32 protein-coding genes and 1 pseudogene (1 of these 33 running past the window's edge) are annotated in these 57,671 nt (G+C 74.5%); 21 read left to right on the plus strand and 12 right to left on the minus strand.

Annotated elements, in window-relative coordinates; all coding sequences use genetic code 11:
• From ACZ5WG_RS31155 to ACZ5WG_RS31190, 8 genes and pseudogenes are all read left to right on the plus strand, one after another.
• Window positions 1–1,217 (plus strand): annotated as a pseudogene (locus tag ACZ5WG_RS31155) (hypothetical protein); the annotation flags it as partial.
• 1 nt (window position 1,218) lies between these two features.
• On the plus strand, window positions 1,219–2,532 hold the full coding sequence (locus tag ACZ5WG_RS31160) for a TRAFAC clade GTPase domain-containing protein (protein WP_468727591.1): 1,314 nt from the start codon (window positions 1,219–1,221) through the stop codon (window positions 2,530–2,532).
• Window positions 2,529–5,057 carry a GTPase-associated protein 1-related protein gene (locus ACZ5WG_RS31165; protein ID WP_468727592.1) on the plus strand — a complete coding sequence of 843 codons (2,529 nt, stop codon included), beginning with the start codon at window positions 2,529–2,531 and terminating at the stop codon, window positions 5,055–5,057. The genes ACZ5WG_RS31160 and ACZ5WG_RS31165 overlap by 4 nt, the downstream gene beginning before the upstream one ends.
• Window positions 5,048–6,724 carry a TRAFAC clade GTPase domain-containing protein gene (locus tag ACZ5WG_RS31170; protein ID WP_468727593.1) on the plus strand — a complete coding sequence of 559 codons (1,677 nt, stop codon included), beginning with the start codon at window positions 5,048–5,050 and terminating at the stop codon, window positions 6,722–6,724. The genes ACZ5WG_RS31165 and ACZ5WG_RS31170 overlap by 10 nt, the downstream gene beginning before the upstream one ends.
• A 63-nt stretch (window positions 6,725–6,787) precedes the next feature.
• Entirely contained in the window at window positions 6,788–6,916 is a 129-nt protein-coding gene (locus ACZ5WG_RS31175) for a hypothetical protein (protein WP_468727594.1), read from the plus strand.
• 36 nt (window positions 6,917–6,952) lie between these two features.
• Window positions 6,953–7,615, plus strand: coding sequence for a vWA domain-containing protein (locus ACZ5WG_RS31180; protein WP_030294174.1), 663 nt, complete (start codon window positions 6,953–6,955; stop codon window positions 7,613–7,615).
• Window positions 7,616–7,623: 8 nt separating this feature from the next.
• Complete coding sequence (locus ACZ5WG_RS31185; RefSeq protein WP_468727595.1) at window positions 7,624–8,622, plus strand: PP2C family serine/threonine-protein phosphatase; 999 nt, start codon at window positions 7,624–7,626, stop codon at window positions 8,620–8,622.
• Window positions 8,619–9,950: a protein kinase domain-containing protein gene (locus ACZ5WG_RS31190; RefSeq protein WP_468727597.1), complete on the plus strand. Its 1,332-nt coding sequence runs from the start codon at window positions 8,619–8,621 to the stop codon at window positions 9,948–9,950. Before ACZ5WG_RS31185 ends, ACZ5WG_RS31190 begins: the two co-directional genes overlap by 4 nt.
• 13 nt (window positions 9,951–9,963) lie before the next feature.
• On the opposite strand, the gene ACZ5WG_RS31195 is transcribed toward ACZ5WG_RS31190, so the two are convergent.
• From ACZ5WG_RS31195 to ACZ5WG_RS31225, 7 genes are all read right to left on the minus strand, one after another.
• Window positions 9,964–10,290, minus strand: a complete 327-nt coding sequence (locus ACZ5WG_RS31195) for a hypothetical protein (protein WP_468727598.1) — start codon at window positions 10,288–10,290, stop codon at window positions 9,964–9,966.
• 25 nt (window positions 10,291–10,315) lie between these two features.
• Window positions 10,316–11,764: a hypothetical protein gene (locus ACZ5WG_RS31200; protein WP_468727599.1), complete on the minus strand. Its 1,449-nt coding sequence runs from the start codon at window positions 11,762–11,764 to the stop codon at window positions 10,316–10,318.
• A gap of 156 nt (window positions 11,765–11,920) precedes the next feature.
• Entirely contained in the window at window positions 11,921–12,682 is a 762-nt protein-coding gene (locus ACZ5WG_RS31205; RefSeq protein ID WP_468727600.1) for a hypothetical protein, read from the minus strand.
• A 7-nt stretch (window positions 12,683–12,689) separates the two neighbouring features.
• Entirely contained in the window at window positions 12,690–17,414 is a 4,725-nt protein-coding gene (locus ACZ5WG_RS31210) for a putative T7SS-secreted protein (protein WP_468727601.1), read from the minus strand.
• Window positions 17,414–17,977 (minus strand): hypothetical protein, encoded by a 564-nt coding sequence (locus ACZ5WG_RS31215; protein ID WP_468727602.1) that lies wholly within the window; start codon window positions 17,975–17,977, stop codon window positions 17,414–17,416. Before ACZ5WG_RS31215 ends, ACZ5WG_RS31210 begins: the two co-directional genes overlap by 1 nt.
• Window positions 17,977–18,411 (minus strand): SseB family protein, encoded by a 435-nt coding sequence (locus tag ACZ5WG_RS31220; RefSeq protein WP_468727603.1) that lies wholly within the window; start codon window positions 18,409–18,411, stop codon window positions 17,977–17,979. The genes ACZ5WG_RS31215 and ACZ5WG_RS31220 overlap by 1 nt, the downstream gene beginning before the upstream one ends.
• A gap of 196 nt (window positions 18,412–18,607) precedes the next feature.
• On the minus strand, window positions 18,608–18,817 hold the full coding sequence (locus ACZ5WG_RS31225) for an MbtH family protein (RefSeq protein ID WP_468727604.1): 210 nt from the start codon (window positions 18,815–18,817) through the stop codon (window positions 18,608–18,610).
• Window positions 18,818–19,057: 240 nt separating this feature from the next.
• Here ACZ5WG_RS31225 and ACZ5WG_RS31230 point away from each other — a divergent pair, with 240 nt between their 5' ends.
• The 9 genes from ACZ5WG_RS31230 to ACZ5WG_RS31270 all read left to right on the plus strand — a co-directional run bounded on the left by ACZ5WG_RS31230 (window position 19,058) and on the right by ACZ5WG_RS31270 (window position 43,163).
• Window positions 19,058–21,394, plus strand: a complete 2,337-nt coding sequence (locus ACZ5WG_RS31230; protein WP_468727606.1) for a lantibiotic dehydratase — start codon at window positions 19,058–19,060, stop codon at window positions 21,392–21,394.
• The gene (locus tag ACZ5WG_RS31235; protein WP_468727607.1) at window positions 21,394–22,899 is read left to right on the plus strand and encodes an amino acid adenylation domain-containing protein; all 1,506 of its coding nucleotides are present in this window, start codon (window positions 21,394–21,396) and stop codon (window positions 22,897–22,899) included. Before ACZ5WG_RS31230 ends, ACZ5WG_RS31235 begins: the two co-directional genes overlap by 1 nt.
• Window positions 22,896–24,002: a threonine ammonia-lyase gene (locus tag ACZ5WG_RS31240; protein WP_468727608.1), complete on the plus strand. Its 1,107-nt coding sequence runs from the start codon at window positions 22,896–22,898 to the stop codon at window positions 24,000–24,002. Before ACZ5WG_RS31235 ends, ACZ5WG_RS31240 begins: the two co-directional genes overlap by 4 nt.
• On the plus strand, window positions 23,999–24,280 hold the full coding sequence (locus ACZ5WG_RS31245) for an acyl carrier protein (RefSeq protein WP_468727609.1): 282 nt from the start codon (window positions 23,999–24,001) through the stop codon (window positions 24,278–24,280). Before ACZ5WG_RS31240 ends, ACZ5WG_RS31245 begins: the two co-directional genes overlap by 4 nt.
• A 10-nt stretch (window positions 24,281–24,290) precedes the next feature.
• Window positions 24,291–26,591 carry a lantibiotic dehydratase gene (locus ACZ5WG_RS31250; protein ID WP_468727610.1) on the plus strand — a complete coding sequence of 767 codons (2,301 nt, stop codon included), beginning with the start codon at window positions 24,291–24,293 and terminating at the stop codon, window positions 26,589–26,591.
• A gap of 188 nt (window positions 26,592–26,779) precedes the next feature.
• Window positions 26,780–33,127: an amino acid adenylation domain-containing protein gene (locus tag ACZ5WG_RS31255; protein WP_468727611.1), complete on the plus strand. Its 6,348-nt coding sequence runs from the start codon at window positions 26,780–26,782 to the stop codon at window positions 33,125–33,127.
• Window positions 33,128–33,179: 52 nt separating this feature from the next.
• Window positions 33,180–40,535, plus strand: coding sequence for an amino acid adenylation domain-containing protein (locus ACZ5WG_RS31260; protein ID WP_468727612.1), 7,356 nt, complete (start codon window positions 33,180–33,182; stop codon window positions 40,533–40,535).
• Window positions 40,532–41,881, plus strand: a complete 1,350-nt coding sequence (locus tag ACZ5WG_RS31265) for a cytochrome P450 (protein WP_468727614.1) — start codon at window positions 40,532–40,534, stop codon at window positions 41,879–41,881. Before ACZ5WG_RS31260 ends, ACZ5WG_RS31265 begins: the two co-directional genes overlap by 4 nt.
• Window positions 41,882–41,903: 22 nt before the next feature.
• On the plus strand, window positions 41,904–43,163 hold the full coding sequence (locus tag ACZ5WG_RS31270; protein WP_468727616.1) for an MFS transporter: 1,260 nt from the start codon (window positions 41,904–41,906) through the stop codon (window positions 43,161–43,163).
• A gap of 67 nt (window positions 43,164–43,230) precedes the next feature.
• Here ACZ5WG_RS31270 and ACZ5WG_RS31275 read toward each other — a convergent pair whose 3' ends face one another.
• From ACZ5WG_RS31275 to ACZ5WG_RS31285, 3 genes are all read right to left on the minus strand, one after another.
• Entirely contained in the window at window positions 43,231–46,149 is a 2,919-nt protein-coding gene (locus tag ACZ5WG_RS31275; protein ID WP_468727617.1) for a helix-turn-helix transcriptional regulator, read from the minus strand.
• Between the two features lie 130 nt (window positions 46,150–46,279).
• Window positions 46,280–46,510, minus strand: coding sequence for a hypothetical protein (locus tag ACZ5WG_RS31280; RefSeq protein ID WP_399247930.1), 231 nt, complete (start codon window positions 46,508–46,510; stop codon window positions 46,280–46,282).
• 61 nt (window positions 46,511–46,571) lie between these two features.
• Window positions 46,572–49,787: a type 2 lanthipeptide synthetase LanM family protein gene (locus ACZ5WG_RS31285; RefSeq protein WP_468727618.1), complete on the minus strand. Its 3,216-nt coding sequence runs from the start codon at window positions 49,785–49,787 to the stop codon at window positions 46,572–46,574.
• A 322-nt stretch (window positions 49,788–50,109) separates the two neighbouring features.
• Here ACZ5WG_RS31285 and ACZ5WG_RS31290 point away from each other — a divergent pair, with 322 nt between their 5' ends.
• From ACZ5WG_RS31290 to ACZ5WG_RS31305, 4 genes are all read left to right on the plus strand, one after another.
• The gene (locus ACZ5WG_RS31290) at window positions 50,110–50,745 is read left to right on the plus strand and encodes a helix-turn-helix transcriptional regulator (protein WP_468727619.1); all 636 of its coding nucleotides are present in this window, start codon (window positions 50,110–50,112) and stop codon (window positions 50,743–50,745) included.
• Window positions 50,742–51,164, plus strand: coding sequence for a helix-turn-helix transcriptional regulator (locus ACZ5WG_RS31295; RefSeq protein WP_468727620.1), 423 nt, complete (start codon window positions 50,742–50,744; stop codon window positions 51,162–51,164). Before ACZ5WG_RS31290 ends, ACZ5WG_RS31295 begins: the two co-directional genes overlap by 4 nt.
• A gap of 81 nt (window positions 51,165–51,245) precedes the next feature.
• Window positions 51,246–52,229 (plus strand): hypothetical protein, encoded by a 984-nt coding sequence (locus tag ACZ5WG_RS31300; protein WP_468727622.1) that lies wholly within the window; start codon window positions 51,246–51,248, stop codon window positions 52,227–52,229.
• Window positions 52,230–52,248: 19 nt separating this feature from the next.
• A complete protein-coding gene (locus ACZ5WG_RS31305; protein ID WP_468727624.1) occupies window positions 52,249–52,992 on the plus strand; it encodes a hypothetical protein in 744 nt (247 codons plus the stop codon).
• A gap of 27 nt (window positions 52,993–53,019) precedes the next feature.
• Here ACZ5WG_RS31305 and ACZ5WG_RS31310 read toward each other — a convergent pair whose 3' ends face one another.
• Together ACZ5WG_RS31310 and ACZ5WG_RS31315 are read right to left on the minus strand one after the other, a co-directional pair.
• On the minus strand, window positions 53,020–57,264 hold the full coding sequence (locus ACZ5WG_RS31310; RefSeq protein ID WP_468727625.1) for an nSTAND1 domain-containing NTPase: 4,245 nt from the start codon (window positions 57,262–57,264) through the stop codon (window positions 53,020–53,022).
• On the minus strand, window positions 57,261–57,671 hold the 3' portion of the coding sequence (locus tag ACZ5WG_RS31315) for a CU044_2847 family protein (RefSeq protein ID WP_468727626.1). The gene runs 39 nt beyond the window's last position; 411 of the gene's 450 nt are visible here — the last part of the coding sequence; its start codon lies beyond the right edge, outside the window; it ends in the stop codon at window positions 57,261–57,263. Before ACZ5WG_RS31315 ends, ACZ5WG_RS31310 begins: the two co-directional genes overlap by 4 nt.

Below are 57,671 nucleotides of genomic sequence, written 5' to 3' on the forward strand. Positions count from 1 at the left end.
GTGGTGGCGCGGGCGGGCGGGCCGGTGCAGCCGGTTCGGGTGGCGCGGGCGGGCGGGCCGGTGCAGCCGGTTCGGGTGGCGCGGGCGGGCGGGCCGGTGCAGCCGGTTCGGGTGGCGCGGGCGGGCGGGCCGGCGCAGCCGGAGCGGGTGGGACGGGCGGGCGGGAGTCCGTGCGGGCCGGGGGACTGGAGGCCGGGGCATACGTGTTGCGGGTGCAGTGCCGTTACCGGCCGGCCGGCCGTGGCGGCGCGGACGAGGTGCTGTCCGGCGGGGTCGAGGCGGCCGTCGTCGTGCATCCCTGGCCGGCCCCGGTGCTCACCCTCGCCGCAGCGGCCCGGGACTCGGGCGGGCTGGAGTTCCGGTGGACGGGGGGCGCGGGGGCCGACGTACGGCTCGTGCAGTGGCCGGGAGCTGTCCCCGCCGAAGGGGCCGAGCTGGCGGTCGGCGCCCTGCCCGCGGCACTGCCCTGGGTGGATGCGGACGGCATCGCCGAACCGCCGCCCGGCACGCTGGCCACCGTCAGCGCCGTGGCCGTCCTGGGCGACCGGGCGCTGGCCGGGCCGGGCCTGGTGGTCGAGGCCCCGGAGCCGGTCACCGGGCTCACGGTCCGGCGGACCACCGCCGGGCGGGCCCGGATCAGCTTCGGCTGGCCCGACGGCGCCGGCCGGGTCACGGTCGCGGTCACCCCCGAGTCCGGGGGCGAGCGCACGGAACACCCCGTCGTGCGGGCCGTGTTCCTGCGCGAGGGGCTGGAGCTGCCGGTCGGCCCCGGTGCCGTCCGCGTCATCGCCTACGCCGCTCCGCGCAGCGCGCTCGCGACCGCGGCCGCCCCGCGCGACACCGAGCAGGCCGTCCTCCCGGCGGACGTGGCCATCGCGTACCGACTCCTGCCCGGGCCCCGGCGGATGCTGCGGCGCGGTCCCGCCGTGCTCCGGGTGACCCTCCTCGCGCCCGGCGGGGATCCCGGTTCCGGGCTGCCCGACTTCGTCCTCGTCGCCGGAGCGGGCGGCGGTGCGGCCCGGCCCCACCGGCCGGTCGACGGCGCCGAGTTGTGCCGGGTGACCGGCGCCGAGCTCGCGGCCTCGGGGACCGTCGAGCGTGAGATCGTCCCCCGCGCGCCCGGCGGCCCGTACGCCGTGCGCGGTTTCCTCCTCGGCGGCCGTGCCGCCTCCGTCCGGCTCGACGAGCCCTCCCTCACCTCCCTGGTGGTCCGCTGACATGACCTCCGTCGTCTGCCCCTACTGCTTCGACCGCTCGGCCGCCGCCCGGCTGCCGTTCCGCTGCCAGATGTCCGCCACGGGGGTGCGCGGCGGCAAGCCGTGCACTGCGGAACTCGACGACATATGGGCGGAGTTCATGGGGCCGAGCGTGCCGCCCGCGCTGACGATGCGCGGCCCGGTCTTCACCGCCCCGCGCGGCCTCGCCGGACGTCTCGGCAGCGGCGGCGCCGCGCGGGCGGACTGCCCGCACTGCGGGGTGTCCACCCCCGTCCGGGTCTGCCTGCGCTGCCACAGCGACTTCCCGAGCGACTACACCGACCAGGACACCCGGATCATCGCCCTGCTGGGCCCCAAGGCCTCGGGCAAGAGCACGTACGTCTCCGTCCTGATCAACGAGCTGCGCAACCGGGTGGGCCGGGCGTACGGCGCCTCCATCACGGCGATGGGCGGCGAGACCCAGCGCCGGGACCGGGAGATGGCCGAGGACCTGTACGACCGGCTGCGGCTGCCGGAGGCGACGAGACCGGCGGCGCTCGGCTTCAACGACCCGCTGCTGTACCGGCTCAGCCTGCCGCTGCGCCGCCGGCTGCGCGGGGACGGCAGCCGGCACACCGCGCTCGTGTTCTTCGACGCGGCGGGCGAGGACCTCGGCAGCGCCGAGGCCATGGACCGCTACACGCACTACCTGGCGGCCGCCGACGGGATCATCCTGCTGGTGGACCCGCTCCAGATGCGGGCCGTACGGGACCAGCTGCCGGTGGACGCAGGACTGCCGCTGCCCACCGTGGAGACCCCGCCGCAGCAGATCGCGGCGGACCTCGCGGCGCAGCTGCGGGCCCATGGGCGGGGCACCTCGCGCGGCCGGGTCACCACGCCCGTGGCGGTGGCGGTGACCAAGACGGACTCCCTGTTCTCGCTGGTGGGGCCGCACTCCCCGCTGCGGCGCAATGCCGGGCACGCGGGTGGCACGGTGGACGACGAGGACCGGCTGGCGGTGCACGAGGAGATGCGGGGGCTCCTCGACGACTGGGACTCGGGGGCGCTGTACCGCCAGCTGGACCGGGACTTCGCCCGGCTGTCGCTGTTCGGGCTCTCGGCGCTCGGCTCCCCGCCGCCCGCGCACGCCCCGGCGGACGCCCCGAAGTCGGGGCCGCAGCCGCTGCGCGTCGAGGACCCGCTGCTGTGGCTGCTGGGGCTGGACGGGCTGCTGCCGCGCACCGGGACCGGCGGCGCGGGCCGGCGTACGGCGGCGGCGGCCGCCGGCGCCGGCACGACGGCGGGCCGGTCGCACGCGTCGGGAGGAGAGGCGTGAACCTCGCCCAGATGCACTACACCTCGGCGCCGCCGGGTCCCGACGGATCGGGCTTCCGGTTCACCGCCGTCAGCCCCGGGGTGCCCGCCTCGCTGCTGCGCGAGGCCGAGCAGCTGATCGGGTACGAGCCGCCCCGGGACGCACCGCCGCGCCCGAGCGCGGACCAACTGGGCGCCTTCCCGCAGGCCTTGAGTCTGAACGTGCTCTCCGACGGCAGCCGGCTGCTGGCCCGCTCCGTGTACACGGGCGCCGACTACAGCGGCCGCTGGGGCAACTTCCACGCCCACGCGGTGCATCTGCCGCAGCCCGCCGACCCGGACCGGCCCGCCGAATGGCCGCTGCCGATCACCTCCTGGGGCTCCCGGCAGTGGGCGGCCGACTCCCCGCCGGCCGGGGTGCCCGTGCAGCCGCTGGCCTCGGTGCCGGCCCCGGGCCCGCTCGACGTCGGCGCGCTGGCGGCCTTCGTGACCGCCCGGGGGCGCTGGCTCGCCGGGTTCTTCGCCGATGTGCGCCGGCTCGTCGAGGACCCGGCCGCCCCTCAGCTCGTCCTGGTGGAGCAGGACAGCGAGGCCGTGGCCTGGTGGATCCTGCTCGCCTGCAGTGTGCTGCCGCACCGCCGCGGCCAGTGGCTCACCTTCACCACCTACACCCGGCGGCCGCAGCTCGCCCGGCAGCAGATCATCGGCGTGGTGCCGGAGGACGGCCTGGGCCTCGCCGGGCAGGAGCACCGCTACCGGGTGTACGACGCCGCCCGCGCGGCGGCCCCCGCACCGGACCCCGACCCGTGGGCGCAGACCGCCTCGCTGATCTGGCGGGCGCAGCGGCAGGACCTCTTCGCGGACGTCCGGCGGCTGCCCGGCGAGCGGTCCGGCCCGTACGAGGCGGGCCCGCTGGCCGCGCTCGCTCTTGCCGCGGGCATCGGCCTGGACTCGGCGGGCCGGGCCGCGGCCGCCGACTGGGCCGCCGGCCACCGGGAGGCGCTGGACGGCGTACGGCTGCACGCGCTGGCCCGGGCGCTGGGCGGCCCGGCCGGTGACCGGGGACCCGAGGAGGCCGCCGCGAGCGGGCGGCTGCTGACGGCCCTGGCCGGCTGGGCACCCCCGGCGGTGAGCGAGCCGCTGGTGGAGCTGGCCCTGGCCGGGGCGGTCCGCTCGGGCGGAGCCGTTCCGCCCGCCGGGGCGCTGGGCGAGGACGCCCGGGCCCGGCTCGCGGCCCAGCTGGGGCCGGAGCTGCGGGTGGCGCTCACCGACCCGGAGCGCGCACCGGACGAGCGCGTCGGGCTGTTGCGGGCCGCCGCCGAACTCGGGGTGGGCAGCTCGGATCTCCTGCCCGATGTGGCACGGCAGTTGGCGCGCGCCCTGATCGCCGATCCGGAGCGGTCGTACGGGGAGGCGGTACGGGCCGCGCTGGCGGAGCCGGCGCAGTTGCGGGAGCAGGCCGAGCTGCGGGGGCTCGTACTCGACCGGCTGGACGCGCTCGCGGCGGGCGATCCGGCCGCGGGGGCCCGGCTGTTCGCCCTCACCCCGCTGCGGCTGACCGGGGCCGAGGTGCTGCCGCATCTGCGGATGTGCGCGCAGGCACCCGCGGCGGGCGGGGCTGCCGGGTCGGGCGGGGACCGGGTGAAGGCGCTGACCGGGCTCGTGGAGCACTCCGGCGCCTCGCTGGAGGAGGAGCCGCTGGTGCTGCGCACGGCGATGCGGCTGGTGTGGGGCGGCGAGCCGCCGGGAGCGGGCGAGGCCTGGCTGGCCCTGGCCGCGCTGGGCGACCGGGCCCACCGCGAGGCCGGCACCTGGGAGCTGCTCGCGCAGGCTGCGGTCCGCGCCCCGGCCGGCGACCGGTACGCGGAGGAGCTGGCGTTGGAGCTGCTGCGGCGGTTCTCCGCGGAACTCACCGCCCCGCTGCGGTCGTCACTGCTGCTGCTGGAGCTGGCCCGGAACCTGCGGGCCGGGGAGGCGGGGCCGGGCTGGGTCCGCCAGGCCCTGGACCTGCGCACACTGGACCCCACGCCGACGGCGCGGGAGCACGCCTACGCGGCGGTGGTCGGCCGGCTGCTCGCCGAGGACCGGCCCGGGAGCGAGCTGCGGGCTCTGGTCGAGAGCAACGACGCCGAGCTGCTGGCCGCGTACCGGCGGGCCGCCCGGCAGCCGCAGGTCTCGGACCGGCTCAGGCACGACCCCCGGTACGCGGCGGAGTGCTTCGCCGCCTGGTCCTCCCAGCCCCAGGCGGGCCCGGTGTGGCAGGAGGCCCGCACCGACCTGCTCGACGGCGTACTGCGCCCGGTCGTACGGAGCCTGGCGCCGGCGGAGCTCAAGGCGCTCGAGGAGGCCCTGGCCCGGCTCGGCGGCCGCTGGGCGGAGGATTTCCGCGGCTGGCAGCGGCCCGGCGCCTTCGGACGGCTCCGCGAACGCTTCGGCGGCTCCGGGCGCCGCGGCGCGAAGCCCGCGCCCGGCGGCCGGCCGCTGCGGGGCGGCTCCGGTGGGCCCATCGCCCCCGGCGAATCCGCCGAGGAGGGCCGGTGGCCGTGAACGCGGGGCTCGTCCTGCAGATCCTCGGGGTGGCCACCGGCGCGATCGGGGCGGCCGTGTGCCTGGGGTACGGGCTGTGGCGGTTCCTGGCGCTGGCGCTGGGGGCCGCCTGGACCGCCTTCGGTCCGCGCACGCCCGGGACCCCCGACCCGCGGGTCGGCCCGTACGGTGGCACGGAGCCGGGGCAACCCGCCTACTGGGCGCGGCAGATGTGGATCGACGCCGGGGCCGCGGCGCAGGCGGCCGCGCACACCGTCCGGTACCTGCTGGTCCACCACTGGCTCGACGAGATCGTCCGGCACCGGCTGCTGAGCGGCCGCAACGGATCGACCGGGGACCGCGCCGAGCACGTCCTCGGGCGGCTCCTGCTGCGGCTGCTCGCACCGGCGACCGCGCTGGCCGCGCTGCTGTCCGCCGTGCTGTCCGCCGCCCTGCTCCTCGGCGTCGCGCTGGCGTTCGCCGCCCAGCTGCTGCTGGTCGCTGCCGTGGCGCTGGCCGGGGTGCTGGCCGGGCGGAGCGCGGAGCGGCTGTGGGGGCTGGCCCGCGGCATCCGCATGAAGTGCCCGTACCCCGGCTGCTACCGGCCGTTCCCGCTGGCCGTGCACATCTGCCCGGGCTGCGGCGCCGCCCACCGCGAGCTGCGGCCCGGCCGGTACGGGGCGCTGCGGCACGTCTGCGGCTGCGGGCGGGCCCTGCCCACCACCGCGCTCGCCGGGAGGCGCAAGCTCACTGCCCGCTGCCCGCACTGCGACCAGGGGCTGCCGCCGGCCGTGGGCACCACGCGGGTGGTGCACGTGCCGCTGATCGGGGGCACCTCCGCGGGGAAGACCATGCTGATGGCCGCGCTGCTCGACGGGCTGCGGGCCTGGTCGCACGAGTCGCCGCTGACGGTCGAGTTCGCGTCCCCCGCCGACCGGCGCGAGGCCAACACGCTGGGCCGCCAGGTGGAGTCGACGGGGTGGGCGCTGAAGACGCAGGGCGGACAGCCCCGGGCGCTGATGCTGCTCGTCGGGCGCAGGCGCGGACGGCTGCGCCTGCTGCGGCGGCAGCGGTTGCTGTACCTGTACGACCCGATGGGCGAGTCGCTGCGCGATGCGGACACCACCCGGCGCCAGGAGTACCTCGCGCACGCGGACGGGGTCCTGCTGGTCGCGGACGTGCTGGCCTCGCCCGCCGTACGGCGCACCCTGCGAGGGGGCGACGGGCAGCTGGCCGTGGCCGCCCGGCCCGCCGACCTCGGTCCGGTGGAGACGTACGCGGGGTTCACCGGGGAGCTCCAGGGCCTCGGCGGCCGGCGGCGGCGCCTCGGCGTGGCGGCGGTGGTGACCAAACGGGACGTGCTGGACCGGCTGGACTCGCTGCCGCGGCCGGAGGGTGCGGTCGACGCCTGGCTGGCCGAGATCGGGCTGGGCGAGCTGGTCCGCGCCCTGGGCCACGACTTCGCAGCGGCCCGCTACTGGGCGGTCAGCGCCCATGCCGCCACCGGGGCGGGCGCGCTCGCGTCCGAGCAGCGGCGGGCGGCGGAGCCGGTGCTGTGGCTGCTGTCCCGTACGGGGCTGCGGATCGGCGGGGCGGCGGCCGCGGCTCCGCGCCTGCCCCGGCTGCCCCGGCTGCCCCGGCCGCGGGGCGGTACCGGGCGGCCGGCAGCAGATCGATCAAGCCTGTGACGCGGGCCGGGCCGAAGGCCTCCCCGGGGCCGCGTAGGGTCCAGGAGCAAGGGAGTAACACCCATGGTGACACCGCAGATCGCGCGGGGGCGGCTGCTGATGCTGGTCCTGTTCGTGGTGGCGGTCGCGATGACGGCGGCCGCCGGGCTGGCGGCGCTCGTGCGGTACGTACCGCAATGGCTCGGGAGTTGAAGGAGATCAGCGGTGAGTGACATCCCCGGCGGGCCGATGGCGAACCGGCCCGTCCACTTCATCTGGCTGCTCGACTGCTCGTACTCGATGCAGGGCGAGAAGATCGGCCAGCTCAACTACGCGATCAGAGAAGCCGTTCCGGAGATGCGCTCGGTGGCGCAGGACAATCCGGCGGCCCAACTGCTGCTGCGCACGATGACGTTCTCCACCACGGCCCGCTGGCACCACCAGGACCCGGTTCCGGTGGAGAACTTCACCTGGCAGGACGTCCAGGTGGACGGCATGACGAATCTGGGCGAGGCCCTCCAGCTGGCGGCCCGGGAGCTGGACACGCCGCCGATGCCGCAGCGGGCGCTGAAGCCGGTGCTGGCGCTGGTCTCCGACGGGGTGCCGACGGACGACTGGAAGGCGGGGCTGCGGGCGGTCGACGCGACCCCGTGGGGGCGCAAGGCCGTACGGGTCGCCATCGCGATCGGCGCGGACGCCGACCGCACCGTGCTGCAGGAGTTCCTGGGCAATCCGGAGCTCCAGCCGCTGGACGCGAACAGCCCCAAGCAGCTGGCGGCGGCGATCCGCTGGGCCTCGACGGCCGCGGTCAAGGCGGCCTCGCAGCCGGTGGCGGGTTCCGCGGACGCGATGGCGAAGCAGCCGCCGTACGCTCCGCCGGTGCTCGACGACGACGATGACGACGTGTGGTGAGCGGGCCCGTGTCACCGGAACCACCGCCCGTACCGGACCGCGCCCCCGGGCCCGCACTGGCGCCCGTACCGCTCTGGGCGACGCTCCGGGAGAGCGTCCAGGGCGTGAACAAGACCCGCAACCAGGACTACTGCGAGGTCGCGGGCCGCGGCACCGCCGAGGAGCCGCTGATCATGGCGGTGGCCGACGGCCACGGCTCCGCGGTGCACGCTCGCAGCCATCTGGGCTCCCGCTTCGCGGTGGACCTCTTCGTGGAGGAGGCCCGGCGGTTCGGGGCGCTCGCCCAGCCCCGCGGCGAGGAGCGGCCACCGAGCCTGGCCTGGCTGATGCACTACGCCGAGCACGCCTTCCCCCGCCAGCTGGTCAGCGCATGGCGGGAGAAGGTCCTCGGCAACTGGGAGCGGACCAGCTCCCACGAGGAGCCCGGCCTGTCCGAGGAGCACAAGCTGCTGCTGTACGGGAGCACGCTGGTCGGCGCGGTGCTCACGCCCCGGGTGTTCGCGGCCTGGCAGCTCGGCGACGGCGAGCTGACGGTGGTGGACGACGACGGGCGGGTGACCGTACCGCTCGCACCCGCCGAGGCGGACCTGGGGGACGAGACGGAGTCGCTGTGCAGCCCGGCGGCGTGGCTGCGCGTACGGACGCACTGGGCACCGGTGACCGCCCCCTCGCGGGCGCCCCGGCTGGTCGCGGTCTCCACCGACGGGCTGTCCAAGAGCTTCGCCTCGGACCGGGGCTTCCTGCAGTTCATGGCCGGGCTGGACGACCGGCTGTCGGCGGAGGGCGCGGACACCGTCCGGGCCGTCCTGCCGGAATGGCTGGCCAAGGCCTCGCAGCACTCCGGGGACGACACGACCCTGGTGGCGGCCTGGCATCCGGCACCGGCGGCAGCCACCGGGGCGTACGGGGCCACCGGGGCGTACGGGGCCGCCGGGACCCACGGGGCCGCCGGGGCGACGACCACAGACGCGGCACCACCGACCGACCCGCACGGGAGAGACGAATGAGCGGCATGCTCGACAGCGGAACCCTGCTGACGACCGACAGCGGCATGGGCGTGGAGGTCTTCGGCCTGCTCGGCGCAGGCGGCCAGGGGGAGGTCTACCGGGTGCGGACCCCCGCCGGGTACCAGGCGCTCAAGTGGTACTACCCGACCTGCGCGACGCCCGCGCAGGAGGACATCGTCCGCCAGCTGGTGGGCCGAGGCTTCGACGACGACCGCTTCCTGTGGCCCCTGGACTTCGTGGCCGACGGGCGCGGCGGGTTCGGGTACCTGATGGACATCCGCCCGGACCGGTTCAAGGGCCTGCCCCTGCTGTTCCGGCGGCAGCTGCGCACCACGCCCCGGGCCCTGCTGACGGCCTGCCTGTACACGGTCGAGGCGTACCAGGCCCTGCACTCGCGCGGGATCGCGTACCGGGACATCTCCTGGGGCAACATCTTCTTCGACCCGGCCACCGGCGACGTGCTGGTCTGCGACAACGACAACGCGGTGGTGGAGGGCGACAGCACCGGCATCTCGGGGACCATGGAGTTCATGGCGCCCGAGCTGGTGCGGGGTGACCCGGGGGTCTCCCCCGGCACCCAGAGCGATCTGCACTCGCTGTCCGTGCTGTTGTTCATGCTGCTGATGAACCATCATCCGCTCAAGGGCATGCGCGAGTTGGCGATCCACTGCCTCGACGAGGCGGCGGAGCGCAAGCTGTACGGGAAGCAGCCGCTGTTCGTCTTCGACCCGCAGGACCGGTCCAACGCACCCGATCCCACCGAGCAGGCGACGGTACTGGCCACCTGGGCGGCGGCCCCGGACTCGCTGCGGGACCTGTTCACCAAGAACTTCACCGCGGGCCTGCACGATCCCGCGACCCGGGTCCGGGAGTCGCAGTGGCGGGACACCCTGCGGGCCGTGCTCGACGCGGTGGTGGAGTGCGCTCAGTGCGGGAAGCAGAACATGACCGAGCCGCGGGCCGCCGATCCGGGCACCTGCTGGAACTGCGGGAGCACACTGGTGCTGCCGCCGCGGCTGGTGCTGACCACTCCCCCGCCGCGTACCGAGCACCACATCCTGCTGCACCGGTCCTCCCGGGTGCAGGCCCACCACCTGGCCCCGGAGCCGGCCCGGCACGACTACGGCGATGCGACGCTGGTGGCGCAGCTGACCGAACACCCGCAGAAGCCGGGCCGGTTCGGGCTGGCGAACCGGTCGGCATCGGCATGGACGGGGACCCGCGCGGACGGCTCCACCCAGCGGATCGACCCGGGGCAGACGGTGCCCCTGCGCTCGGGCCTGGAGCTGGACTTCGGCGGCGCGCGAGCCGTCGTACGGTCGAAGTAGCCTCCCGGGGAGGTCAGTTGCCCAGGAGGCGGCTGATCTCCTGGGCGAGGGCGAGTCCGCCGCTGCCGGCGCCGAGACCGAGGGTGATGGTCTCCAGCGAGCGGCGGATCACCCCCGGCTCGGCGGCGCGCCGCTCCTGCGCGGCCCGGTCCAGTTCGCCGCGCAGGGTCTCGGCCGCGGCGATCCGCTCCTGGGCCGCGCCCTGGTCGCGGAGCCACTGGGCGAGTTCGGCGGCCAGCCGCAGGGTCTCCGCGGCGGTGTCCTGCCGGCCGATGTTGACGGTGCCGTTGTCGCCGATGATGCCGGCGGTGACTTTCTCGTTGAAGTTGAAGGTGCCCATCTGTCCCTCCCGATGGTGGTGCCGGTCAGGGCGTCCCTCGGCCCTGTCCGGGGAGCCCGGCCTGTGCACCGGATCCGTTGTGGTGGTTGACCGTGCCGTTGTCGCCGATGACGCCCGCCTGCACGCTGCCCTGGAAGGTGTAGGTGTGCGTGTTGATGACCTGCTGCGCCTGGTCGTAGGAGCTGGTGTCGATGTGGTGGTCCTTCAGGAACCGCTCCGTCGCTATCAGCACACCTTGCTGGAGGCGCTGCAGGAAGTCCTGGGAGTCCGTGCGTTCACTGAATCCCAGCCGGTTCCAGTCCGCGACGCGTTCGCGGATGCTGTCCACGGCGCCGTAGTCGTACAGCGCGTGCCGTTTGTCGATCTCGCGCCGTACCTTCTCCAGGGCGCGGGCGCGCCGGCGCCGGTCCGAGGAGCGGCGGGAGATCCGCGAGGCGGCGCCGAGCAGCGCGGGCCCGGCGGCGCGGGTGGCATGGGCGACCAGGCTCCACCAGCGCTCGAACCCGTCCACCGGCAGCCGGTTCACCCGGTCGAAGCGGCCCTGGAGCGGGGGGATGCCGTACGCCGACACCTCCCAGGTGAGGCTGGGGTGGTGGAGGCGGGCGCGCAGGTGCATGGAGACGATGGCACGGCCGCCCTCACCGGCCCGGACCAGGCTGAGGTAGGTGCGCATGCCGGCGCCTGGCTGCATCAGGCCCGCCTGGACGAGCTGCTTGGGGATCTGGGCGAGCGGCCGCTTCAGCGGGTCCGGCAGCAGTTCCGCGCCCACGTACGGGACGTTGGTCCCCATGACGTAGAGCCGGTTGCGGACCTGGAGGCCCTTGAGGCCGGCGATGTGCTCCATCTCGCGGGCCACGTAGGTGTGCAGGTCGACCGCGTCGAACGGCTTGATGGCCAGTTTGGCGCCGTTGCCGGCCGGGTCGTCGGCCGGCCGGCTGACGTCGATGGGCTGCCAGACCATCTCCTTGAGCTTGGAGCCGCTGCCGACGAAGGGATTGGTGCGCTCGGCACTCGCGGTGTACGGGACCACGTTGGCCCGCTTCTGCGCCAACAGCCGCTGCTCCACCTCCGGTTCGACGGCCGGGGCCAGGTCGGCCGGGCGGTCCGCGCCGTGCTCCACGGTGAGCGCGGCCGTACGGGCCCGGCTCTCGGCCTGGTGGACCAGCCACCAGGCGCTCGCGTACGCGAGAACGACGAGCCCCACGGCCGCGTACGCGAGCCCCCGGAGCCCGCCGACCAGCGCGTACAGCAGCACGGGCACGGCAGCCCACACCCCGACCCCGCAGATCCAGGCCAGCCGCCGGTCCCGTACGTCGATCCGCCGCACCGCGGCGCGCCCGTGCCGGGCCAGCGCCACCAGGTCGATGCCGAGGGAGAGGCCGGTGGCACGCAGCCGGTCCTCGGTGAGCTCCACGTCCACGTCCCGGGCGAAGTCCTCGTCCAGATGCGCGCCCGCGCACAGGTGCCGCGTCACCCCATCGGTCCGATACTGCGCGAGCGCGGGTAACTGCCGTGCCCCCATGCACCCCTCCCCCATGTCCCCGCCACCCTACGGAAAACGCGCCCCGGCTGTCCCCCGATTGCCCCCGGTCATCGGCGGCCGGCATGCGCGCGAGCAGGGCGTCGCGTGTCACCGGTTTCCGTAGTCCTCCACATAGGTGGCGATCAGCTGGAGCAGGGCGTCGGCCCGGTGCCGGTCCTCGCGCTGCGCGCGCAGGGCCTCGTCGGTGGCCCGCAGCCGGGCCAGGGCAGCCGGTTCGCCGTCCACCACGTCCTCGACCATCGGCGTGGTGACCAGGTCCAGGCACTCGGTGAGCAGGCGGCGGGTGGCCGGGGACGGCGGACCCGGATCAGGGTCGACGAAGCTGCTGGTCAGATACTGCGCGGGATCGGTGAGGCTCCAGCCGACGACGACGCCGCGCTGGACCAGGAGGGCGACATCGGGTGCGATGCCGATACGGGCGTCCAGTGGCTCGTCCAGCACGTCGAGGTCGCGCAGGCCGGTGAGCACAGCGTCCCCGGGGGCCCGGCACAGCACCGAGCACCTCTCGTGCCGGAAGTCGCGGGCCTCATCGGCGCGAAGCCCGCCCGGGCGTACTTCGGGGAGGAGGGGAAGCCGGGCGACCTCCGCGGCGGAGGCGGACTCCTCCGGCCAGTGGAACTGCGCCGCGACCAGCTCGCGGCTGTCCGTGTCGAACCGGAGGACGTCGGGTGCGTCCCACAGCGCCTCCTGGCTGCCGAAGGTGTCCGCGAGGAAGCGCTCACGCTCCGCCACATCCGCGTAGGGCGCGATGTCGACGGAGGCGTCACCAGTGAAGCGGGGCCTGATGCTCATCGGCTCGTCCGTCACCGTCGCGCGCCAGTCTCCGTCGAACGCCAGCTTCATGGTCATTCCTGCCTCACCTGATCTGCCTTCCCGGGGCCATGTATCCGTCCTTGAGAGGAATCCTGCCCTCCACTACGTCCTCGTGGGTTATCGGAGGGTGAGGGTCCGTGGGATTGCCTCCGAGCGCCTTCGCCCCGGAATCGCCCTTGATGCCGGACGAACCGTAGGCCGTGATGGCCTGGCCCTGGGTGTTCCCGGGGCCGTCGAGCACGACGATGTCCTCGCCCTGCCGGAAGATGAGCCTTTGGCCTGTTCCCGTCGACTGGTACACGGCATCCGGGTTCTTCAGGATTTCGGTGACTCGTTCGTCACTGAAACCGTGCCTCGTGTCCCCGTGATAGCTGCTGTGCTTCTTGAATCCCCCGTCCTCCGCCTTCGCGATCACGTCGTCCACGACCTTGTCGAGCCGCTTCTGGGCCTTCTCCTCCTTCGTGTACTTGGGCATGAGGCCCAGCGGGTCGCACCCGCTGTGCGGGTTGCCCACGTACGCGACGGGGTTCGGGGCGGGGGCCAGGCCGAGGGGGTCCGGGGAGGTGTAGCGGCCGGTTTCCGGGTCGTAGTGGCGGAACAGGTTGTAGTGGAGGCCGGTCTCGGGATCGTAGTACTGGCCGGGGAAGCGGAGCGGGGTGTAGGTGCTGCTGTCGCGGGCCCAGGCGGTGGTGCCCCACAGGGTGGCCCGGGAGTGCCAGGCGATGGCGCCGGACTCGTCGATCAGTTCCGTGGGGGTGCCGATGAGGTCGGTGGCGATGGCGAAGAAACGGCGGTCGATCTCCTCCTGGCGGTCGTCGGCCGTGAGGATGCGCTCGGTCTGGGCCAGGGGGACGCCTCCGCGGTGGTCCCAGGTGAGGGCGACCGTGTTCGGCTGGTCCGGCTGGTGGCTGGTCTGTTCGCACAGGGTCATGCCGTCCCAGGCGAACCGGACCTCCTCGGCCACGCTCTCGCCGTCGGCCGCGAGGCGCTGCTTCGCGATGCGGCGGCCGAGCGGGTCGTAGCGGTACCTCCACCGCGTCCCGTCGGGGGTGGTGACGGAGGTGAGGCGGTTCTCGGTGTCCCACGTGTAGCGCCAGGTGTCGGGCTTGCGGGAGAGCCGGGTCTTCTGCCGCAGGGTGACGCGGCCGAGGGCGTCGTACTCGAAACGGACGCCTCCGGCGCGGGTGAGGCTGGTTCCCGTGTACGTGCGCGGTCCGGTGGCCTCCCCGCCGGGATGGCCGGAGGGCCAGGACGCCGAGGTCTGGTTGCCGGCGTCGTCGTAGGCGTACCGCTCCGTCCAGCCCTGGGCGTGGACGGCGGTGACCCGGCCCGCCCGGTCCAGGTCGAACGTACGGGTGCCCGCCAGCCGGTCCGCGACGGATGTCAGATGGCCGTCGGCGCGGTAGCCGTAGGCACGGCTGTTGACGGCGCGCCCTGCGGCGGTGACGTGCTGCTCGGAGAGCCGTCCGGCCTCGTCCCAGGCGGAGGTCATGGTGATCGCGTCGCCGAAGACGCGGGCCAGCTCGCGTCCGGCGGCGTCGTGGGTGAACTCGACGCGGTGACCGCCGGTGGTGAGGCGGTGGGCCTGTCCGTCGGCGCCGTAGGCGTAGGAGGTGACGTGTCCGGTGGGTGTGGTGCGGCGGGTGCGGCGGCCCACGGCGTCGTAGGCGTAGCTGATGGGGCGGCCGTCGACCAGTTCGGTCTTGGTGTGTCCGCGGCGGTCGTACTGGTAGCGCAGCTCCCCGTCCGGGCCGGACGCCTCCAGGAGGCGTCCGGCCCGGTCGTAGGCGTAGTTCGTCACCCGGCCGTCGACGTCCTTGACGATCGCCTGGCCGAGCTGGTCGCGTTCGAACGCGATGGTCCCGCCGAGCGCGTCGACGCGGGCGGCCAGCCGGCCCGCGGCGTCCAGCCGGTAGGTGAGGGTGCGGCCGTCGAAGTCGGTCTCGGAGACGAGGTTGTCGGCGGCGTCGTACTCGTAGGTCCAGGTCAGCCCGTGCGGATTGGTGACGCGGGTCAGGCGCAGCGAGGAGTCGTGCTCGAACTCGTAGCGCGCGCCGTCGGGTCCGGTGCGGGAGACCGGCAGGTCGCAGTGGGTGTATTCGAAGCGGGTCACCCCGCCGGACGCGTCGGTGCGGGCGAGCAGGTTGCCCTCGCCGTCGTACGTCCACGACTCCGTGGCGCCGTCGGGTCCGGTGCGCCGGGCGAGCTGCCCGTCGGCATCCCATTCCAGGCGGGTGACGCCACCCGTCGGATCGGTGATGCGGACCGGCCTGCCGAGGGCGTCCCGCTCCGTGCGGGTGACGGCGCCGGCCGGGTCGGTCACCTCGACGGGCAGCCCCGCCGCGTCGCACACCACGTGGGTGGTGGCGCCTTCGGCGTCGGTGAGGGAGGTGAGGCGGGCGGCGTGGTCGTAGGTGTAGCGGGTGGTGGCGCCGGCCGGGTCGGTGACCGCCGTGCGGTTGCCGCGTTCGTCGTACTCGTGGAGCATGCGTGCGCCGTCCGGCGCGAAGACTTCCACGGGCAGGCCGAACCGGCCGCGTACGGTGTGCAGTTCGCTGCCGTCGGGGCGGACGGCGCGGACGACGCGGCCGTCGTCGTCGTACGAGAAGACGGTGGTGAGGCCCAGCGGGTCGGTGCGGGACAGCAGGTTGCCGCGCGGGTCGTAGGTGAAGCGGGTGGTGTGGCCGAGCGGGTCGGTGATCGCCAGGAGCTTGCAGCCGGGGCCGAACAGGTGGCGGGTCGCGTGCCCGTCGGGGGTGGTCAGGGTGGTGGTGTGGTGACCTGTCTGCGGGTCCGGCTCGGTGTACGACAGGGTGATCTGGATGTGGCCGGCTTCGCCGCCCTCCGCCACGACGCGGTCGCGGTCGTCGTAGACGTAGTCGTAGCGGCTTCCGTTAGAGTCGATCCAGGCGATGACGCGGCGGCGGTCGTCGTAGACGAACGTGGTGGTGGCGCCCGAGGGCTTGACGGCCGCGGTGAGGTTGCCGTCCTCGTAGCCGTAGCCCATCAGGGGCAGGTCCGCGCCGCCCGCGCCCGCGCCGGCCAGGGACAGAGCGGTGACCAGGCCGTCGGTGACGGTGATGTTCACCTGGTGGCCCGCCGAGTGCACCAGGGCCAGCGGCAGACCGTTCTCGTCACGGTCGACGGTGATGGTGTGGCCGTTGCGTTCGGTGATGGCCGAGAGCCAGGCTTCGCCGTCGCCTCCCGGTTCGCTGCCGGACGGGGCGGTGAAGTGGAAGATCAGGCCGCTGTCGGGCTCGGTGACCGTGTAGTCGCCGTCGGCGCCGCGGGCCAGCAGGGTACGGGCCCCGCCCTTGTCCGGCCGGGTGGGCACGCCGGGAGCCGGGTGCGGGTACGCGATCAGGAGGCCCTCGGCGGTGACGTGGATGACGCCGGCCTCGTCGATCTCCAGCCGCTCGTCGACCGTGGACGTCCAGGCCGGCCCGAGGAAGCGCCCGACCGGGCAGCCGGATTCGGTGCGGCGGGTGAAGACCAGCGGCAGGATGCCGGGCAGTTCGAAGTCGGTCTGGGGCAGGTACATGCGGCCCGTGGCGAGGTCCACCGGGTCGCCGCCGTCCTTGCGGTCGCCGTCCGCGGTGTTGTGCGTGCCGTCCGGGGACTCCTCCACCCGGTCGCGCACCTTCGGGCCCTTGATGTCGTCGAGGTGGCGGGCGGCGGAACCGACCTTCTTCAGCGAGCCGAGGCCCTTGGAGCCGACGAGTTCGGGAAGGAGCTTGCCGATGCCTTCGGAGGGGTCCTTCATGAACTCGTCGAGCATCTGCTTGCCCGCGCCCCACGGGTCGTTGGCCATGGTGACCAGGCCCGCGGCCGTCGAGTTCAGGCTGGTGAGGTACTCGGCCGGGTGGGTGAGGTTGTAGGGGTCCAGCGGGTTGAGCGCGCGGGCGAAGTTGGCGATCCCGGCCGTGCCCTTGACGACGCCGCCGAGCAGGTGGGTGGTGGCGAGGTCGAGGTAGTCGAGGCCGTCGCCGAGCTGCTCGGTGTACGAGGGCTTCGGCGGGGCGGCGTCCCGGGCGGCCTTGATGGCGGTGCGGAGGTTCTCGGCGACCTCGTTGCGCTGCTTGCGGGCGTTGTCGAGCTTGTCCTGCGCGGCCGTGGCCATGGCCTTGCCCGGGTCGGGGTAGTCGTTCCCCGGGCGGGGCGGCAGGTTCTCCTTCTTCGCCTCGTACGCGTCGTTGTATTCCTTGACGAGCTTGTTGTGGGCGGTGCGGGCGTCCTCGGAGGCCTTCTTCGCCTTGTTGTAGTCGTCGAGGGCCTCCTTCGCCTTCCCCTGCGCCCACTCCACGGTCTCGGCGAAGCGGCCCATGGCGTCGGCGGCCTTCTCGAAGGCCGAGGCGGCATTGAACCAGCGCGGCGGCTCCTTCGCGACGGAATCGCGGAACGCGCCGGCGGTCTCGCCCTTGAGCCCGTCGGGCCGGGTGAGGCTCTTCAGGCCGTTGCCTACGGATTCGAAGGCCTTCCTGAAGTCGTTGAGGTGGGCGACCTGCTCGCGGATCTTCGAAGGGCTGCCGTAGACCAGCTTCTTCGGGTCCTCGGTCTGGCCGAGTTCGAGTTCCTCCACGTCCGCGCCGAGCCGGTTGGCGGCCGAGCGGCTCTTCTCCCGGATCCAGTCGCCCGCATCGTCGAGGCCGACCTCCTCCGCCAGGTCGGCCGTCTTGTCGCCGGCCCACTCGATGGCGTCGCCGACTCCCTCGACGGCGTCCTCGGCGACGTCCTCGACCGAGTCGGGTATGTAGTCGCGCCAGCCCATCAGTTACCGCCCCCGTCGCCCTTCGCCTGGTCCAGCAGGTCCTTGAGCGAACCGATCTTGCCGGTGGAGGTCACCGTGTCCTTGGTGTCGGACCAGGTCTGCTTGATGTCCTGCGCGCCCTTCTCGAAGGACTCGGCGCTGTAGTCCGGCTTGTAGACGTCCGCGCTGAAGATGTCGCCCCAGGACTTCTGCTCGATCTCGTCCTCGGTGGCGTGCGGATTGCCGTACGCGGCGTTCGCGGCGACCTTGAACGCGCCCTGGATGTACTGGTCCTCCTCCCACATCGTCCCCGCGGCGATGCCGAGGTTCCCGGCCAGGGTGGAGGCGTCCTGGATCAGGGCGCGCACGCCCCACTCCCAGCGCTCGCAGAAGTCCTCGAAGTCCGTGGCCAGTCCCGCGTGCCCGGTCTCCATCCCCGTCATCGACAGGTTCTCGAAACCCGCACCCTGCGAGGCCCCGGCCGCATCGCCGGACTCCCGCAACTCCGATATCGCCGCCCGCAGCCCGACCTGGATCGATGCGACCGCCGCCGGCGAAACCTCCAGATCCCCGTCGCCCGCCATCAGGCCACCGCCCCATCAGCTGCCCGGCCGGCGGCGACATCGACGGCGCAGGCATCGGGGACGATCCCCGCGACCGGCGGGAACATCATCGAGCCGTCCGCGTCGGCCACGTTCACCGCCACCCCGGCCGGCCCGTCGACCTGCGGAACGACCGCGTCGACCAGCCGCGCGCCGAGGACCGCCAGGTACGGCCACTCCCGGCCGTCCTCCCCACGGGCCCGGGCGAACCGGAACAACGCCTCCTCGTCGGTGAACGCGTAGAACCAGCGGATTCCGCCCGACACGGCCGACATCAGGCCACCGGCGGAGTCACCGGCACGGGCCGCGACGTCGGTAACCGGAACGAGCAGGGCAGCGCGGCGGAACTCGCCCACCAATCGCCCCGGATCCCCCCGGCCTTCCCGGAAATCGGCTATCTCTTCGGTCAGTCCCATGCCCGTGCGCCCCCTCCGCATGATCCATGTGCGCGGAAGGAAACAGTACCGTTATCGCCCAAATGGCCTGCCGTCCGACCGGGGCCGGGGTGGAGGGGGCTGTGTGCCCCGCAGGGGGTGCACCGGTCGGCGGGGCTCGGTCCCCCCGCGCCTCAGCCACGCCGACCGGCGTTCGAGCCCCCGTTCGGGCGCCCGTTCAGGCGCCCGCCTCAGCCATCCGGCGGCGCAGGCTCAAAGGGCGCATGTCCGTCCACACCTCGGCGATGTGGTCCAGGCATTCCTGCCGCGTGCCCGTCGTTCCCTCGGCGTGCCAGCCCGCTGGCAGCTCGCGGTCCGCACGCCAGATGGAGTACTGCTCCTCGTCGTTGCGCACGACCCGGTAGCCGCTCTCGTCGGTGTCACTCATCGCTTCGGTCCTCCCGCAGGCATTCGGTCATTCCGTCATCCGGTCAGTGGGTCACAGCGTGCCGCTCCGGCCCGGGCCGCCATAGGGACAAACGCGCAGAAGGACCGGCGGTCGGTGCTGCCGCTCCTTCCCTGGTGACGCCGGTGTGCGCGGCGGCAGTGTTCGGGGCAGCCAGGGTGGCGTCCGAGAGGTACAGCGCCGCCGGCCACGCCACCCCATCAGGCTGGAAGGAGCTCCGCCATGTCGGACACCCCAGAGACCGTGCACCTGCCCACCGGCGGGTGGCGGTTGTGGGAGCACTTCGCACTCCGCGGTCCGGGTTTCCCGGCCGAGGGGGTCCTGCGCATGGCCCCGCCCGGACTCGCCCTGGCCGCCGACAAGTTCGGGCCGGGTGACACCCTCGCGGGCCCGGACTGGGAGGCGTTCACCGGGGCCTTCGACACCGGCGCCGTCCGCACCGCCGGGCTGCTCCAGGACATCGCGGCCTCGCCGCGCTTCCGGGCCGCCGTGGCCTGGCAGAACCCGGCCGTGCTGCGCACCGGCATCGCGCCGTTCCTGAACTGGACGCCGACCGCGGCGAGCCGTACCAGCATGCCCCGCCAGCGCGAGGAACTCGTCGCCCACTACTGGCAGCGGTTCTGCGTCAAGAACGACACCATCGGGTTCTTCGGCCCCGTCGGCTGGGGGCGCTGGGATCTCGCCACGGACGGGGTACGGGTCGATCCCGGCTCCGGCGGGTTCCTCGCCGACTCGCGGGTCTACTTCGCCAGTTGGGCCATCGACGCCCTGGCCAAGTCGCTGAACGCGGACCCCGCGCTGCGGGCGTGGATACCCCCGCGCCGGGTGTCCTTCGTACGGGCCGAGGGCCTGTCCGTACATCTGCCGGGCCGGCCGCCGCAGCCCATCGGCGAGACCGCCCGCGCCGTACTGGACCTCTGTGACGGGACGCGGCCCGTGGCCGCGATCGCCGAGGCGCTGGGGATCCCGGTGGCGGAGGCGACCGAGACCGTGCAGTGGCTGCTGGCCAAGCGGTGGGTGCACTGGCGCCTCGACGTGCCGACGGGCACCTACCCGGAGCGGGAGCTGCGGGCCGTACTGGAGCGGATCGGCGATCCGGCCCTGCGGGAGCCGGCCCTGGAGAAGCTGGCCGTCCTGGAGCGCGGGCGGGACGCCGTCCAGGCGGCCGGTCTGGATGCCGAGGCGCTGACCTCGGCGATCGGCGCCCTGGAGGCCGACTTCGCGGCGCTGACCGCCACCGACGCCCAGCGCTCCAAGGGCGAGCGGACCGCGCCCTGCCGGGGGCTCGTGTACTCGGACGCGCGGCGTGCGGCGACGGCGACCCTCGGCACGGCCCTGCTGGACGAGCTGACCCCTCTCGCGCAGTGCCTGACCGCGGCGCGCTGGCTGACCAACCGGTTCGCCGAGCGGGTCGGGACGCGGCTCCGCGAGGTGTACGAGCGGCTGCGTGCGGCCGGCCCGGTGGACCTGGGGTCGATGTGGCTGGGCTGCCTGCCCTCCCCGTACCCGGAGGCGGGCCGGGACCTCGACGCCGTCCAGGCGGAGCTGCGCGCCAAATGGGCGCGGATCCTGGCCGTGCCCGAGGGGGCGCGCCGGGTACGGGTGTCCTCGGCGGACATCGCCGAGCAGGTGCGGGCGGAGTTCGAGGAGCCCGGCGCGGGCTGGTCGCTGGCCCGCTACTTCAGCCCGGACGTGCTGCTGCTCGCCGAGAACGCGGACGCCGTGGCCCGCGGCGACTTCGAGATGGTGCTGGGCGAGATGCACAGTGCGCTCAACACGATGGGCGCCTCGCTCTTCGTCCACCAGCATCCCGACCGCGAGGAGTTGATCGCCGAGACCACTCGCGACTTCCCCGGGCCGCGGCTGCTGCCGATGCTGCCCAAGGAGCTGCCGCTGAAGTGGTCGACGCGCAGCAGGCCTTCGCTGGACCGGCCGCAGGACTACTACGTCTCGCTGGTCGACGACACCGGCGACCCGCACCGCCCGCGCACGGTCCTGTGCGCCGACGTCGCCGTGGAGGACCGGGACGGCCGGCTGATGGCGGTGCTGCCCGACGGGGCCGCGTTCGACCTGCTCGACGTGTACGCGAACACGCTGACGCAGCGCGTCATGGACCGGTTCACGCTGCGTCCCGAGGGCGACCACACGCCGCGGATCACCATCGACAAGATGGTGGTGGCGCGCGAGACCTGGGCCTTCCCGGCGTCCGAACTGGCCTTCGCCGACGAGAAGTCCGAGGCCGTGCGGTACGTACGGGCCCGGCACTGGCGCGAGGAACACGACCTGCCCCGCTTCGTGTTCGTGGTCTCGCCGACCGAACCCCGCCCGTTCTACGTGGACTTCGACAGCCCGGTTTACCTGACCATCCTCGCGAAGGCCGCGCGCAGGCTGGCCCGCAAGGACCCCGGGGCCAAGCTGAAGATCAGCGAGATGCTGCCGACCCCGGAGCAGGCCTGGCTGACCGACGACCAGGGCGACGCGTTCACCTCGGAACTGCGCTTCGTGGCCGTCGACCAGACCGTCACCGACGTCTCGCGGCCCGCGGACGGGAGCGCGTGATGCGGACCTTCGTCGACGACATCGCCGCCCACGCCGCCCTCGACCCGGACCGGGTCGCCGTCACCACCCCCGCCGGCGAGGTGACGTACGCGGAGCTCACCGCCCGCATCGACGCCCTGGCGGCGGTGCTGCGGGCCCGCGGCGCCCGGCCGGAGACGGTGTGCGCGGTGGCCGTGGAGCGCGGCGTGGACGCCGTGGTGGCGCCGGCGGCCGTGGTGCGCTGCGGAGCGGCGTTCCTCGGCCTGGACCCGGAGCAGCCGCCGGCCCGGCTGTCGGCGCTGGCCCGCAGCGGCGGCGCGGAGCTGCTGGTGACCACGTCGGCCCTGGCGGGCGGGCTCGACCTGCCGATCCCGGGGCCGCCGGTCCTGCTGGACCGGCCCGGGAGCGCGGCCGGTGCGGACGGGGGGCCGGGCGGGCCGCTCGGCGAGCGCTCGCTCGCGTACGTCAGCCACACCTCCGGGAGCACCGGGGAGCCCAGCGCCGTCCTGGTCGAGCACCGCGGGCTGGACGCCTACCTGCGCTTCATCGCCCGCGACTACGGGCTGGGGCCCGACACCGTGGCCCTCCAGCTCGCCCCGCTCGGCTACGACGCGTCCCTGCGGGACACCTTCGCCCCGCTGCTGGCGGGCGGGCGGCTGGTGGTGGTGCCGCGCTCGGCGCTGCTGCGGCCCGAGGAGTTCGGCGCCGTGGTCCGCGAGCACGGCGTGACCGCGCTGCTGAGTACGACCCCGTCGTTCCTGTCGTTCCTGGCCGGGCAGCCGAACGGGGCCCGGCTGCTCGCCGGGGTCCGCCTGGTGGTCTCCAGCGGCGAATCGCTGCGGCCGTTCCTGGCGGCCGGGGGGCGGCCGCTGGTCCGGGGCAGCCTGGTCAACCAGTACGGCCCGACCGAGTGCACGATGACCTCGACCCGGTACGCCGTGCCGGCCCGGCCGGACGTCCTGACCGACACCGTCGGCACCCCGATCGACGGGGTGGTCGTACGGCTCCTGGACGCCGGGATGTCCCCGGTGCCCGACGGGGAGACCGGGGAGGTCTACATCGGCGGGGCGGGCGTGGCCCGCGGCTACGGCGGGCGGCCCGCCCGTACGGCCGAGTGCTTCGTGCCGGACCCGTTCGGGCCGCCGGGTGCGCGGCTGTACCGCACCGGCGACCTGGCCCGGACGGGTCCCGGCGGGCTGGAGTACCTGGGGCGCGGCGACCGCCAGGTGAAGATCCGCGGCTACCGGGTGGACCCGGCCGAGGTCGAGGGGGCTCTGCTGTCCCACGCCGGGGTCACGGGGGCGGTCGTCACCGGCGAGACCGACGCGCAGGGGCGGGTGTTCCTCGTCGCCCACGTCACGGGGGACCTGGCGGGCACCACCGACGCAGCGCTGCGCGCCCACCTGGCCGCAGGTCTGCCCCCGCACCTGATGCCGCGTCGGTTCGTGCGGCTGGCGGAGCTGCCCACCACCCGCGGCGGGAAGGCCGACCGCCGTGCCCTCTCGCAGTCAGGAGGCCGGTCATGACCACCGCACCCGCGGCGCCCGCCGCACCCGCCGCACCCGTCACGTCCGGCGGACCGGCCGGCGCCGTGCGCGTCCCGCTCGGCCCGGCCGACGTGGAGGCCGCCGCCGCGCGGATCGCCGGCCATGTCCGGCGTACCCCGCTGCTGCCGGGGCTGCCCGCACCCGACCGCCACCGGACGGGCCGGCGGCTGCTGCTGAAGGCCGAACACCTCCAGTACGGCGGGTCGTTCAAGCTGCGCGGGGCCGCCAACACGGTCCTGGCGCTGGGGGCCCGGCGGATCGTCACCGGCTCCTCCGGCAATCACGGCATCGCGCTGGCCCGCCTGGCGGCCGCGCTCGGCGCCGAGGTGACCGTGGTGCTGGCCGGCGGGGCGCACCCCGCGAAGATCGCCCTCATCCGGGCCCTCGGCGGGCGGACGATCGGTGTGCCGGGCGGCGTCGCCGAGCGCGATGCCCGGGCGCAGGCGCTGGCCGAGGAGACGGGTGCGGTCCTCGTGCCCTCCTCCGACCACGAACTGGTGGTCGCCGGGCAGGGCACGGTCGGCCTGGAGATCCTGGCCGAGGCACCCGACGTCGAGACCGTGTACGTGCCGACCGGCGGGGGCGGGCTGCTCGCGGGGGTGTGCCTCGCCGCGTACGGGCATCCGGTGCGGGTGGTGGGCGTCGAGCCCGCCGGCACCCCCCGCTACGCACGGTCCCTGGCCGCGGGGCACCCCGTACGGCTGGCGCCCGGTGACACCGTCGCCGACGGGCTGCGCGGCCAGCAGCCGGGGGCGGTGCCCTATCCGGTCGTCCGGGACCGGGTCGACGACCTGGTCACCGTGTCCGACGCGGAGATCCTCGCCGCGGCCGCGCTGCTGCGGCGGCGCGGGATCGAGGCCGAGCCATCCGGCGCGGTCGCGCTGGCCGGGGCGATGCGTGCGGGTCGCGGCACCGGCCGCTCCGTGGCCGTCGTCTCCGGCGGCAACACCACGGCGGCGCTCACGGCCGCCACCGCGGCCGCCACCGCTTCCCGTACCAGCCGACCCACGCACACGACGCGCACCACCTGTACCACCCCCATCACCCACACCACCCGTTCGCTCCTGGAGGAGATCTCATGACCGCGACCGTGACCGAGACCGAGAACCTGACCGCGCAGCTGACCGGCGCCGCCCTGACCGAGCTGGTCGTCTCCATCTACCGCGAGACCCTGGGGGTGGCCGACCTCGACGAGCAGAGCGACTTCTACGAATGGGGCGGCGATTCGCTGACCGCGTTCCGGATCACCGCACGGCTCGAGGAGGCACTCGGGGCAGAGGTCCCGGTGGCACTGGTCTTCGCCTACCCCTCGCCCGCGGACCTCGCCGACGTCGTCCACGCCGACTTCGTCCAGGCATGAGGGGCCGGCCATGACCGATACCTACGTACCCGGCGGCCGCTGGCGGCTGTGGGACCAATTCGCCCTGCGCGGGGCCGGCTTTCCGGCCGGGGGCGTGCTGCGGCTGGCCCCGGACGGGCTGGCCGCGGCCGCCGACAAGTTCGAGCCCGCCGAGGGCCCGGCCGCCCTGGCCGGCGAGCGGTGGGGGGAGTTCACCGCTCTGTTCGCCGACGCCCAGGTGGAAGTGGCGCACACGCTCCAGGAGATCGCCCGGATGCCCGCCTTCCGGGAAGCGGTGGCCTGGCAGAACCGCCCGGTCCTCGGCTCCGGGATCACGCCCTTCCTGAACTGGACGCCGACCGCGGCGGGCCGTACCAGCATGCCCCGCCAGCGCGAGGAGCTGGTCGCCCACTACTGGCAGCGGTTCTGCGTCAAGAACGACACCATCGGGTTCTTCGGCCCCGTCGGCTGGGGCCGCTGGGACCTGTCCGCGCAGGACGTCCGCGTCGACGCCGGCGCCCCCGGCACCGGCCTGATCGCCGGATCGGAGGTGTACTTCGCCAGCTGGGCGATCGACGCCCTGGCCGCGCGGATCGACACCGGCCCGGAGCTGCGGGAGTGGGTGGCGCCCCGGCGCGTGCCGTTCGTCCGCCGGTCCGGGACGGACGTGACGGTGCCGGGCCGCCCGCGCCAGGCCCTCGCCGAGGAGGCCCGTGCCGTGCTCGCGCTGTGCGACGGCGTACGTCCCGCCCGCGAGATCCGCGCCGCGCTGCCGGACGTGGACGTGTCCGCGGTACTGGCCGACCTGGTCGCCCGCCGGTGGGTGGTGTGGAAGCTGGAGGTACCCGCCGACGCCCGCCCGGAGCGCCACCTGCGGGCCTGGCTGGACCGGGTCGGGGACGCGGAGCTGCGCGAAGGCGGCCTGGCCGCCCTGGACGCCCTGGAGCGGGGCCGGGACCGGGTGCGGGAGGCGGCCGGGCCCGAGGCCCTGGTGGCCGCGCTGACGGACCTGGAGGGCGAGTTCGTCGCGCTGACCGAGACCGCCGCCGTGCGCGAGAAGGCGGCCGGTACGGCTCCCTGCCGGGCCCTGGTGTACTCCGACTGCCGGCGGGCGGCGACCGCCACCCTCGGGCGGACCGTGCACGAGGCCCTCGCCCCGCTGGACCCGCTGCTGACCAGCGCCGGCTGGCTCACCGCCCGGCTCGCCGACGCGGTGATGGCCCGGGCGCGGGAGGTGTACCGCCGGCTGTCCGCGCAGGGGCCGGTCGACCTGGCCGCGTTCTGGTTCGCCTGCATGCCGATCCTGCACGGCGCCGCCCGTACGGAGTCCGCCGGGCTCCAGCAGGAGTTCCGCCGGCGCTGGGACGCGATCCTGGCGCCGCCGCCGGGCACCCGCCGGGTCAGGCTGCCGCTGGAGGCCGTCGCGGGGCCCGTGGCCGAGCAGTTCGGCGGCCCGGGCGGCGGCTGGACCGCCGCCCGCTACCTCAGCCCCGACATCATGATCGCCGCGGCCGGCGAACGGGCCGTGGCCCGCGGTGACTTCGAGCTGGTCCTCGGCGAACTGCACGTCGCCGCCAATACGTTGGGCGCCTCGCTGTTCGTCAACCAGCATCCCGACGCCGAGGAACTGCTCCGGCTCACCGACCGGGACCATCCCGGTCCCCGGCTGATGCCGCTGCTGCCCAAGGAGCACCGCTCGCGGCTGTCGGCGCGGATCCGGCACTCCCTGGTCCGCCCCGAGGACTACTACGTGGCCCTCGTCGACTTCACCGCCGATCCGGGCCGGCCCCGTACGGTGCTCAGCGCCGACGTGGCGGTGACCGAACGGACGGACGGCGAGCTGGCGGTGGTCCTGCCCGACGGGGCCGAGTTCCCCGCGGTGGACGTGTTCTCCCACGTGCTCACCACCTTGGCGATGGACCTGTTCCAGATCCTGCCGGACGCGGCCGACCACTCCCCCCGGGTCACGGTGGACCGGCTGGTGGTGGCCCGCGAGACCTGGCGGCTGCCCCCGTCGGACATGGACTTCGCCGAGGAGAAGGACGAGGCGCGCCGGTTCGTACGGGCCCGGCAGTGGCGGGAGCGGCGCGAGCTGCCGCGGTTCGTGTTCGTCGTGCTGCCCACCGAGACGCGCCCGTTCTACGTGGACTTCGACAGCCCGGTGTACGTCAACATCCTCGCCAAGGCGGTCCGCAGGATGGCCCGCAAGGAGCCCGAGGGCCGGGCCGTGTTCACCGAGATGCTGCCGAGCCCCGAACAGGCCTGGCTGACCGACGACCAGGGCGAGGCGTACACCTCCGAGCTGCGCTTCGTGGCGGTGGACGAGGGCTGACCGGAGCGGCCCGGCCGCACCTGCGGAGCGACGCGTACGACGGCGGCGCGCACGGCAGAGCAACACCGTGCGGTGCCGCCGTTGCGCTTTTTACCCCCGGGCGGCTGCGCGCGCGGCTGCGTCTTCTTCCCTACTGACGGATCTCCGCAGCCAGCAGTGTTGAGGAAAACACCGCTTGGAGGCCCACAGTGAAGGTTGTCGCAGCGCACGGCGGAGCGGCGAGGCACGGCAGCGAAGCCGGCGACGTCGTCCGTGACGGTGACGGAGTGTCGTTCGCGCAGCGGAGGCTGTGGTTCCTCGACCAGCTCACCGGAGGCTCCGCCGAGTCCCTGCTCCCGTTGGCCCTGCGCATCCGCGGCGCCCTCGACGTCCCGGCCCTGGAGCGGTCGCTGGCCGGCATCGTGGACCGGCACGAGGTGCTGCGCACCCGCTTCACCGCCGTCGACGGCGAGCCCGTACCCGTGGTGGACCCGGCGGGCCTCACCCGGCTGGCGCGGGTGGAGGCGGGCAGCACCGCCGAGCTGTTCGACCGGGAGCTGGCGCGCCCGCTCGACCTGGCGAAGGAGCACCCGCTGCGGGCCATGCTGACCCGCCTGGGGCCCGAGGACCACGTACTCCTGCTGGTGGTCCACCACATCGCCGTGGACGGCTGGTCCTGGGACGTGCTGCTGCGCGAACTGGACGCCGGCTACCGGGGCGAGGCGGTGGAGGCGCCCGCCCTGCAGTACACCGACGTGGCCCGCACCGAGGCCGGGCGGCTGGGCGGACCGCGCATGGAGCGGCTGCTCGGGTACTGGCGGGAGCGGCTGGCCGGGGTCGTCCCGCTCGCGCTGCCCGCGGACCGGCCGCGGCCGGCGTTCTGGGACGGCTCCGGGGACGTGGTCCGCTTCGAGCTGCCGGCCGAGCTGGTCGCCGAGGTCGACCGGGTGGCCCGCGAGCAGCGCGCGACCCGCTACATGCTGCTGCTCGCCGTGTACCAGGCCCTGCTGGGGCGCTACTCCGGCCGCTCCGACATCGCCGTCTGCACCACTCTGGCCGACCGCGGGCGCGCCGAAGTGGCCGGCCTGATCGGCCCGTTCGTGAACACGATCGTGCTGCGCACCGACCTGTCCGGCGATCCGACCTTCGCCGCCCTGCTGAGCCGGGTCCGGTCGGGGGCCCTGCGGGACTTCTCCCACGCCGAAGCCCCGTTCGACCGGGTCGTCGGCGAGGTGGTCACCGAGCGCGACCTGTCCCGCCACCCCCTCGCGCAGGCCTCCTTCACGCTGCTCAACACCGTGCCCTCGGCGGCCCGTCTGGACGAGCTGGACGTGGCGCTGGTACGGACCCCGCTGACGGGCACGCCGCTGGACGTGTTCCTCGACCTGAGCCTGCGCGCCAACGGTGACGTCGCCGCCCGGCTCCAGTACTCCACGGCCCTGTTCGACGAGAGCACGATGGTCCGCTTCACCGAGGGCTACGTCGAGCTCCTGCGCGCGGTGACGGCCTCGCCGGGGACCCCGGTGGCCGAACTCGCCGGACGGCTCGATCCGTTGCCCGGCAAGGAGCGCCGCCGCCTGGTCGGCATGGCGGGCTCGGGGCGCACCGCGCCGGCGGTCGCGGAGCCGTTCACCGTCGCGGGCCCGCCCGGCGTGGTGGCCCTGGTCTGCGGGGAGGAGACCCTGCGCTACGGCGAACTGGACGCGCTCGGCGGCGGCCTGGCCACGGCCCTGCGGGCGGCGGGCGTCGGCCCGGGGACCCCGGTGGGTGTGTGCCTGCAGCGCGGGATCCGGTCCGTGGCCGCCATGACGGCGATCTGGCGGGCCGGCGGGGTCTACGTGCCGCTGGATCCGGCGCTGCCCGAGGAACGGCTGCGGTTCATGGCCGCCGAGGCCGGTCTGCACTGCGTGCTCACCGATGCCGCGACCGGCGAACTGGCCGGCGCGCTCGGCCCGCAGGTGCTCCGGGTGGAGGACGCCGGGCCCGATGCGGACGCCCCGCACCACACCCCCGACCCGCAAGACCTCGCGTACGTCATCTTCACCTCGGGCTCCACCGGCCGCCCGAAGGCCGTCGGCATCGAGCACGGTGCGATCGCCGCCCATGTGGCCGCCGTCCGCGAGGAGTTCGGGATCACCGCCCGGGACCGCGTGCTCGCCTTCTCGTCCTTCTCGTTCGACGCCTCGCTGGACCAGCTGCTGACCGCCCTCGGCTGCGGGGCCACCCTGGTGATCCGGCCGGACGAGCAGTGGCTGCCCGCACAGCTCCCCTCGCTGGTCGAGCGGCACGGGATCACCGTCCTGAACCTGCCGCCCACGTACTGGGCCGAGCTGGCCTTCTCGCTCACCGACCGCACCGCGGCCTTGCTGGCCCCGCTGCGCCTGCTGATCCTCGGCGGGGAGTCCGTACCGGCCGCGGCGCTGGCCGCCTGGCTGGCGCGGGCCCCGCACGTACGGGTGCTCAACGCGTACGGCCCGACCGAGACCACCGTCACCGCCACCGCGCACGAGGCCGGCTCGGCCGGGGACGCGGACCGGGTACCGATCGGGCGGCCGCTGGGCTCCCGCCGGACGTACGTGGTCGACGCGCACGACGAGCTCGTGCCGGTCGGCGAGCCCGGCGAGCTGCTGATCGGCGGCCCTGAGCTGGCCCGCGGCTACCTCGGCCAACCCGCCCTCACCGCCCAGAAGTTCGTCCCCGATCCGTACGGCGGGGACGGCGGGCGGCTCTACCGCACCGGCGACCTGGTCCGCCGGCTGTCCTCCGGGGAGCTGGAGTTCCTCGGCCGCACCGACGACCAGGTCAAGATCCGCGGCTTCCGCATCGAACTCGGCGAGGTGGAGGCGGCCTTGGCACAGTGCCCCGGCGTCGTGGCCGCCGCGGTGGCCGTCGGCGCGGACGCCCAGGGCGGCAAGAGCCTGACCGGCTACGTGGTGGCCGGCCCCGGCGGTCCGCTCGAGCCCGCCGCGCTGCGGTCCTTCTGCGCCGGCCGGCTGCCGCACTACGCCGTGCCCGCGGACTTCGTCGAGCTCGACGCACTGCCCGTGAACGCCTCGGGTAAGCTCGACCGGGCCGCCCTGCCCGCCGCCCGGCCGGACGGGGAGCGGGCGCAGCGGGACCGGGCGGCCGCGGGCGGCGCCGAGTTCATCGCGCCGCGCGACGCCACCGAGCGGGTGGTCGCCGGGATCTGGGCCGAGGTGCTGGGCGTCGACCGGGTCGGCATCGACGACGGGTTCTTCGACCTGGGCGGCCACTCCCTCCTCGCCACCATGGCCGTGTCCCGGATCGCGGAGCGGCTCGGCCGCGAGGTGGAGCTGCGCACGCTGTTCGAGAACCCCCGCATCCGCGAGTTCGGCCCGCTGGTGGCCGCCGCCCGGCAGGCGGGCGCCGCGACCGTCGTACCCGTGGACCGCTCGGGGCTGCTGCCGCTGTCCTTCGCGCAGGAGCGGATGTGGTTCCTGGACCGCATGTCCGACGTCGGCGACGAGTACGTGCTCTGGTTCTCGTGGCGGATGCGCGGCGGGCTCGACCGGGACGCCTGGCAGGGCGCCCTCGATGAGGTGGTGGCCCGGCACGAGGCGCTGCGGACCGCCCTGGTCGAGGTGGACGGCCGCCCGGCGCAGCGGGTGGCCGACGGGGTCCGCGTACCGCTGGTGTGGCAGTCGGCCCCGCCCGGCGACGACGAGGCCGTGCGGCTGGCCCGGCTCCGGGAGGTGGCCGTCCCGTACGCCACGCGCCGCTTCGACCTGGCGGGGCCGCCGCTGCTGCGGGCCGGGGTGTGGGAGCTGGACCCCGGGGACCACGTCGCCGTCATCGCCTTCCACCACGTGGCGACCGACGGCTGGTCCAAGGACGTGATCATCGGCGAGCTGGCGCAGGCGTACGCCGCCCGGGTGGCCGGGCGCCCGGCCGACCTGCCGCCCGTCCCGATCCAGTACGGGGACTTCGCGGTCTGGCAGCGCGACCGGATGGCCGGCGGGGTGCTGGAGCGGCAGCTGGCGTACTGGGAGCAGGCCCTGGCCGGCGTACCCGTACTGGAGCTGCCGACGGACCGGCCCCGTCCGGCGGGCTGGTCGGGCCGGGGCGGCGCGGTCGAGATCGACCTGCCGAAGGAGCTGGAGAGCGCGCTCGGCGAGCTGGCCCGGCGGCACGGGGTGACCCGGTTCACGGTGCTGCTGGCCGTGGTGCAGATCGTGCTGGGCCGCTGGTCCGGGCAGCAGGACGTGGCGGTGGGCACCCCGGTCGCGGGCCGCGGCCAGGTGGAGCTGGAGCGGCTGGTGGGGCTGCTGGTGAACACGGTGGTGCTGCGGGGGGACCTGTCCGGCGAGCCGTCGTTCACGGAGTTCCTGGGCCGGGTCCGGGAGTCGGTGCTCGGGGCCTTCGACCACCAGGAGGTGCCGTTCGAGCGGCTGGTGGAGCAGCTGCGGCCGGAGCGGGACCCGTCCCGCAACCCTTTGTTCCAGGTGATGTTCGACGTACAGGAGAGCGCCACCGGCGGGCCGCGGGTCGAGGGCCTCGACGTGGAGCACTTCGTCCTGCCGTGGGGTTCCGCCAAGTTCGACCTGACCGCCACCTTCCTGCTCTATCCGGACCGGTTCGCGCTGAACGTGGAGTACGCGAGCGATCTCTTCGACGCCGCCACGGTGACCCGGTTCGCCGGGCACGTGGGCCGGGTGCTGGAGTCGGCGGTGGCCGATCCGGAGCAGACCGTCGGGCGGCTGGAGCTGCTGTCCGCCGCGGAGTACGCGGAACTGGCCGGGGCCGCGGGCTCCGCAGTGGCCGCACCGGCGACGAGGTTCACCGTCTCGGGCGCGCCGGAGGCCGTGGCGCTGCTCTGCGGGGACGACAGCCTGACCTACGGCGAGCTGGACGGCCTGACCGGCGGGCTGGCCCGCGCCCTCACGGCCGCCGGAGTACGGCCGGGCACGCCGGTCGGCGTGTGCCTGCGCCGCGGTATCCGCTCCGTCGCCGCCATGGCCGCGATCTGGCGGGCCGGCGGGGTGTACGTACCGCTCGACCCCCGGCTGCCCGAGGACCGGCTGCGGTTCATGTGCGCCGAGGCGGGCGTGCACAGCGTGTTCAGCGATGCCTCGACCCGCGCGCTGGCCGCCGCCCTCGGGCCGCGGACCGTCCCCGTCGACACCGTCGTGCCCGACCCGGGCGCGCCGCACCACACCCCCGCTCCCGACGACCTCGCCTACGTCATCTTCACCTCGGGCTCCACCGGCCGCCCCAAGGCCGTCGGCGTCGAACACAATGCGCTCGGCGCGCACGCCGCCGCGGCCCGCGAGCTCTTCGGCATCACGGCGCAGGACCGCGTCCTCGCCTTCGCCTCCTTCTCCTTCGACGCCTCCCTGGAGCAGGTGCTGCCCGCCCTCGGCGCGGGAGCCTCGGTGGTGGTCCGGCCGGACGAGGTCTGGGCGGTGGAGGAGCTCGCCGAGGCCGTCCGCACCCAGGGCGTCACCGTCATGGAGGCCACCCCCGCCTACTGGGAGGAGATCGTCTCCCGCCTCGACACGGTCGCCGGGGACCTCAAGAGCCTGCGGCTGCTGGTCACCGGCGGCGAGGCACTGCCCTCGCCGCCGCTGGCCCGCTGGTTCGCACACCTCCCCGACGTGCCGGTCGTCAACACGTACGGCCCCACCGAGTCGGTCATCTCCGCCACCGCCCATGTCGTCACGGCGCCGGTCGAGGGCCGGGTGGCGATCGGCAGGCCGCTGGGCTCCCGCCATGCGTACGTCGTGGACACCCTCGGGCAGCTCGTACCCGTCGGGGTGCCCGGCGAACTGCTGATCGGCGGCCCGGAGCTGGCCCGTGGCTACCTCGGGCAGCCCGCCCTCACCGCCGAGAGGTTCGTACCCGACCCGTACGGCGGCAACGGCGGGCGGCTCTACCGCACCGGCGACCTGGTCCGCCGACTGCCCTCCGGGGAGCTGGAGTTCCTCGGCCGCACCGACGACCAGGTAAAGATCCGCGGCTTCCGCATCGAACCGGCCGAGGTCGAGGCCGTCCTGGAACAGCACCCGGGCGTGCACGGCGCGGCCGTCCTGGTCCGGGAACTCCGCGGGGAGCGCGCCCTCGTCGGCTACGCAGCCGGCCAGGGGCTCGACGCCGAGGTGCTGGCCGCCTGGTGCCGGACCCTGCTGCCCGGCTACATGGTGCCCGCCGCGTTCGTCCTGCTCGACGCCCTGCCCCGGACCGTGCAGGGCAAGACCGACACCGCCGCCCTGCCCGACCCGGTCCTGGCCGCGCCCGCCGCGTCCGTGGCGCCGCGCACCCCCACCGAGGTCGTGACGGCCCAGATCTGGGCCGAGGTGCTGGGCCTGCCCGAAGTCGGGATCCGGGAGGACTTCTTCGCCCTCGGCGGCCACTCGCTGCGCGCCGTGGCGGCCGCGTCCCGCCTGCGCACCGCGTTCGACTGCCCGATCCAGGTACGCGACCTGTTCGACCACCCGACGGTCGAACTGCTCGCCGTCGAAGTGGAACGACAGCTCATCGACCAGATCTCCTCGATGAGCGACGACGAGATCGACCTGTCCCTGACCTCCGACTTCTGATCGCCGCAGCGATCACAGCCTCGATCCCAGCCTTGATTGGACGGCACTTGCGATGACCACTGCACAGGTCGAACCCTCCACCACCGCTTCCGGCACCACCTCGTCGAGCACCCCGGGCGGTCTCTCCCCGGCGGCCCGCCGGCTCCTCGAGATGCGCCTGCGCGGCAAGGCCGCCGCTGCGCCCGCGGGCATCCCCCGGCTCGACCCGCGCCCCGCGCAGGCCCCGCTGTCGGCCGCCCAGCAGCGCCTGTACTTCCTCGACCAGCTCGACCCCGGCGGCGTCGAGTACCTGATGCCCGCGGCCTGGCGGTTCACCGGGCCCCTGGACGTCGCCGCGCTGAGCGCCGCGATCGGGGACCTCGTCGCCCGCCACGAGCAGCTGCGGGTGGTGTTCACCCACGAGGACGGCGTACCGGCCCAGCACGTGCTCGCCGCCGCCGACGTACCCGGCCTGGACGTGGTCGACCTGCCCCCGGCGGTCCGCGACGGCGGTCCCGAGTCGATCGCCGAGGCCGTACGGGAGGTGGCGCTGCGCCCCTTCGACCTGGCCGCCGCGCCCCCGTTCCGGGCCACCCTGCTGCGGATCGCCGCCGAGGACCACGTCCTCGTCCTGGCCATGCACCACATCGTCTCGGACGGCTGGTCGCTGGACATCCTGACCGGCGACCTGAGCGCCTGCCACCGCGCCAGAACCCAGGGCCGGCCCCCAGCCCCGGCCGCGCCACCGGTCGAGTACACCGACTACGCGCACTGGCAGCGCGGCACCGACGAGAGCGCCGAGCTGGGCTACTGGCGCAAGGCCCTCTCCGGCCTCACCCCCCTCGAACTGCCCACCGACCACCCGCGGCCGGCCGTGCGCACCTCCGTCGGCGCCGTGCACACGGTGGAGCTCCCCGAGCCGCTGACGGCCGCCCTGGCGGAGCTCGGCCGCCGGGCCGACACCACCTCGTACATGACCCTGATGTCGGCGTTCCAGGCGGCGCTGGCCTTCCACAGCGGCCAGGAGGACATCGCGATCGGCACCGTCGTCGCCAACCGGGAGCGCCCGGAGACCGAGCAGCTGGTCGGGTTCTTCGTGAACACGCTGGTGATCCGCACCGACCTCTCGGGCGACCCGACCTCGGCGCAGCTCCTCGCCCGTACCCGGGAGAGCGTCCTGGGCGCCCTCTCGCACCAGAGCCTGCCCTTCGAGCGGGTCGTCGACGAGCTGAGCCCCGAGCGGGACCTCTCGCGCAACCCGCTGTTCCAGGTGCTGTTCTCGCACTCCGCCGCCGCACGGCAGGGTGCGTACACCCTCGGCGACGCGACGGGCACGGCCTTCCCCATCGACCTGACCACCGCGAAGTTCGACCTGACGCTGGACGTCAGCGAGGACGCGGACCGCATCCGGCTCCGGTTCGTGTACCGGCCCGACCTGTTCGACGCGGCATCGGTGGCCCGGCTGGCCGAGCACACCGTCGCGGTGCTGCGGGCGTTCACCGAGGCCCCGGACGTGCCGCTCGGCATGGCCGACCTGCTCACCGCCGACGAGCGGGCCGCGCTGCTCGGCCCCGACGGCCCGGCGAACCGCCCGCCGGCAGGCGACGTACCCGGGCCGGCGCCCCGGCTCGCGCCGGAGCGCCTGACCGAGCAGATCCGGCTGGCCCCCACCGCCGTGGCCGTCTCCGGCGGCGGCCGCACCCTGACGTACGCCGAACTCGACGCGGCCTCCCTCGCCCTGGCCCGGCGGCTGCGGGCCGCGGGCATCGGCCCGGAGTCCCTGGTCGGCGTCTGCCTGGGCCGCTCGGTCGACCTGGCCGTCGCGCTGCTCGGCGTATGGCGGGCAGGTGCGGCGTACCTGCCGCTGGACCCCGCCCACCCGCGGGCCCGGCGGGAGTTCACGGTCGGCGATGCCGGAGTGGAGTGGGTGGTGGCCGACGCCGTCGGCCGGGCCGCGGTGGAGGGGCTGCCGGTGGGCGTGATCCCGCTCGAGGTCCCCGCCGACGACACGGCCGACGACACGGCCGGCGGCATCGGGGACCCGCTCTCCGCCGTGCTCCCCGGACCGGAGACCCTCGCGTACGTCATCTACACCTCGGGGTCGACGGGCCGGCCCAAGGGCGTCGAGATCACCCACGGCAACCTCGCCTGGCTGCTCGGCGCCGCCGACCGTCACTTCGACTTCGGCGCCGACGACGTGTGGACGCTCCTGCACTCCCCCGCGTTCGACTTCTCCGTCTGGGAGCTGTGGGCCCCGCTGACCTCCGGGGGCCGCGTGGTGGTCCTGACCGAGGACGAGGTCCGCGACCCCGCCGCGGTGCACGCCGTCCTGCGCGACGAGCGCGTGACCGTGCTCAACCAGACCCCGGCCGCCTTCAAGGGGCTGCGGGCCCATCTGGCCCAGCAGGGCGAGGAGTTCGGCGCCCTCGCGCTGCGCACGGTGGTCTTCGGCGGTGACGCCTTCGACGCCCGCGACTACCGCGACTGGTTCGCCGTGCCCGAGGGCGAGCGGCCCGCGCTGGTGAACATGTACGGGATCACCGAGACCACCGTGCACGTGACGTACCGGCCGATCACCGAGGAGGACACGGTCTCCCCCGTGTCCTCGCCGGTCGGCCGCCCCCTGGCCGGCCAGCACGGGTACGTCCTGGACCGGGCGGGCCGGCTGGTGCCGCACGGCACGGTGGGAGAGCTGTACGTGGCCGGCGGGGGCGTCGCCCGCGGCTACCGCAACCGGCCGGAGCTGTCCGCCGAGCGCTTCCCCCTCGACCCGTTCGGTCCGGCCGGGACCCGTATGTACCGCACCGGCGACCTGGTACGGGTGCTGCCCGACGGGCAGTTGGCGTACGCCGGCCGGGCCGACCACCAGGTGAAGATCCGCGGATTCCGCATCGAGCCCGGCGAGATCGAGACGGCGCTGCGTGCGCTGCCCGGCGTACGGGACGCCGCGGTGGTGGCCCGGCCCGATGCCCACGGCGGGGCCCGCCTGGTCGCCCACGTGGTGCTGACCGAGGGCCGGCCGCTGGATGCGCCGGACCTGCGCGACCGGCTGCGGCTGACCCTGCCCGAGTACATGGTGCCCGCGCTGTTCGTCCGGCATCCGAAGCTGCCGATCACCGCCAACGGCAAGGTGGACCGCACCTCGCTGGTGGCGGTGGCCGCCGACGGGGCCGCCGCGCCCGCCGGGCACGTCCCGCCGGCCGGTGCGACCGAGGAGGCGCTGGCCCGCATCTGGTCGGACGTCCTGGGCGCCGAGCGGATCAGCCGTACGGCGAACTTCTTCGACCTGGGCGGCGACTCGATGCTGGCCCTGCGGGTGATCGGGCAGGCCCGGTCCGCCGGGCTGGGGCTGAGCGTCCCGGACCTGTTCCGGGCCCGCACCCTGGGCGATCTCGCGGCGCTGGCGACCGAGGCCGCCGACGGTGCCGGCCCCGCGGCCGTGGAGCCGTTCTCCCAGCTCGACCCGGCCGACGCGGCCCGGCTGCCGGAGGGGCTCGACGACGCGTACCCGCTGACCATGCTCCAGGCCGGGATGCTGCACGAGATGCTGGCCGACCCGAGCCGGGGCGCTTACCACAACGTCACCGACCTCAAGATCACTGTGCCGGAGGGCTTCGACCTCGCCGCCTTCCAGACCGCCGTGGACACCGTCGTACGCGGCCACAGCATCCTGCGGTCCTCCATCGACCTGGTCTCCTTCTCAGAGCCGCTCCAGCTGGTGCACGCCGCCGCCGGGCTCCCGGTCGGCTACAGCGACCTGCGCGGCCTGCCCCACGACGAGCAGTGGGCCTCCGTACGGCGCTACGTCGACGCGGAGTTCGCCCGGCGCTTCGACCTGGCCGCCCCGCCCCTGGTCCGCATCCACCTGCACCGGCTCACCGACCAGGAGCTGCGGCTCACGCTCACCGACTGCCACGTGGTGCTCGACGGCTGGAGCCTGACCTCGCTCATCGCGGACCTGCTCGACCTGCACCGGCAGGCCGTGGCGCAGGGCCGGACACCGCAGCTGCCGGCGGCGCCCCCGTACGCCGAGTACGTCGCGCTGGAGCGTGCCGCACTGGTCGACGAGGAGGGCCTGGCTTACTGGCGCTCGGCGCTCGGCGACCTGAGCCCGATCCGGTTCACCCGGCGCGGTACGGAGGCCGCCGACGGCGGGCAGTTCGTCCACGAGGTGCGCCGCTCGTACGCCGCCCTCGCCGAGCCGATCGGCCGGCTGGCCCGGCTGGCCGGGGTGCCCCGCCGAACCGTCCTGCTCGCCGCGTTCCACCACACCATGAGCCTGTTCGCCGAGCGCGACGGCTCCGCCGAGGGGCACTCGGTCGGCCTGGTCACCAACGGCCGGCCCGAGGTGCCCGGCGCCGACCGGATGCGCGGGCTGTTCCTCAACACCGTGCCGTTCGGCGTCCGGCGGCCCCGGGGCAGCTGGCTGGAGTACCTGAAGGCGGCGTTCGCCGCCGAGCAGGAGATGCTCCCGTACCGCAGGGTGCCGCTGGCCCGCCTCGCGCAGCTGCGGCCCGGGGAGCCGAGCCTGGCGGACACCCTCTTCAACTACGTCAACTTCCACCGGCTGTCCGGCGACAGCTGGGACGACTCGCTGGAGATCGCCCGCACCGCGTTCCCGCTGATGCTCAACGCGAGCGTGGAGTCCTTCACCCTCGACGTCGACCCGGACTACCTGGCCCCGGCCACCGCCGAGCAGCTCGCCGACCTGATGTGCGGGGTGCTGAAGGCGATGACCGCGCAGCCGCAGGCGCCCGTCGCGGCGCCGGTGCTGGCCGGCGAGGCGCGGATGCGGGCGCTGGAGGAGTGGGGCCGCGGCCCCGAGCTGCCGAACACCTCGCTGATGTTCCACGAGTGCGTGGCCGAGCACGCGGTGCGCACGCCCGGCGCCGTGGCCGTCCGGCAGGGCGGCCAGGAGGTGACGTACGCCGAACTCGACGCATCCGTACGGCTGTTGGCGGCACGGCTGCGGGCGCTCGGGGTCGGCCCCGAGGTGCCGGTCGGCATCTGCCTCGACCGGGGTCCGGAGATGGTCCGGGCCGTGCTCGGTGTGCTCCGCTCGGGCGGCGCGTTCCTGCCGCTGGAGTCGCAGCACCCGTCCGACCGGCTGAAGTTCATCGTCGAGGACAGCGGGATGCCGGTGCTGATCACCCAGTCCTCGCTGCTCGGGAAGGTGCCGTTCGACGGGCCGACCCTGGTCGTGGACGACCCGGCGACCTGGGCGGCTCCCCTCGAGGCCCCGGCCCCGGCGCTCGCCGTCACCGCGGACAACGCGGCCTACGTCCTCTACACCTCCGGCTCCACGGGCACGCCCAAGGGCGTCACCGTCCAGCACCGCAGCCTGACCAACATGCTGGAGGGGCAGCGCGACCTGTTCCCGGTGACCCCGGCCGACCGGGTGCTCCAGTTCGCCTCGCTCAGCTTCGACGTCTCGATCATGGATCTGACGTGGGCCCTGGCGAACGGCGCCCAGCTGTGCACACCGCCCCGGGAAGCGCTGCGCGCGGGTGCCGACCTGGCGAACACCCTGCTCGAGCAAGGGATCACCGTCGCCATGCTCGCCCCCAGCGCCTTGGCGGCCCTCGGCGAGGACCGCTTCCCCGCGCTGCGGATCCTCCAGGTGGCCGGCGAGGCGTGCCCCGCCGAACTGGCCCAGAAGTGGGCGCGTGGACGGCGGTTCTACAACGTCTACGGGCTCACCGAGACGGCGGTGTGGTCGGTCTCCACCCTCCTCAAGCCGGACTGCAAGCGGCCGCCGATCGGCTGGCCGATGCGCAACACCCAGGTCTACGTGCTCGACGAGGATCTCCAGCCCGTTCCCGTCGGGGTGCAGGGCGAGGTCTACCTCGGCGGGCGCGCCGTCGGCCGGGGCTATGTGAACCGCCCCGACCTGACGGCCGCCGCGTTCGTCCCCGACCCGTACGGCGCCCCCGGCGGCCGGCTGTGCCGTACCGGCGACATCGGCGTCCAGCTGCCCGACGGCGCCGTGGAGGTCCTCGGCCGCCGCGACAGCCAGGTGAAGCTGCGCGGATTCCGCATCGAGCTGGGCGAGATCGAGCACGGGCTGCGGGAACTGCCCGAGGTGCAGCAGGCGGTGGTCCTGCTGCGGCGCGACCTGCCCGAGCCGGCCCTGGTGGCGTACGTGGTCCCCGAAGCGGGCGTGGAGCCCGTCGTCGAGCCCTTCCGGCAGGCGCTGCGGGCCAGGGTGCCCGCGTACATGGTCCCCGCACGGTTCGTGTTCCTGGACGCGATGCCGGTCAACAGCAGCGGCAAGATCGACAAGAAGGCCCTTCCGCTGCCCTCGGCCGACCGCCTGCACAGCGCCACCGACTACGTCGCGCCGGGCACGCCGGCCGAGGTGGTGCTCGCCGAGGTGTGGCGCACGGTGCTGGGCATCTCCCAGGTCGGTGTCCACGACGACTTCTTCGCCCTCGGCGGGAGTTCGCTCTCCACAGTGCGGGTCGCCGCGCAGGCCGCCGCCCGGGGCTTGAGCGTCTCCGTACGGGACCTGCTCGAACTGCCGACGATCGCCCGGCTCGCCGCCCGCGCCACGGAGGCGGCGGCGCAGGCGGCCGGGGAGATGCCGGCCGGGGCGAAGGCCCGGGCCGTCACCTCGGAGGTCCGGCTGCGCGAGGGCGACGGCGCCCCCCTGTGGTGCGTGCACCCCAGTGGCGGCAGCGGCGCCTGGTACGTACCGCTCGCCCGGGCCCTCCCGCCCGGGCAGCCGGTCCGGGCCTTCCAGGCCAGGGGTCTGCTCGGCGGCGTGGATCCGACCACGATCGCCGGCATCGCGGCCAACTACGCCGCCGAAATGGCCGCCCACGGCGGGCACGGACCGCACGACCTGCTCGGCTGGTCCATGGGCGCCAACATCGCCCTCGAGATGGCCACCCAGCTGCACGAGGCCGGTCACACCGTCGCACCGCTGACGCTGATCGAGCCGTACCTGCCCCACCCGGCGGCCCGCGAGCGCCTCGCCGCGGTCGGCCGGGACATGGAGCAGGGGCTGCGGATGCGCGACCGCGTCCGCGCGCTGGCTCCGTCCGCGGAGCGGGAGGCGGCCGTGGCCGGGCTCACCGCCCTGCTGCTGGGCGCCGGCATGAGCCCCGGCGAGGCGTCCCTGGTGGAGCACGCCCCCATCGAGGTGTGGCACTCGCTGCTCACCGCCCTGGCCGGCTACGCACTGCGCCCCTACCCCGGCCACGTCCACCTCCTGGTGGGCAGCGCGGCCGCCGAACTGCCCGACGGCGAACCGATGCCCGGTCTGGACGTGGACTTCCGGACCTACGTCGAGCGCTGGCGCGAGATCGCGCTCGGCGGGCTGACCGTCCACGTCACCGAAGGCGACCACATGTCCATGATGTCCGAACGGCTGATGCACAAGACCGCTGGTGTGCTCGGCCGGATCCAGTCGGAGGCACGCCGATGACCGTCCTGACCACGAACACGAACACGGCCGCGAACACGACCATGGGCACGAGCGCCCTGGCGTGCCCGATCACCGGGAGGACCGCACCGCCGGCCACCCCGCCGGCGCGACCGGCCCCGGCGGCCCGGACGTCCGGCTTCACCGAGCGGTACCTCCTCGACCCCGCCGTCAACGCGGACCCGTACGGGTACCTCAACTCCCTGCGCGACCATGACCCCGTGCACTGGTCCGCCATGCACCGGGCCTGGCTCGTCACCGGGCACGCCCAGCTGATGCACTGCCTGCGCGACCCCGCGGTCTCCGCCGAGCGGGTGCGCCCGCTGATGGACGCCGTGCCCGAGGGCGCCCGCGAGGACGCCGAGCGGGCCTTCGCGATCCTGTCCCGCTGGATGGTGTTCAACGACGCCCCGCAGCACCGGCGGCTGCGCCAGGTGTTCCAGGAGCAGTTCGCGGCCCGCTCGATCGGCCGCTACCGGGCCTTCGTCGAGCGCGCCACCCGCGCCATGCTCACCCGCCGCGCCGTCCCCGGCCGGACCGGCGACCTGGTCGCCGACATCGCCCGGCCGCTGCCCGCGCTGGTCTTCGCCCGCTGGCTGGGCGTCCCCCAGGCGCACGGCCCGTCCTTCTGGTACTGGAACGCCCGGGTGGGCGATCTGGTCCTGGGCGCGGCCCAGGAGGAGCGCGAGTACCGCACCTCGCTCCAGTCCCTGGTCAACCTGGACGACTACCTCGCCGACCTGGTGAAACAGCGCCGCGCCGAACCCAAGGACGATCTGATCAGCGCCGTGCTGGCGGGCGGCCAGATCGGGAAGTCGGTCAGCGAGGAGGAGTTCGTCGGGATGCTGACGCAGATGGCGTTCGCCGGCGGCGAGACCACCAGCAACCTCATCGTCAACGCCGTACTCGCCCTGCTGGAGCACCCCGAGCAGCTCGCCGCCGTACGGGAAGACCCGCAGCTGGTGTCGATGGCGGTGGAGGAGGCCATGCGCTTCGACGGCCCGTCGAAGATGTCGATCCGCACCGCCGCCCGGGACTTCGACCTCGACGGGCGGTCCGTCCGCGCCGAGGACCGGCTGTTCCTGGTCACGGCGGCGGCCAACCGGGACCCGGCGCGCTTCGCCGATCCGGACCTGTTCAGCGTCCGGCGCGGCAGCGCCTCGCACCTCGGGTTCGGCTTCGGCGCGCACTTCTGCATCGGGGCGGCGTTCGCCCGGCTGGTGGCCGGCGCGGTGGTCGACGTACTCGTACGCGAGTACCCGGGCCTGGAGCTGCTCGACCGGCAGCAGCACACCTGGCAGCTCTCCCTCCTCAACCGCGCGCTGACGGCCCTGCCCGTCCGCTACTGACCCCGGCGAAGGGATTCCTTTCATGGCTTCCACCCTGGTGGACGCGCGGTCCCGGCTGAGCGCCCCCGCCCGGCTGCCGTCGTTCCGCCTGTTGTGGCTGGGGCAGTCCCTGTCCCTGCTCGGCGACGGGTTCAGCTACATCGCCTTCTCCTGGATCACGCTCGGCCTCACGCAGTCCACTCTGGCCCTCGGCTACGTCCTCGCCTTCCAGGCGGTGCCGCGGGCCCTGCTCACCCTGGTCGGCGGCTCCCTCAGCGACAAGTGGTCCTCGCGGACGCTGATGACGCTCTCCAGCTGGGCCAGGGCCGGCCTGATGGCCGCCGTGGGCCTGGCCGGCCTGGCCGGATCCCTGACGGTGTGGATGCTGTGCTGCGCCGCCGCGGCCTTCGGCGCCGTCGACGCGTTCTTCCAGCCCGCCCGGGCGTCGATCCTGCCGTCGGTGGTGGACAAGGAGCAGCTCGCCCCGGCCAACGCCCTGCTCGCGGTCGCCGCCAAGGTGTCGGCCGTGCTGGGCCCGGCCGTCGGCGGCACGGTGGTGGCCTTCTCCAATGCCCCGGTCGCCTTCCTCGTCGACGGGGTGTGCTTCGCCCTCTGCGGCCTGTGCGTCGCGAGGATCCGCCCGCTGCCCCGCCCCGAGCCGGACGCCCCGGCCGGGGGCGCGGCGGCGCCGGCGGCCGGGCTCTCGCTGGGCGCCCGGATCCGCGCCGGGCTGCGGTACGCGTTCGAGGATCCGCGGATCCGTACGATCCTGGCCGTCGACGCGGCGGTGACCTTCTGCCAGGCGGGCCCGTTCACCGTCGGCTTCGCCACCCTGGCCAAGATCGACCTGCACGGCGGCTCGACCACCCTCGGCCTGCTCAACGGCGCGCTGGCCGGCGGGGCGATGCTGGGCACCCTCGCCGGCGGCGCCGTGAGCAGCCGCCCCCGGATCGGCCTGCTGATCGCCGCGCTCGCGGGATGGCTCGCGATCGGCACGGGCCTGCTCGGCCTGATCGGCAGTACGGCCGGGGCGCTCGCGACGGTCCTGGCGATGGGCTTCGGGATGGGCTTCCAGGGGGTCTTCGGTCTCAGCTGGATCCAGCGCACCATCGACGGCTCGGTGCTGAGCCGGGTGATCTCGGTGGACATGGTCATCGGCTACGCGGTGGCCCCGCTCTCCCTGATCGTCTGCGGGGCCATGGCGCAGTCGGGCACCGGCCCGATGTTCGCCCTCTCGGCGGCGGTCCTGGCGGTGACGGCGATCGGGATCCTCAGCTCGCGGACGGTCCGCGAGATGCGCTGACCGGGCGCCCGCCCCCGCGTGGTCCCGGCCCGGGGCCGTCGCGGGGGACGTCGCGGGGGACGTCGTGTCAGGGCGCCGGGGAGGCCAGGGATGCGGAGAGTTCGCAGAGGGCGGCGCGGTTGGTGCGGCCCGTCTTGGTGCCGAGGGCGGCGATGTGCTTCTCGACCGTGCGCGGGGAGATGTAGAGGCGGTCGGCGATGTCCTTGTTGCCCAGGCGCTCCGCGAGGAGCCGGAAGACCTCGTACTCGCGGACCGTGACGCCCTGGGAGCGCAGGACGTCCGGGATCGTGCTCGAACCCGTGCGGCGCTGCTGGACCGGGGCGCCCATCCGGCGCAGGGCCGCGCGGCAGGCGCCCGCGACCGCGGCCACGCCGCCCTGGTGGAAGTGCTCCTCGACGCGGCGCAGCCAGGCCACCGGCTCGCCCCAGCCGTCCTCGTACGCCGCTTCGGCGATCAGCCGCAGGCCCAGGTGGAGCGCGGTGGCGTACGGGGCTGCGGCGCGCAGGGCCTCGGCCGCGGCGGCCGCGGCCTCCTCGGGGCGGCGTTCGCGGCCCAGCAGGACGGCGCCGGCGAAGAGGACGAACTGCCGGTTCCAGCGCATTCGGCCGGGTGCGGTGGCGGCGATCTCCTCGTACGCGGCGCGGTCGGCCTCCCCCGACAGCACGTCCAGGAGCAGGCCTATGCCGTACCGCCCGCTGAGGTAGTACGTACTGGGGTTGGTGTCCTCGAGGTCGGCGACGGCGCGCAGTTCGCGGACGGCGCCGGGCCGGTCCTCCTCCGTCAGCGCGCAGAAGGCCCGGGCGAGGCCGCGGGTCAGCGGTTCCTCCTGGGAGCCGGCCCCGTCACAGTCGGCGAACGCGGCGAGGGCGCTCTCCATCGCGGGCCGGTCGCCCCGGTGGGCGGCCATCGCCGCCCGGGCCATCAGGACGTAGCGGGTGGCCGGGGCCAGCCGGAGGCGCTGCACGACGGCCAGGCACTCCTCGGCGGACTGCTGCGCGGCGGTGAACTCGGCCCGCAGGACGGCGTCGAGGATCATGATGCCGTCGATGGTGTAGACGATCGTGGCCGAGCCGAGCCGCTGGGCCTCGCTGCGGGCCGCCAGCAGCGGGGCGGTGGCGCCCTCGGTGAGCCAGTAGTTCCCGCCGATCCGGGTGAGCGCGTACATGCGCTGGAGCGGGAGCTGGTGCTGTTCGGCGGTCTGCAGGGCCGATTCCAGCAGGGCGGTGGCCTCGTCGAAGTCCCGTTCGCGGGCGAGGGTGGCGAGGAGTTCCAGGGACTGGCAGGCGACGGTCGCCAGGCCGTGGCGCTGCGCCGCCTGGAGCGCGGAGTGGGCGAGTTTCTCGGCCAGTTGGGTGCGGTCCGGGCCGGGGGTGTCGAGCGCGAGGTAGGCGGCGGTCACATCGATCGAGGCGGTGCAGCGCTCGTCGGGCCGGGGACCCAGGAGGGATCTGGCCTGGGATATCTGTCTGTTGCCGTCCTCCCAGCGGCCCGCGGTGTGGGCCACCTTGGCGAGCCGGGTGTGCAGCGCGGCGAGCCGGGAGGCGCTCAGGCCGCTGCCGCCGAGGGTGTGCAGGTTCTCCGCGAAGCCGAAGGCCCGGGCGAAGTCCCCGGCTTCGGCGAGCGCGGGGAGCAGGGCCTCCAGGGCGTCGGTGCGGCCGGCGGGGTCCTGGCTGGCGGCGAGCAGCCGTTCGGCGCGGCTGAGCAGGGTGACCGCGGAGCCGATCGCCCCGGCCGCGAGGGCGCGCAGGCCGGCGTCGGTGAACAGGCGGCCGGCCTCGGCCTCGTCGCCCGCCTGGGAGCGCAGCTCCGCGACCAGGGGGCACCAGTCGCCCTCGAGGTCCGGGTAGAGCGCCTGCACCGCGTCCGCGGCGCGCCCGGACATCGTCGCCCGGTTGCCCGGTGTGAGCTGGGTGAGCAGGGCCTCGGCGGTGAGGGAGTGGCGGAACGCGTACCAGTCGGGGGCGGGTTCGTCGGGGACGACGAGCTGGGCCGCGACGCCGGCGTGCAGGTGGCTGAGCAGCCCGCGGTCGTCGATGCCGGTCATCCGCTGGAGCACGGTCAGCGGGAAGCGGCGGCCGATCACGGCGGCCGCGGACAGCAGGGTCAGCCCCTGCGGGCCGAGCCGGTCGATGCGGCGCAGGATCCCGCGGGCGAGGGCGGTGGACACGTCGCTGCGCAGATCGCCGACCACCCGCCAGCCGTCCTCGAAGCGGACGAGGGCGCCGCTTCCGATCATGCCCTGGAGCAGTTCCTCCACGAGGAAGGGGCTGCCGGCGCTGTCGTCCCAGAGCCGGTCCAGGGCGGCCTGCGGCACCAGCTCGGGTTCGGTGTCCAGCTGGGCGGCGATGACCGCGCGGACCTCGGGGCGGGTGAGCGGGGCGAGTTCCAGTACGGTCCCCACGCCGCGCCTGCGGGCCGAGTCGGCCATGTCGAGCGCGTCGCAGGGCTCCGTACGGATCGTGGCCAGGAGCACCACGTTGGTGTACTCCAGGTTGTCCACGAGGTACTCGACGACCGCGAGCGTCTCGGGGTCGGCGTCGTGCAGGTCCTCCAGCAGCAGGAGCTGGCCGTGCTCCTTGCCGGTGGCGATGAGCAGCCGCAGTACGGCCTCGCCGAGGACGACCATGGAGCTGTTGTTCTGGGCGTCGCTGCTCCAGTCCGGGATGATCCTGCCGAGCGCGGGCCGGTAGGGGCCCAGCGGCAGGTCGTCCAGCGGCTCGCCGCTGCGGAACAGCGACATCAGCGCTTCGGTGAGTGGCCGGAAAGGGACGGTGGGGCCGGTGGTGCTGCTCCGGCCCCGCAGGGCCCGCACGCCCATGCCGAAGGCCATGCCCACGGCTTCGGCGGCGAGGCGGGACTTTCCGATTCCGGCCTCGCCGACGAGGAAGACGACCCCGCCGCGCCCTTCGCCCGCGTCGGTCAGTGCCTGCTTGATCTCCCGCAGTTGCGAGTCACGACCGACGATGTACCGCGAACGGGAACGCATGTCCGCAATCTAGTTCATGTGAACGGCTCATTGTGCGACGAAAGTTGGCCGTTTCGAACGAGGGCGGAGTGGAGATCCGGGAGAGATCCGGAGAAGATCGGACACCGGCCGCCCGGTGACGGGAAGCGGACTACCAGGTGACGTTCGGGGCCGAGACGCTGGTGTCGATCGAGCTCAGGGTGATCACGATGCCGCTGGTGAGCACCACACCGGCCAGAGCACGGGCCCGGGCGCACGCCTTGTTCCGACCCGACAGGGTGATCCCGCCGGCCGGGTCCTCGATCCGCGCCTCGGCCGCGGCGTCGGCGGCGGCCTCGTCGGCGGCGGTGACGGACTGGGCGTTGACCTGGGGCTTCTGCATGGTGGTGAGTACCTTTCTCGTTGCCTGATGGGGAGTGGTGCTCAGTGCTGGGGAGTGGTGCTCAGTGCTGACGTGCTGCGGTGCAGAGGTGCCGATCGGGTTCGAGCAGCAGGACGGACGGGACGGCCTCCGGGAAACCCAGCCTGAGCAGGGCGTATCCGATCCCGGAGAGCCCGGTGAGGAAACCGGGGGACGGTACGTGGTCGGGGGTGCCGCAGCGGTGGCCGTGGTCCTCGAGCCGGCCGAGGACCTCCCCGGCCCGGTGGCCGAGTGCGGCCCGGGCTCCCTCGTGGCCCTGCCCGGCGAGGACGCCGAGCAGCTCCAGGGAGCCGAGGGCGCCGTGGTGGAGGCTGAGGTCGGGGGACTCGGAGGGCGCACCCAGCAGGGCGGCGCACCGGTCGAGTTCTGCCGCGGGCACGTCGGTGCCGAGTACGTCGGCGGCGGCCAGCGCGGTGCCCGCGAGGCCCGTGTGCCAGCCGAGGTCCGTGGGGCGGCGCAGGGCTGCGTCCAGCGCCGGGCGCAGCAGCGCCGCACCCGTGCGGGCGTACGCGGCGTCCGGCTGCCCCGCCTCCTGAGAGGCGGCGGCGTGGCGCAGCAGGGCCCAGCCGATTCCGGCGTCGCCGTGCGCGAAGCCGGGGGCCGCGGGGCGCTGTCCGGCGAGCCGCTTCCCGGCCCGGACCAGCAGCCGGTCGGCGAGCCGCCGCGCCACTGCTCCCGCCTCGGCCCCGTACGTGCGCTGCGCGGCGACCGCGGCGGCCAGGGCCCCGGCGAGACCGTCGGCCAGATCGGCCGGCCCTTCGGCGCCCTCCTCGGCGTCGGCCTCGGCGGCTCGTTCCAGGGCGGCGAGGGCGTCGGGCAGGCAGTCGCCCAGGCCCTCGCCGAGCAGCGGGGCCAGCCGGGCCAGGGTGTAGACGATGCCGCCGAGTCCGTGCAGGGCGCCGGGTCCGACCGCGGCGCCCAGCCCGGGGTTCGCGGCCAGCGTCGTCAGCAGCGCGGGCAGCGGCCGTACGGCCTGCCGGGCCAGCGCGGTGTACCGCTCGGCGCCGGTCAGGGCGCCGAGCTGGGCCAGGAACAGCGCCACCCCGCAGTAGCCCTGGGCGAGCCCGCCGCCCATCGGCAGGACGGCCCAGTGCTCGCCGGCCACCTGCTCCAGGCCGAGCCAGTTGACCCGCCCGCCGCCGTGCACCGCCCGGGCCGCGATCTCGTCCGCGATCCCGCAGGCCGCGGCCAGCAGCCGGGACTGCTCGGGTACGACGGCCGGCGCGGCGGGCCCGGCGAGGGTCGAACGGGGGCCGCCGACACTGAGGTTGGCCCCGGTGACGGCGAGCGTCGCCGAGATGATCCATTCCTGGTCGTGGCGGTCCACCTCCCCCATGGCGGCGATCTTGTCGCGGGCGGAGCGCAGGCTCGGGGCCGGCAGCACCCCGTCGAGGCGGGTACCCCGGGAGGTGCGCAGCGCGGTGTCGGCCGGGTGGTGGAAGAAGAGCGGCACGTCCCCGGACCACAGGTCGGCGATCTCGTCCTCGATCAGCCGCTGGCGGGCCGGGTCGTGCTCGGACTCCGCCCAGAGCACGGCGAGCACCGCGTCGCGGGTCAGGGCGTCGCGCAGCACGTCGGGGTGCGTGGACTCGTCCAGCAGGGTCGTGTAGAGGCGGGTCGAGCGGGCGATCAGGCGCCCGGGGCTGGTGGCCCAGCGGGCCAGCAGACCGCCGTCACCGGCGCCGCCCTCCTCGCCGTCGGCGTAGGCGCTGCCCAGGAGTTCGGCCCGGTGCTCGGCGATCGCGTCGTACCCGGCCCGGAACCCCTCCAGCAGCGCGGCCCGGTGGTCGGCGTGGCCGGCCGCCCGGCCCTGCGGCGCCGGCCGGTTCTGCCCGGCCGCGCTGGCCACCGGACCGCGCAGCAGCCGCATCCCGTCCGTCCCGGCGGCCTCCCAGCGCAGTCCGTCGCTGGGGTACGAGCCGCCGTCCCCGCCGCCCAGCGCCGAGATGTCCATGGCGCCGTTCTCGCCGATCAGCAGGCTCGGCAGCAGGCAGGTGCGGTACACCGAGGAGGCCAGGGCGTCCGCCGCCGGGTCGGAACCGCAGGTCACGGCCGCCGGGAGACCGGAGTGGAGCAGGGTCTCGGCGTCCACCAGCACCGGCTGGTCACCGCAGGCGATGACGTTCTCGTAGTGCATGTCCACGCCGTCGACCGCGTAGAGGAGGGCGAGCAGCGCGCCCTGGCGCCGGTAGAACCGGTCCAGTTCGGTGGGCGAGGCGCACCAGCCGTGCTCGATGAACTCCAGCCAGCCGTACCCGTCGCCGCGCACCGAGCGCGGGGTCCGCAGCCCCAGGCCCGCCACCTTGCCGTTGGCCCAGCCCACCGCCCGGTCCAGCAGGAGGTGCTGGTCCAGCGGCCGGGGCTTGTAGACGACGGTCGCCCCGTCGGCGAAGCCCAGCAGGGCCACGGACCGGTTGCCCTGGTGGACGTCACCCCGGCCGAGGTCCACCCGTACGAGGGCGCCCGGGTCGCAGCCGTGCAGCAGCCCCTCGACGATCGCCGCCCGGTCGGCGGTGAAACGGTCCAGCAGCTCCACCGTGGCCGAGGCCGCGAGACCGCAGGTCTGGCCCAGCATCCGTGCCAGCACCGGGTAGCGGGTGAACAGTTCGGCGAGGCCCTGCCGGGTGCCGAGCCGGGCCAGGAAGGCCGCGAACCGCTCCCGCGGGGTCTCCCCCGCCAGCAGGCCCTCCGTACGGGCCCGGTGGAGTTCCCGGACCAGGGTGCGGGCGGACTGCCTGATCAGCCGGTCGCCGAGCCGCTCCTCGAACGCGGTCCGCACGGCGCCGAGTTCGCCCTCGGCGAGGTCGATGCGAGCGGCGGCCTCCGCCCAGGCGGCTGCGACCAGAGGGCGCAGCGCGGGCAGGAACACCGCGGCGCCGTCCGCGTCCGCCGCCGCGGGGACCGGCGGGCCGGCCTGTGCGGGGGCCTCGGCCACCCTCTGCTCGATGTACCGGGCCCACTGCGGCTTGGCCGTACGGGCGGCCAGCCGGCCGGGGGCCTCCGCCGCGAGGGCGTACGCCACGTCCTCGCCGGCTCCCAGGCTCGCCAGCCGGGCCGCGAAGCCCTCCGTGTCCCCCAGGGACCACGAAGCCGGTCGGCTCTGGGGGGCGTCGGCCGGCGCGGGTACCGGGGTACCCGGGGCGGCGAGCCGCTCCCGCAGGTTCAGGGCCCGGGCCCACCAGGAGGGGGCCAGGCCGCCGACCTGGGTTTCTTCGGCGGTGGTGGCGGTGTCAGTCACAGGAGAAAACTCGCAGAGCGCGGGGCCGCGCACATGGGGGCCGATCCCCCATATTCCGCGGACCCGCCCCCATGGACCCCGCGGGCCCGTCGTACGGGGTGGTGCGGCGGCCGTCGGGCGGGCTGACGGCGCACCGGTTCCGGCAGGTCGCGGGCCGCCTCGAGGGCTGCCTGCGCAGGATCCGTGCCTGCGGAGGGGCACGTTCACGAAATGTGGGGGCCGGGGCCCGATGCCCCACCCGGCCGGTGCCCCGCAGCCTGTGTCCAGTGCCCCTTCCGCCCGTCCGGCTACCCCGGCCGGCGGATGATCATCGGAGGACCTGGTGGGAGTACCCGTCCCTGTCGACGTCGTCGCATTCGACCCCGTGCTGGAAGCCGGAACCAAGAGCACCCTGTCCGCCTGCCCGGAGGTGTGCCTGACGGCACCGGGCGGCGCACCGCGGGTCGTGGTCATGACCGTGGACCAGGTCGGCCGGCCGGAGCTCGACGTCCTGCGCACCGTCCGTGACGCCCCGGCCCGCCCCGATGTGGTGCTGGTGGCGGGCGAGTTGGCGCCCGACGGCGCCCTGCACGCCATAGCGGCCGGCGCCCGCGGGCTGCTGCGCCGCCGCGAGGCGGACGTCAACCGGCTCTCGCGCGCCGTACTGGCCGCCTCCCGCGGCGACTGCACGCTGCCGCCGGATCTGCTGGACCGGCTGCTGGAGCGCTCCGGCGCCGGCGGCCGGGCGGGCAGCGGGTCCGACGGGGGTACGGACCCGTGGGCGGCGGCGGGCCTGAGCGACCGGGAGCGCAGCGTGCTGCGCCTGGTCGCCGACGGCCACGAGACGAACGAGATAGCCAAGCAGCTCTGCTACTCACCGCGCACCGTGACGAGCGTCGTCCACGACATCACCCAGCGGTTCCGCCTGCGCAACCGCGCGCACGCGGTCGCCTACGCCCTCCGGGTGGGCCTGCTGTGAGCGCCGTCGCCGAACTCACGCGCGAGACCGCGCCCGTACGGGTCGCCGCGGCGCCGGACCGGCTGAGCCTGCTGCGCCAGGCCGGGGACGGCCGGATGCCGTACCCGGCCCTGGTCCGCCTGCTCGGCGCGGCCACGACCGCCGGCACGGCCATCGGCATCGCCGCCGCCGCCGGAGCAGCCACCGCGACCGCACCGGGGTCCCGGTCCGCGGCCCCGCCGGACGCCCCCCGGCTCACGGCCCGCCAGACCGCGGTGCTCACGCTGATGGCGGAGGGCCACGGCAACGCGGTGATCGCCCGCACCCTGTCCTGCTCGGAGCACACGGTCAAGAACGTGATCTACGAGCTGATGTCCCGCCTCCAGGCCCGCAACCGCGCCCACGCCGTGGCCTGCGCGGTCCGGCACAGCCTCATCTGACATGTTGGCCGTGAAGCCGCCCTTGCCCGAGTACCGCGGGTGTACGGTCAACGCTGAGACAGCCGACGGGGGTTGAGGATTTTGGCTGGTATCGGCGGCGAATTCCGCCACTGGGTGGAGCGGGCTGCGCTGGCGTTGATGGCCACGTCGGGTGTGGTGGTCCTGCTGGCCGATCTCTTCGGCTGGCTCGACGCACTGGCTCCGGGAGGCGCGCTCCCGAAGGTCACGCTGCTCATCCTGAGCACGGTCACGGTGTTCCTCCTGCTGGAGCTCGACCGCCTGAAGAAGCTCGACACCGTTCAGCAGAAGATGGACGCCCTGGGCCCCGACGTGACCCGGACGGTCACCACCCTGGAGACCGGCGTCGGGGCGAAGTTCACCGCTCTGGAGACCAGCGTCGGCACGCAGATCACGACCCTGACGGCGAACGTCGAGGCACACCTGTCCAAGCTGGACATCGACGCCATCGCCCAGCGCCTCAAGCGGCAGCACTACGGCGGCGTGGTCGGGGTGCACAGCCGCTTCCCCGAAGACGTGTTCACCGGGTTCCTCGAGCGCGCCGGGGAGGAGCTGGTCATCCTGCAGACCTGGATCCCCAACCTGCACCATCTCAGGGCCGCCTTGCGCAAGGCGCTCGTCGATCAGCAGGTCAGCGTACGCATCCTGCTCCTGCACCCCTCGTCGCCGGTGGCGGGGCTGCGCGACGAGGCGCTCCGAGCCGTGCGGGATCCCGCGCTCGCGGTCAACGTGAGGGCCAGCGTCGAATCCTGCCTCGCAGGACTCGCCCAGCTGAACGGGGAGATTCCCGCCGAGAGCCGGGCACGCCTCCAGGTGCGGCTCTACAACTCCCTGCCCTCCATCGCCGTGTTCAAGGTCGACCAGCATCTGCTGGTCAGCTCGTTCCTGCACGGCCAGCTCGCCATCGATTCCACGCAGATCGAGATCGACGGCGGCGACACCGTCATGGGCGAAGAGGTCCAGCAGGAGCTGCGCACGCTGTGGAGCATCGGCAAGGACGTAGACCTCCTCGACTGGCGCGCGTCGGTGGCAAGCATCAGCCTGTGATCCACGGAAAGGTACGGCCATGCACGATCTGGACGATCTGGACCGGTTCGAGGACGCTCTCATCGAGCGGTTCAAGGAGCATCCGGTCCTGGCGAACGTCACCGGGCTCCCGGACGAGGACTTCGCCGAGCTCCTGCTCCAGCGGCGCTTCGTCTCGCTCGCCTTCACCCCCTGCTACGACCTCGCGATCGACCTGCTGCGCGACGAGGCGGGGCTGCGGGTCGCCCGGGTCATCCTGCGCGAGGAGTATCCGGACGGCGGCGGCCGGACGCCCTCGCACCGGGAGGACATGACGCAGGACATGAGCCGGCTGGGGATCTCCCGCTCCGCCCTGGTGGCCTCGCGGCCCACGGCCGGGACGCGGCAGGCCGTCGAGGACACCCTGGAGCTGATCGCCGACGCGGGCGGCCATGCCAATGCCGACCTGCGGCTGCTGACGATCCTGAGGTTCTGGGGCGAGGTGCTGGTCTCCGTCGAGTACGGACAGCTGTGGGGGCGGATGGCCCCCCTGCTGACCGACGACGGCAGGAACCGCTCCCGCTTCTACCACCCGCACCACGTCCACGACGCGAAGACGCACTCCCTGGCGACGCTCTCCCTGCTGTCCGGCTCCCACTCCGACCGCCTGGCCACGCGGGTCACCGAACTCCTCGCCCAGGAGGAGTCGACCGACTGCTTCAGGGAGCTCGAGGAGCGCGCCCTGCGCCTCAAGACCGCCTTCTACGACCAGTTCCTGCCCGCCCTGGACCGCGTGGGGGTCTGATCGAGGACCCCCACGCGGCCGCCCCGGCTACCGCCCTGCACAGACCGGCCGGGTCGGCACGCGGACGGGCAGGGTCCGCCGCTCCTCGGCGGTGAACTCCCGGCCGCCGATGACCTTGCACAGTTCGCGCTGCCAGAGGGCGGGGTCGAGGCGCAGGGAGCCGCCGCTGCCCTTCGGGTTGATGTAGATCACCGTTTTGCCGTCCTCCGAGAGATCCATGAACTGGTATCCGCCCATGCCGCCGAAGCGGTCTTTGGCCTGGCCGAAGTCGTAGGAGCCCAGGTAGCCCTGGGCCCCGATCCGGAAGGTGCGGATGGTGCTGTTGGCGGCGACCACGTAGCGGCCCTCGCTGTCGACGAAGTTCGCGACGAACTGCACTTTGCCGGAGTCCCCGACGCTGGGCAGCGGTCCCAGCTCCCTGCGCAGCGGTTCCCTGCGCCACAGCTCGATCATCCCGCCGCTGCGCATCAGCGCGAAGTAGCGGCCACTGGGCTCGAACTGCACGCCGATCGTGTCCTCGGCGACCGGCACCGTCGCCACCGTGCGGCCCGTGGTGACGTCGGCGATGCGCACCAGCGGGTCGCCCGAGACGAACACGATCACCTGGTTCGCGGCGGGATAGGGGCTGACCCGCACATACGGCTCCTTGCCTGCGGCGCCGCCTGCGGGGAGGAGGTCCTTGGCATCGAAGTGCGCGAGTTCCCTGCCCGTTTCCGGGTCCCACTGCTGCACCTTCGTCCCCGCGTAGGTCACCAGCTTCCCGTCCCGGTGGAACGAGTAGCCGAACGCGTCGTCGGAGGGCGGCATCGCGGTGGAGATCCGGACCGTCTGCCGCAGGGTGGACACCTCGTGCAGGGAGACCGCATTCTTCGCGTCCCGGTCGGCGAAGAGCCTGCCGTCCCGACTCAGCGCGAGCCTGGTGTCTTCCGGATCGAAGTACGGTTGCGGCCGCGGCGCCTCGGCGAGCAGTCGTTCGTCGCCCACCGCCGTGGGCCACCGCTGCAGGGACGTACCGCCCTCCAGCACGCTGATCGTACTGCTGCCGTCGAGGGTGAGCCGCTGGCTGCTCACCGAGACGCTTGGCGGCGCGGGCCAGATCCGGGTGTGGGCGATCCACGGGGTGTCGTTGCCCATCGTGGCGAGGTACATCTTCCCCTCCCGGGCCACCAGGTGCAGGGAGGTGGAACTGGTCCCGTCGCGGGCCGTCGCGCGGGCGATCTCCTTCTGCTCGTCCAGGTCGACGAGGGTCAGGCCGCTGCCGTCCTTGAGGGCGACCCTGCGCCCGGTCTCGTCGGCGACCCCGTCGGGGCACAGGTTCTTCGAGAGGTACTGGCCGCCCTCCTGGGCGCCGTCGGAGAGCCGGAGCCGGCTGAAGACGGAGCCGTCAGCCTGCTTCCGACAGACGATGATCTTGGTCCGGTCGCCGGAGGGCACGAACTCGTAGGCCTCGCCCACCACCTCGCGGGGCGGGCCGCCGGCCGGGTCGAGGGCTACGAGGCGATGCCCCTGGTCGATGTCCTCGCCACGCCAGAGTCCCGCCAGCAGGGTCCGGTTGTCCGGCGCGAACCACAGGCTGCCGTTCGGCCGGCCGGGCAGCGCCACCGATCCGCCCTGCGCGCCCGTGCCCAGGTCCCACCAGACCAGGCTCTTCTCCGTCGTCACGGCGACCCGGCGGCCGTCGGCCGACATCGCCATCCCCCGCCCGGGGTCGCCGAATTGCTGCGCCCCCGCCACCTTGGGCAGCCGGTGCACCGGACCGATGACCCGGTCCCCGTCGGCGTGCACCTCGAACCAGCCGCCGCTTCCGTCGTCGGCGACGAACGCGGCCCGGCTGCCGTCCGGCGAGACCAGCGCGGTGACCACCTGCTTCACGTCGAGCAGTTCGCTGCGCACCGTACCCGAGACGGCGTGCACGATGACCAGGGCGCGGCCCGCGGTCGACCGCGCGAACACCACCTCGCCGTCCCGGCTGGTGTCGAACTGCGCGATCGGCCCCGACGGTCCGGACAGCACGCGGTCCGCCTGCGCATACGTCAGGTACTGGCGCAGCAGCTGGTTGCGCGCCTCCTCCGTCGGCGCCGTGTCGTACGCCGCGATCGCCAGCATGACGCCCCGGACCGGGTCGTTGACCGCCTCGTCCTGCGCGACCTGCGCCAGGGCGCGGGAACCGGCCAGCGCGTCGCGTTTGCGGCTCTGGTCGCTGGCGTACGCGAACATCCCGGCGAAGACCAGGGCCAGCACCAGGACGATCACGCCGCCGGAGAAGAAGGCCCGGCGTCTGCGGGTACGGGCGCGGTGGTGGGTGCGGCCCCGGGCCAGGTAGTCGCGCTCCGTACCGGTCAGTTCGGCGCCGCGCGCCTCCAGCCACTGCCGGGCGCCCGCCAGTGCGGAGGCGGACGGCAGGAGCTCGGGGGCACGGCCGCCGGACTCCCAGCGGTCCATGTCGTGCCGCAGGGACTCCCGCCAGCCGAGGAAGGACCGGTCCGCCGCCGCCCACCCCGCCAGCCTCGCCCAGCCTGTGATCAGTGCCTCGTGGGCGAGTTCGACGGTCTCGGTGCCCTCGGCATCGGTGCCGGCGACCAGCAGCCGGGTGGCGGCGAGGTCCTGGGCGATCCGCGCTTCGTCGTCGCCCAGCTCCCGGCGCGCCGCGGTGCGGCGGGTCGCGGCCGCCGAGCCGATCGGTACCCGGATGAGCCGGGTGAACAGCGTCCGGGCCGCCGCGGCGTCCGCATCCGGTACGTACTCGGCCCACATCTCCTCGGCGTAGGCGGAGAGCGCGCCGGTGACGCCGCCGAGGGCCCCGTACGCCCGGTGGGTCAGCAGCCCGCCGCTCTGGCGCTGCCACAGCTGGTCGAGGGTGAAACCGAGCAGGGGCAGGGCCCCGTGCCCGGTGCCGGTGTCGGCCAGGATGCGGTCGGCGAGGTCCGACTCGTACCGGACGCCGGGGACGGCGGCAACGGGAGCGGTCACGGCTTCGTGGAGCTGCAGGTGGCCGAGCGGGCCCAGGTAGCGGATGCCGTTCCGGAGCACCTCCCCCAGGCTCGCGTGGTCGAGTGCGGCCTCCAGGAAGTCCGCGCGCAGGGTGGTCAGCACGCGGACGTCCGACGGCAGCGCGTCGTGGTAGAGCACGGCGGCCAGCTGGTCCACGCCCGCCGCGCCGCGTGCGAGCAGTTCCTCGAACTGGTCGACCACGACGAGCAGCCGTCGGCCGGGCCGCCCGGCCGTCAGCCCGGCCGCGATGTCGGCCAGGCCGCCCTCGGCCAGCACCCCGGCCACGGCGGGCAGCCGGGTGAGGCGCTCGGTCTCGGACAGACCGGGCTCCAGCAGGGGCAGCAGCACGGCGGCGAAGGCCGTCAGCGGGGTGCTGCCGGACCCGGGGCGCAGGACGACCACCGCGTCGCCGGCCGCCCGGCGTCGCGGCACTACCCCGGCCAGGGCCAGTGAGGACTTGCCCGAGCCGGAGGGCCCGACGACGGTGACCCACCGCCGGACGGTGAGTTCCGCGGCCAGGTCCCGGCTCTCGGGCCCCCTGCCGTGGAAGACGGCGGCGTCGGACTCCTGGAAGGCGGCGAGGCTGCGGAACGGTGAGGGCGGCAGGGCCAGCTCGCTCAGTCCGGGCCAGGCGGCCAGCAGACCGGTCGTGGGGATCAGATAGCTCACCTGGGGCTCTCCGGCCTCGGCCTGCACCATCATGCCGATCACGCCCCCGAGCCGGTCGTCCCACACCGGGCTGCCGCTGAATCCCCGGGTGACCCGGTAGCCCTCCTTGGACGCGGGATCGGCCTGGATCCATCCGGTGGCCTGTCCTTCCCGCAGGACGGCGGAATGCCACACCCCGCCCGGGCGGCCCGCCGGGAAGCCGAAGGCCCGTACCGGGTCGTCCCACAGGTCCTCGTGCTGGGTCTCGACCAGCCTGACGGGCCGGCCCCCGGGCAGCGGTGCGCTCAGCCGCAGCACTGCCATGTCGCCGGCGCCGGACTGCTGCGGCGGCACCCAGTTCGCGACGCTCGCCGTCACGCCGCCCGTACCGCCGCGCTGCCCGCCGGGGAGCAGCGGCAGGTCGACGTGGAGGCGGGCCGAGGCGGGCGGCTCGGCGCCGTGCGGCGTGCCGAGCGCGGCCGAGACCACATGAGCGCAGGTGAGGGCGAGTCCGGGAGAGACCAGGAAGCCCAGGCCGACGGGCTCGCCCCGGGCGTCGCGGATCCGCAGCAGGGCCGCATCGAGGGCTTTGGGCCCGGGCCTCTCCCCTGCTAACGGCGCTGCGTCGCTCACGGCGCGGACTCCCCGGGCTCCGCTGCAGGCGCTGCAGGCGCTGCAGGCGAGGGAGCCGGCGGGGGCGGCGGCGGAGCGGTGGCCGCGCCCGGGCCGTCGTCCGGAGGCCTGTTCCAGGTGAGCGAGACGGTGAAGTGGGCCTGCGCCGCGGTGCTGCTGATCATCACATCGGCCTCGGCGGACAGGGAGAGCCCGAACTCGACGCCGATCTCGTCGGGCGCGTGGGCCATACCGCGAAAGCTGTCCACGAAGTTCTGCGCGATCGGCCTGACCCCGGCCAGCATCTCGCCCAGCGAGCGGGTGGCGCGCGCCACCACCTGGCCCGGGCGGGAGACCGTGACGAGCCCGTCCGCGGCCTGTTCGATCTCTACCTTCACCACGTCCGTGCGTACAGCGCCCCCGGCGCC

It is taken from the genome of Streptomyces sp. NPDC032745 (assembly GCF_055579465.1).

Excerpts from the sequence above, each read along its gene's own strand:
- ACZ5WG_RS31240 (WP_468727608.1), top strand. The coding sequence starts at position 22,896 with ATGACCACCGCACCCGCGGCGCCCGCCGCACCCGCCGCACCCGTCACG.
- ACZ5WG_RS31265 (WP_468727614.1), top strand. The coding sequence starts at position 40,532 with ATGACCGTCCTGACCACGAACACGAACACGGCCGCGAACACGACCATG.
- ACZ5WG_RS31260 (WP_468727612.1), top strand. The coding sequence starts at position 33,180 with ATGACCACTGCACAGGTCGAACCCTCCACCACCGCTTCCGGCACCACC.
- ACZ5WG_RS31225 (WP_468727604.1), bottom strand. The coding sequence starts at position 18,817 with ATGAGTGACACCGACGAGAGCGGCTACCGGGTCGTGCGCAACGACGAG.
- ACZ5WG_RS31220 (WP_468727603.1), bottom strand. The coding sequence starts at position 18,411 with ATGGGACTGACCGAAGAGATAGCCGATTTCCGGGAAGGCCGGGGGGAT.
- ACZ5WG_RS31210 (WP_468727601.1), bottom strand. The coding sequence starts at position 17,414 with ATGGGCTGGCGCGACTACATACCCGACTCGGTCGAGGACGTCGCCGAG.
- ACZ5WG_RS31205 (WP_468727600.1), bottom strand. The coding sequence starts at position 12,682 with ATGACCATGAAGCTGGCGTTCGACGGAGACTGGCGCGCGACGGTGACG.
- ACZ5WG_RS31250 (WP_468727610.1), top strand. The coding sequence starts at position 24,291 with ATGACCGATACCTACGTACCCGGCGGCCGCTGGCGGCTGTGGGACCAA.
- ACZ5WG_RS31245 (WP_468727609.1), top strand. The coding sequence starts at position 23,999 with ATGACCGCGACCGTGACCGAGACCGAGAACCTGACCGCGCAGCTGACC.
- ACZ5WG_RS31195 (WP_468727598.1), bottom strand. The coding sequence starts at position 10,290 with ATGGGCACCTTCAACTTCAACGAGAAAGTCACCGCCGGCATCATCGGC.
- ACZ5WG_RS31305 (WP_468727624.1), top strand. The coding sequence starts at position 52,249 with ATGCACGATCTGGACGATCTGGACCGGTTCGAGGACGCTCTCATCGAG.
- ACZ5WG_RS31190 (WP_468727597.1), top strand. The coding sequence starts at position 8,619 with ATGAGCGGCATGCTCGACAGCGGAACCCTGCTGACGACCGACAGCGGC.
- ACZ5WG_RS31235 (WP_468727607.1), top strand. The coding sequence starts at position 21,394 with ATGCGGACCTTCGTCGACGACATCGCCGCCCACGCCGCCCTCGACCCG.
- ACZ5WG_RS31215 (WP_468727602.1), bottom strand. The coding sequence starts at position 17,977 with ATGGCGGGCGACGGGGATCTGGAGGTTTCGCCGGCGGCGGTCGCATCG.
- ACZ5WG_RS31270 (WP_468727616.1), top strand. The coding sequence starts at position 41,904 with ATGGCTTCCACCCTGGTGGACGCGCGGTCCCGGCTGAGCGCCCCCGCC.
- ACZ5WG_RS31180 (WP_030294174.1), top strand. The coding sequence starts at position 6,953 with ATGGCGAACCGGCCCGTCCACTTCATCTGGCTGCTCGACTGCTCGTAC.
- ACZ5WG_RS31275 (WP_468727617.1), bottom strand. The coding sequence starts at position 46,149 with ATGCGTTCCCGTTCGCGGTACATCGTCGGTCGTGACTCGCAACTGCGG.
- ACZ5WG_RS31175 (WP_468727594.1), top strand. The coding sequence starts at position 6,788 with ATGGTGACACCGCAGATCGCGCGGGGGCGGCTGCTGATGCTGGTCCTG.
- ACZ5WG_RS31230 (WP_468727606.1), top strand. The coding sequence starts at position 19,058 with ATGTCGGACACCCCAGAGACCGTGCACCTGCCCACCGGCGGGTGGCGG.
- ACZ5WG_RS31160 (WP_468727591.1), top strand. The coding sequence starts at position 1,219 with ATGACCTCCGTCGTCTGCCCCTACTGCTTCGACCGCTCGGCCGCCGCC.
- ACZ5WG_RS31280 (WP_399247930.1), bottom strand. The coding sequence starts at position 46,510 with ATGCAGAAGCCCCAGGTCAACGCCCAGTCCGTCACCGCCGCCGACGAG.